42 protein-coding genes are annotated in these 41,169 nt (G+C 58.4%); 31 read left to right on the top strand and 11 right to left on the bottom strand.

What is annotated here, in order from left to right; genetic code table 11:
• Positions 1 to 602: 602 nt before the first annotated feature.
• The 8 genes from ACN1C3_RS32015 to ACN1C3_RS31980 all read left to right on the top strand — a co-directional run bounded on the left by ACN1C3_RS32015 (position 603) and on the right by ACN1C3_RS31980 (position 8,398).
• Positions 603 to 1,472 (top strand): AraC family transcriptional regulator, encoded by an 870-nt coding sequence (locus ACN1C3_RS32015; protein WP_419119729.1) that lies wholly within the window; start codon positions 603 to 605, stop codon positions 1,470 to 1,472.
• 637 nt (positions 1,473 to 2,109) lie between these two features.
• Complete coding sequence (locus tag ACN1C3_RS32010; RefSeq protein ID WP_419119728.1) at positions 2,110 to 2,439, top strand: hypothetical protein; 330 nt, start codon at positions 2,110 to 2,112, stop codon at positions 2,437 to 2,439.
• A gap of 217 nt (positions 2,440 to 2,656) precedes the next feature.
• On the top strand, positions 2,657 to 2,992 hold the full coding sequence (locus ACN1C3_RS32005; protein WP_419119727.1) for a hypothetical protein: 336 nt from the start codon (positions 2,657 to 2,659) through the stop codon (positions 2,990 to 2,992).
• Between the two features lie 338 nt (positions 2,993 to 3,330).
• Positions 3,331 to 4,785, top strand: a complete 1,455-nt coding sequence (locus ACN1C3_RS32000) for a c-type cytochrome (RefSeq protein ID WP_419119726.1) — start codon at positions 3,331 to 3,333, stop codon at positions 4,783 to 4,785.
• A gap of 49 nt (positions 4,786 to 4,834) precedes the next feature.
• Positions 4,835 to 6,610 carry a cytochrome c oxidase subunit I gene (gene ctaD / locus ACN1C3_RS31995; RefSeq protein ID WP_419119732.1) on the top strand — a complete coding sequence of 592 codons (1,776 nt, stop codon included), beginning with the start codon at positions 4,835 to 4,837 and terminating at the stop codon, positions 6,608 to 6,610.
• Positions 6,607 to 7,299 carry a cytochrome c oxidase subunit 3 gene (locus ACN1C3_RS31990; protein WP_419119725.1) on the top strand — a complete coding sequence of 231 codons (693 nt, stop codon included), beginning with the start codon at positions 6,607 to 6,609 and terminating at the stop codon, positions 7,297 to 7,299. The genes ctaD and ACN1C3_RS31990 overlap by 4 nt, the downstream gene beginning before the upstream one ends.
• 6 nt (positions 7,300 to 7,305) lie before the next feature.
• On the top strand, positions 7,306 to 8,019 hold the full coding sequence (locus tag ACN1C3_RS31985) for a heme-copper oxidase subunit III family protein (RefSeq protein ID WP_419119724.1): 714 nt from the start codon (positions 7,306 to 7,308) through the stop codon (positions 8,017 to 8,019).
• Between the two features lie 61 nt (positions 8,020 to 8,080).
• Entirely contained in the window at positions 8,081 to 8,398 is a 318-nt protein-coding gene (locus ACN1C3_RS31980) for a cytochrome C oxidase subunit IV family protein (RefSeq protein WP_419119731.1), read from the top strand.
• A 32-nt stretch (positions 8,399 to 8,430) separates the two neighbouring features.
• Here the strand turns inward: ACN1C3_RS31980 and ACN1C3_RS31975 are convergent, their stop codons facing one another.
• Both ACN1C3_RS31975 and ACN1C3_RS31970 read right to left on the bottom strand, forming a co-directional pair.
• A complete protein-coding gene (locus tag ACN1C3_RS31975) occupies positions 8,431 to 8,991 on the bottom strand; it encodes a magnesium transporter (protein ID WP_419119723.1) in 561 nt (186 codons plus the stop codon).
• Positions 8,992 to 9,262: 271 nt separating this feature from the next.
• On the bottom strand, positions 9,263 to 10,108 hold the full coding sequence (locus ACN1C3_RS31970; RefSeq protein ID WP_419119722.1) for an AraC family transcriptional regulator: 846 nt from the start codon (positions 10,106 to 10,108) through the stop codon (positions 9,263 to 9,265).
• Positions 10,109 to 10,191: 83 nt separating this feature from the next.
• Between ACN1C3_RS31970 and ACN1C3_RS31965 the strand changes: the two genes are divergently transcribed.
• From ACN1C3_RS31965 to ACN1C3_RS31940, 6 genes are all read left to right on the top strand, one after another.
• Positions 10,192 to 10,815, top strand: coding sequence for a glutathione S-transferase family protein (locus ACN1C3_RS31965; protein WP_419119721.1), 624 nt, complete (start codon positions 10,192 to 10,194; stop codon positions 10,813 to 10,815).
• Between the two features lie 65 nt (positions 10,816 to 10,880).
• Positions 10,881 to 11,780 (top strand): DMT family transporter, encoded by a 900-nt coding sequence (locus ACN1C3_RS31960; protein ID WP_419119720.1) that lies wholly within the window; start codon positions 10,881 to 10,883, stop codon positions 11,778 to 11,780.
• 99 nt (positions 11,781 to 11,879) lie between these two features.
• Positions 11,880 to 12,653, top strand: a complete 774-nt coding sequence (locus ACN1C3_RS31955) for an alpha/beta fold hydrolase (protein ID WP_419119719.1) — start codon at positions 11,880 to 11,882, stop codon at positions 12,651 to 12,653.
• Between the two features lie 450 nt (positions 12,654 to 13,103).
• On the top strand, positions 13,104 to 13,475 hold the full coding sequence (locus ACN1C3_RS31950) for a DUF6124 family protein (RefSeq protein ID WP_419119718.1): 372 nt from the start codon (positions 13,104 to 13,106) through the stop codon (positions 13,473 to 13,475).
• Between the two features lie 161 nt (positions 13,476 to 13,636).
• A complete protein-coding gene (locus tag ACN1C3_RS31945; RefSeq protein ID WP_419119717.1) occupies positions 13,637 to 13,816 on the top strand; it encodes a hypothetical protein in 180 nt (59 codons plus the stop codon).
• 62 nt (positions 13,817 to 13,878) lie between these two features.
• Complete coding sequence (locus tag ACN1C3_RS31940; protein WP_419119716.1) at positions 13,879 to 14,307, top strand: bleomycin resistance protein; 429 nt, start codon at positions 13,879 to 13,881, stop codon at positions 14,305 to 14,307.
• Positions 14,308 to 14,444: 137 nt separating this feature from the next.
• On the opposite strand, the gene ACN1C3_RS31935 is transcribed toward ACN1C3_RS31940, so the two are convergent.
• Positions 14,445 to 15,335: a DUF2950 domain-containing protein gene (locus tag ACN1C3_RS31935; protein WP_419119715.1), complete on the bottom strand. Its 891-nt coding sequence runs from the start codon at positions 15,333 to 15,335 to the stop codon at positions 14,445 to 14,447.
• Positions 15,336 to 15,348: 13 nt separating this feature from the next.
• Entirely contained in the window at positions 15,349 to 16,812 is a 1,464-nt protein-coding gene (locus ACN1C3_RS31930) for a DUF3300 domain-containing protein (RefSeq protein WP_419119714.1), read from the bottom strand.
• Positions 16,813 to 17,101: 289 nt separating this feature from the next.
• Between ACN1C3_RS31930 and ACN1C3_RS31925 the strand changes: the two genes are divergently transcribed.
• Positions 17,102 to 18,319 (top strand): patatin-like phospholipase family protein, encoded by a 1,218-nt coding sequence (locus ACN1C3_RS31925; RefSeq protein ID WP_419119713.1) that lies wholly within the window; start codon positions 17,102 to 17,104, stop codon positions 18,317 to 18,319.
• Between the two features lie 126 nt (positions 18,320 to 18,445).
• Positions 18,446 to 19,066, top strand: a complete 621-nt coding sequence (locus tag ACN1C3_RS31920; protein ID WP_419119712.1) for a LysE family translocator — start codon at positions 18,446 to 18,448, stop codon at positions 19,064 to 19,066.
• Between the two features lie 14 nt (positions 19,067 to 19,080).
• On the opposite strand, the gene ACN1C3_RS31915 is transcribed toward ACN1C3_RS31920, so the two are convergent.
• Complete coding sequence (locus ACN1C3_RS31915) at positions 19,081 to 19,962, bottom strand: LysR family transcriptional regulator (protein ID WP_419119711.1); 882 nt, start codon at positions 19,960 to 19,962, stop codon at positions 19,081 to 19,083.
• 79 nt (positions 19,963 to 20,041) lie between these two features.
• Positions 20,042 to 20,983 (bottom strand): LysR substrate-binding domain-containing protein, encoded by a 942-nt coding sequence (locus ACN1C3_RS31910; RefSeq protein ID WP_419119710.1) that lies wholly within the window; start codon positions 20,981 to 20,983, stop codon positions 20,042 to 20,044.
• Positions 20,984 to 21,181: 198 nt separating this feature from the next.
• Here ACN1C3_RS31910 and ACN1C3_RS31905 point away from each other — a divergent pair, with 198 nt between their 5' ends.
• Positions 21,182 to 22,207: an NAD-dependent epimerase/dehydratase family protein gene (locus ACN1C3_RS31905; protein WP_419119709.1), complete on the top strand. Its 1,026-nt coding sequence runs from the start codon at positions 21,182 to 21,184 to the stop codon at positions 22,205 to 22,207.
• Here the strand turns inward: ACN1C3_RS31905 and msrA are convergent.
• From msrA to msrB, 3 genes are all read right to left on the bottom strand, one after another.
• Positions 22,171 to 22,884 (bottom strand): peptide-methionine (S)-S-oxide reductase MsrA, encoded by a 714-nt coding sequence (msrA, locus tag ACN1C3_RS31900; protein ID WP_419119708.1) that lies wholly within the window; start codon positions 22,882 to 22,884, stop codon positions 22,171 to 22,173. The two genes, ACN1C3_RS31905 and msrA, sit on opposite strands and share 37 nt — an antisense overlap.
• A gap of 75 nt (positions 22,885 to 22,959) precedes the next feature.
• A complete protein-coding gene (locus ACN1C3_RS31895; RefSeq protein ID WP_419119707.1) occupies positions 22,960 to 24,777 on the bottom strand; it encodes a cytochrome c biogenesis protein DipZ in 1,818 nt (605 codons plus the stop codon).
• Positions 24,778 to 24,820: 43 nt separating this feature from the next.
• Complete coding sequence (gene msrB / locus ACN1C3_RS31890) at positions 24,821 to 25,339, bottom strand: peptide-methionine (R)-S-oxide reductase MsrB (RefSeq protein ID WP_419119706.1); 519 nt, start codon at positions 25,337 to 25,339, stop codon at positions 24,821 to 24,823.
• Between the two features lie 155 nt (positions 25,340 to 25,494).
• Here msrB and ACN1C3_RS31885 point away from each other — a divergent pair, with 155 nt between their 5' ends.
• A complete protein-coding gene (locus ACN1C3_RS31885) occupies positions 25,495 to 26,211 on the top strand; it encodes a response regulator transcription factor (protein ID WP_419119705.1) in 717 nt (238 codons plus the stop codon).
• Entirely contained in the window at positions 26,208 to 27,734 is a 1,527-nt protein-coding gene (locus tag ACN1C3_RS31880; RefSeq protein ID WP_419119703.1) for an ATP-binding protein, read from the top strand. The genes ACN1C3_RS31885 and ACN1C3_RS31880 overlap by 4 nt, the downstream gene beginning before the upstream one ends.
• A gap of 163 nt (positions 27,735 to 27,897) precedes the next feature.
• Here the strand turns inward: ACN1C3_RS31880 and ACN1C3_RS31875 are convergent, their stop codons facing one another.
• Positions 27,898 to 29,505 carry a 5-guanidino-2-oxopentanoate decarboxylase gene (locus ACN1C3_RS31875; RefSeq protein WP_419119702.1) on the bottom strand — a complete coding sequence of 536 codons (1,608 nt, stop codon included), beginning with the start codon at positions 29,503 to 29,505 and terminating at the stop codon, positions 27,898 to 27,900.
• Between the two features lie 129 nt (positions 29,506 to 29,634).
• Positions 29,635 to 30,555, bottom strand: a complete 921-nt coding sequence (locus ACN1C3_RS31870) for a LysR substrate-binding domain-containing protein (protein WP_419119701.1) — start codon at positions 30,553 to 30,555, stop codon at positions 29,635 to 29,637.
• 233 nt (positions 30,556 to 30,788) lie between these two features.
• Here ACN1C3_RS31870 and ACN1C3_RS31865 point away from each other — a divergent pair, with 233 nt between their 5' ends.
• The 12 genes from ACN1C3_RS31865 to ACN1C3_RS31810 all read left to right on the top strand — a co-directional run bounded on the left by ACN1C3_RS31865 (position 30,789) and on the right by ACN1C3_RS31810 (position 40,721).
• Positions 30,789 to 31,583, top strand: coding sequence for an ABC transporter ATP-binding protein (locus ACN1C3_RS31865; RefSeq protein ID WP_419119700.1), 795 nt, complete (start codon positions 30,789 to 30,791; stop codon positions 31,581 to 31,583).
• A 49-nt stretch (positions 31,584 to 31,632) separates the two neighbouring features.
• On the top strand, positions 31,633 to 32,406 hold the full coding sequence (locus ACN1C3_RS31860) for a transporter substrate-binding domain-containing protein (RefSeq protein ID WP_419119699.1): 774 nt from the start codon (positions 31,633 to 31,635) through the stop codon (positions 32,404 to 32,406).
• 34 nt (positions 32,407 to 32,440) lie between these two features.
• Positions 32,441 to 33,151, top strand: coding sequence for an ABC transporter permease (locus tag ACN1C3_RS31855; RefSeq protein ID WP_415765011.1), 711 nt, complete (start codon positions 32,441 to 32,443; stop codon positions 33,149 to 33,151).
• Positions 33,152 to 33,175: 24 nt separating this feature from the next.
• Positions 33,176 to 33,865, top strand: a complete 690-nt coding sequence (locus tag ACN1C3_RS31850; RefSeq protein ID WP_415765012.1) for an ABC transporter permease — start codon at positions 33,176 to 33,178, stop codon at positions 33,863 to 33,865.
• A 51-nt stretch (positions 33,866 to 33,916) separates the two neighbouring features.
• A complete protein-coding gene (locus ACN1C3_RS31845) occupies positions 33,917 to 35,107 on the top strand; it encodes a pyridoxal phosphate-dependent aminotransferase (RefSeq protein ID WP_419119698.1) in 1,191 nt (396 codons plus the stop codon).
• A 202-nt stretch (positions 35,108 to 35,309) separates the two neighbouring features.
• On the top strand, positions 35,310 to 37,055 hold the full coding sequence (locus ACN1C3_RS31840; RefSeq protein ID WP_419119697.1) for an amidohydrolase: 1,746 nt from the start codon (positions 35,310 to 35,312) through the stop codon (positions 37,053 to 37,055).
• Positions 37,055 to 37,978 (top strand): CobW family GTP-binding protein, encoded by a 924-nt coding sequence (locus ACN1C3_RS31835; RefSeq protein ID WP_419119695.1) that lies wholly within the window; start codon positions 37,055 to 37,057, stop codon positions 37,976 to 37,978. Before ACN1C3_RS31840 ends, ACN1C3_RS31835 begins: the two co-directional genes overlap by 1 nt.
• A 194-nt stretch (positions 37,979 to 38,172) precedes the next feature.
• Positions 38,173 to 38,394, top strand: a complete 222-nt coding sequence (locus ACN1C3_RS31830; protein ID WP_419119694.1) for a type II toxin-antitoxin system Phd/YefM family antitoxin — start codon at positions 38,173 to 38,175, stop codon at positions 38,392 to 38,394.
• A gap of 1 nt (position 38,395) precedes the next feature.
• Complete coding sequence (locus tag ACN1C3_RS31825) at positions 38,396 to 38,470, top strand: type II toxin-antitoxin system YoeB family toxin (RefSeq protein ID WP_419119730.1); 75 nt, start codon at positions 38,396 to 38,398, stop codon at positions 38,468 to 38,470.
• Between the two features lie 146 nt (positions 38,471 to 38,616).
• The gene (locus ACN1C3_RS31820; RefSeq protein ID WP_419119693.1) at positions 38,617 to 39,108 is read left to right on the top strand and encodes a hypothetical protein; all 492 of its coding nucleotides are present in this window, start codon (positions 38,617 to 38,619) and stop codon (positions 39,106 to 39,108) included.
• Positions 39,109 to 39,225: 117 nt separating this feature from the next.
• Positions 39,226 to 39,930: a hypothetical protein gene (locus ACN1C3_RS31815; protein WP_419119692.1), complete on the top strand. Its 705-nt coding sequence runs from the start codon at positions 39,226 to 39,228 to the stop codon at positions 39,928 to 39,930.
• A gap of 521 nt (positions 39,931 to 40,451) precedes the next feature.
• A complete protein-coding gene (locus tag ACN1C3_RS31810) occupies positions 40,452 to 40,721 on the top strand; it encodes a DUF3077 domain-containing protein (RefSeq protein WP_419119691.1) in 270 nt (89 codons plus the stop codon).
• Positions 40,722 to 41,169: the final 448 nt, after the last annotated feature.

Below are 41,169 nucleotides of genomic sequence, written 5' to 3'. Positions count from 1 at the left end.
AAACCCTAAACTTGGCTCAGCAATCGTTGGTTACATCTTTGATTTCTCGCGGAGTAACTTGTGATGCTGATAATCTTGTTGACTATCAGTCTGACTCCACAAGCACCCACACGAATTGCTTGATTCAATTGTTAAAGAGCGGTTGGTTAAGATCTTTCGTCTCAACCGAGGCGCGCATTCTACAGCACATCCCCTCAAATAGCACCCTTAAAAGCTTCTGATTTTATTAATAAAATCAATTACTTAAGCCAAAATCAGCATCAAGCTGCTCGTTAGCGGGAGGCGAATAGTACAGCATTAAAATTCGTGGTCAACCCCCACCTAGAAATTCTTTTTCCTTACCAAAGCGCCTGGGTTGCCACTATGAAAACTTCCAAGGTCTGTACAAGACATCAGGGCAGCAGTCGATCCAAAGCTGTCGGTCGCACAGGTTTTACAATCCGGGTCTCAGATGTAGTGCCCGATAGCCTTCAAGACGGCGTCTCTAAGTCGGCTCATGCCGAACAGGCAACCCAATCGCGACCTCAGCAAGCACGGCTAGGCGCGGGCACGCCGGTATAGTTGACTCTATTGCCTACCGTATTCCCCGGAGCCTCCATCCAGTGCCTGACTTGCCGAGCAACGCCGCCTACACAAAGCGCTTCAATGCAGTACTCGCCTACATCGACGCCAATCTCGAAGGTGACTTGTCCGTGAAGACGTTGAGCCAGGTGGCGAACTTTTCGGCGTTTCACTTCCATCGACAATTCACCGCCTTCGTGGGCGTGCCCGTTTCACGTTATGTACAGTTGATGCGGCTGCGACGCGCAGCGCATTGCCTGTCCTCCCTCGCGGATTACTCGGTGCTGGAAGCCGCGTTCGGTGCGGGTTTCGAAAGCCCCGAGGCATTTTCCAGGGCATTCAGGCGGGCGTTCGGTATGACGCCGAGTGCATTCAGGAAGCAACCGAATTGGCAGGTCTGGGGTTCGGTGTTCACCATCCCTCATTTTTCCAGGAGCATCATCATGCAGGTGCGAATCGTAGAGTTTCACGAAGTCAGAGTTGCAGCACTCGAGCATTGTGGCGCTCCCGGGCTCATTAATGAGAGTGTGCGCAAGTTTTCCGAATGGCGCATGCAGAGCGGACAGTCGCCAGTGAAATCAAGTCGCAGCTTTGGCATTCCTTTCGGCAACCCCGATACGACCCCACCCGAAGCGTTCCGGTTTGCAATCTGCGGCGAGATTCACGAGGCGGTAGCAGCGAATGAGTTCGGCGTAACCGAGCGCGTTATCCCTGGAGGGCGTTGCGTTGTAGTGCGTCACGTGGGCTCGACGGATCACATCGGCGAAACGATCTATCCGATCTATCGCGACTGGCTTCCCACCAGCGGCGAGGAACTTCGAGACCAGCCCCTGTTCTTCGATTATCTAAGCGTTTATCCCGAGACACCGCAGGATCAATGGCAGACCGATATTTATGTGCCGTTGCAATAGCGGAGCAGACATGTTGCTTCTGGTTTGGAACGATCGTCGTTGATTTCATCGTTGTAAGCTGCCTCTCGCCAAGGGGCAGCTATTGGCCCGGACTGTGTAAAAACACAGACACTGTTTTGAAGTCTGCGTCGCTACGTAAGATCTGCCAATGATTGGTGAATCAGCGGACCTGAAATTTGCGTAGGAACGCGATTTTCGTTCTGGTTCTGACTGTCAAACCTGCTCTAAACAGTTTTTACACAGCCTCGGTCGACAGTTGCCTATAGCGGCGGGCCAGACTCAGCCAACCTGATTGCTTTGTTAACAACAATGACTCACACAACATGCATCTCGTCGGAAACTCAAAAGGCGGAATCATAAATTTTCCCCACCCACTTGCTCGCATCAAAATACATGCCAAGTATAAATTCATGTACACAAAAAGATGTACATCCAATTTAATCTATACCAATCAAGTAATTAATGTTAGTTTCGAGTCCCCCTCGGGCACCAAAATTAAGAAAGGCCTTGCATTGCAAGGCCTTTTTTATGGGCGCAGGGAAGTGGTTATGGCACGCAACCTACTTCTGGCCCCTGACCGCAGGAGCTGACTTATCTGCGAAGACCAGGCCGGTAAGACATCACAAGGATTCACACTATGGAATTGCCGCTGGAAACAGTTGCCCTTTTCTGCCTCAAGCTGGCTTACGAGACGGAAGGTCAAAGTCCGATTTTGCGCGACGATCTGATAATGAGCGACTATCAGAAGGACGTATTTGGCTTGCTGGTGCGCAGAGGTGATGTCGAGGCTATCCATATCAAAGTGGATGAATGTCTGGGTCTGGCGCTGGAAGCTGTAGGCGGTGTTGATACAGCCTTGGGCCGCGAGTTGCATCGGTTGGCAGCAGATTTGGGCGCTGCGCAGACGATGGAGCAGCTTGATGCCCCGCTCATTGCGCTCAAGGGTTACTTGAAAGACATTCAGTGAATAATGGGGGGGGCCCGTACACGCACCGATTCTGGCCGCCAAGACTGGACGGAAAATAAATCTGCCCCCTTTTCTTGCCCCCTTTTCTCCCGCGCTTCCCTTTCCCCCACTATTCTGCAAAAGAAGAACCCTGCCCATGCGTAGTGGTCAGATCAGTGATGGCATTGAGTAGAGACAAGAGCTACAGAGTCCAGCGGTCCACAATGGAGGTTTCGTCATGAGCACCCTGACGATCGAAGGCTGGTGCAAAATCAGCGGCGACCAAAAGTCCACCCCGATGGGGGAGATCCATTTTTACGTCGATGGCCCCCTCCATCTGCGTCTAGAGGAAGCTGAAGAACGCCTACAGAAGACCCATGAGCGTGAAGCCATGGTCGATGTCGACATGAGCACACTGGAGTTGATCATGCCAGAGGGATACGCCCCCTTGTCCGACTGCCAAATGCGCGTCTATATACACAACGAGCGCGGTCAGTTCCATTTGGTCGGGCATCGAGCCAGCGATGGTAGCTTGATCTATTCCAACGCGGTTTTGATTGATCAGCTGCTTTAGAAGCTACAACGTGATTCCAGGCATCGGCTTTTCGCTGCGGGGGTAGTGCGGTCATTTTGACCGATCGGAAACAAGTCGCTACGCCCCACTTAGTCCCAGGAGACGTGATACTGAATATCTACAGCCATATGTAGCGAATAGATTTAAACGATTAACTTAATGTTGGATATTGGAATATCCGGGCATCAGATTTCTTTCAGAAAAAGCGCTTGCTCCGTCCATGCACTATACTTCTTGCTGACTTTGCCGCCAGGATGGCTGGTACTTGTCTACCCTGCTTGGGTGTCAGATTAATATTAATTTGAACCCATGAGCAACAGGAATAGGATGAAGAGAAAATGGCAATAGCAATTATCTTGATTCTAATCGTTGTTGCATCAGTGTTGTTCAACATACTAGCGCCCTGGCATGCGACACCGGCAGCTTCCAACTGGGGGTCAATAGACACCACCCTGTTCATCACCCTGATCATTAGCGGAATATTTTTCATCGCCATCACGGTATTTATGGCGGTAGCCGTGATGCGTTTTCGTCACAAGGAAGGTGCCAAGGCGGCCTACCAGCCAGAAAATAAAAAGTTGGAACTATGGTTAATTATTGTTACCTCGGTAGGTATTGCCGTGATGTTGGCGCCAGGCCTGGTTGTTTACAGTGATTTCGTCCGGGTGCCGAAAAATGCTTATGAACTTGAAGTGGTCGCCCAGCAGTGGCAGTGGGCCTTTCGTTTTCCCGGCCACGACGGGAAGCTGGGCAGATCGGATATTAAGTTTGTTGATTCCGCCAATCCCTTCGGCCTTGATCCCAAGGACCCTGCTGGGCAGGACGATGTACTTATAATAAACAATGAGGTTCGCCTTCCGCTCAATCAGCCGGTAAAAGTTTTACTGCGCTCTAAAGATGTACTGCACGATTTCTATGTACCGCAAATGCGCAGCAAGATGGATATGGTGCCAGGGATGGTGTCGTACTTTTGGTTTACGCCGACTAAAACCGGGAAATATGAAATCCTTTGCGCTGAATATTGTGGCGTAGGTCATTACAACATGCGCGGCCATATGATCGTGGAAGAACAGGGCGCCTTCGATCAATGGCTGAGCAGCCAACCGACCTTTGCGCAGACATTAAAGACAGCTGCCAAGCCCAGTCGGGACAGCGTGCTGGAAAAAGGCCGCCTGCTGGTCGAAAAACTCGGCTGCAGTGCCTGCCATAGCCAGGATGGCAGCGCCAGTCTCGGCCCGGGATGGAAGGGTCTGTACGGCCGCACTGAACAGCTTGCCGATGGCACCAGTGTGCTGGTCGATGAGGCCTACCTGAAAGAGTCGATCCTCGATCCGAAGGCCCGACTGGTACAGGGCTACCCGCCAGTCATGGTGACCTATACTCTCAATGAAGATGAACTGGGTGCTCTCGTCGCCCTGATTAAATCACTGGGTGCTGCGGGGCAAGACGAAGCGTCGGGCCCAGGTGACGACTTGGTGGCGCAGGGACAGCGGCTGGCCGAGTCGCTCGGCTGTCTGGCCTGCCACAGTGTCGATGGCAGTAAGGGCGTAGGCCCCAGCTGGCAGGGCCTGTATGGCAAGACAGAAACCCTTGCCGACGATACGAGGATAAAGGTCGATGAGGGCTATATAAAAGAGTCGGTTCTTAATCCCAGTGCCAAAATCGTCAAGGGCTATGCAGCCGTCATGCCGACCTTTGCTCCGAGCGATAAGGAGTTGAACGCACTGATCGCTTTTATCAAATCCAAAGCGAATGCCGACGCTGATGCGAGCAAGGTGGAGCCAGGAAAGTAGCCGTAAAGCAGCCAGAAATACACCGAAACTTCAGCTGGAGGATGACGTGATGGCCTATGCGGAGCAAGCCGAAACAGAAGCACTGCACGAACCCAAAAGCTTCCTGACCAAATATATCTGGAGTCAGGACCACAAGGTAATAGCCATTCAATATTCCTTGACGGCTTTATTCGTGGGTCTTATAGCCGTGGTGCTGTCCGACTTGATGCGCATCCAGATAGGCTTTCCCGGTAGTTTGGCGTTCATGGACGCCAGTACTTACTATCAGGCGATGACCATGCACGGCATGATCATGGTCGTTTATTTGCTGACGGCCTTGTTTCTGGGTGGCTTCGGCAACTATCTGATCCCATTGATGGTGGGCGCCCGCGACATGGTCTTCCCCTATGTCAACATGCTGAGTTACTGGACCTACCTGCTAGCGGTACTGGTGTTGCTCGCCAGCTTCTTTGTCCCTGGCGGCCCCACCGGTGCGGGCTGGACGCTCTATCCGCCACAGTCCATTACTAAGGGGACACCGGGGACCGAGTGGGGCATCGTACTGATGCTCGTCTCACTGGCGATTTTTATTGTCGCAACCACCATGGGCGGGTTGAACTACGTCACCACGGTGTTGCAGGCGCGCACGCACGGCATGACATTGTTTCGCATGCCGCTCTCCGTATGGGGAATCTTCATGGCCTCGATTATGGCCTTGCTGGCCTTCCCTGCGTTGCTTGTCAGTGCGGTCATGATGCTGTTTGACAAACTGTTGGGCACCAGCTTCTTTATGCCGGCGATCATCTCGCTGGGGCAGCAACTCGATCACCAAGGTGGCAGCCCAATATTATTCCAGCATCTGTTCTGGTTCTTCGGCCACCCGGAAGTCTACATCGTTGCTCTCCCCGCGTTTGGTCTGGTCTCCGACTTGATCAGCACGCATGCGCGTAAAAATATCTTCGGCTACCGAATGATGGTGTGGGCCATTATTGCGATTGGCGTACTCAGCTTTGTGGTCTGGGCGCACCATATGTATGTCAGCGGAATGAACCCCTCCTTTGGCTTTTTCTTCGCTGTCACCACCTTGATCATCGCGGTGCCGACCGCACTGAAAGTCTACAACTGGGTGCTGACCCTGTGGCAGGGCGACATCCATCTGACCGTGCCGATGCTGTTTGCCCTGGCCTTTATCGTCACCTTCCTGGTCGGCGGTCTGACCGGGTTGTTTCTCGGCAATGTGATCGTGGACATTCCGCTCTCGGACACCTATTTCGTCGTAGCCCATTTTCATATGGTCATGGGTGTCGCACCGGTACTGGTGGTGTTCGGCGGCATTTATCATTGGTTCCCGAAAGTCACCGGGCGCATGACGAACGACACCCTGGGCAAGCTGCATTTCTGGATTACCTTTCTGGGCACCTACGCCATCTTCTTTCCCATGCACTACCTGGGCTTCCAGGGCATGCCACGTCGCTACTACAACTATGAAAACTACGCGTTCATCCCGCAGTCGGCGCATGATTTGAATGCCTTCATTACGGTGGTCGCATTGATCGTCGGCGTTTCCCAACTGCTGTTCCTGTTCAACCTGGCCTGGAGCGTATTTAAAGGCAAGCCCGCAGGCAGTAATCCCTGGGGCGCGGCCAGCCTGGAATGGCAAACGCCGAACACCCCGCCGATACACGGTAACTGGGGAGCGAAGCTGCCGGTCGTACATCGCTGGGCCTACGACTACAGCGTGCCGGGGATAGAACAGGATTTCGTTCCGCAAACGGTCTCCGCCGAGGAGCTGGAGCAGATGCGGCAACTCAGTGCCGGAACCAAGATAGCGGACGTTAAAACATGAGCAGACTGCTATTGAGAAACGCCGACGGCGCTGACCCCGGCGGCAGTTGGAATCGCGACCCTGAGGGTATTCGGGCCGCCGAGGATGCCGATAGAAGCCAAACCGCAAGAATAGGCCTGCGCTTGTTTCTGGCCGTGGTGAGCTCGTTATTCTTTCTCTTCCTGATCGCCTTTATCGAGCGCTCACAAATGGCCGACTGGCGGCCCCTGACAGAGCCCTTGGCGCCGTTAGCCAGTCTACGGCAGCTATGGCTGAATTCGGCTTTTCTGGTATTCAGTTGCATCGCACTGCAGTGGTCGCGTATGGCCGCCCGACAGGCTCGACTGGGCGCAACTGTCATTGGCTTTGCATTGGGGGGCGTATTTGCAATTGCCTTTCTGATGGGACAACTCTTGGTCTGGCAGCAGTTTGTCGCCTGGGGCTACTTTGTCGCCAGCAATCCGGCCAACAGTTTCTTCTACCTGTTGACCGGCCTGCATGGGTTCCACCTGCTGGGCGGGCTGATAGCCTGGAGCAGAACCGTCGCTAAATTCCTGCATCACGTGCCGTTGCCGCAACTCAGCGCCAGCGTAGAGCTCTGTACCATCTATTGGCATTACTTATTGGGTCTTTGGTTCGTGCTATTCGCTCTGCTGACCAGCACGCCGGCAACCTATGAAGCCATCGCCAGATTCTGCGGCCTGAGGTGAAAAGCCATGGCATCGCACCCACCAGTCCCAGGCGACTCCAGTTCATCCAATCCACCAAGCTCGCCGCCTGCACTGGGATGGCAGGGCATCGCCAGCGACTGGTCCTCGGACAGAGAGGCTTTCAAGCAGGTGCCCTGGGGCAAGGCAATGATGTGGATATTCCTGCTCAGCGATACTTTTATATTCACCTGTTTTTTAATCGGCTACATGTCGGTACGCATGACCATCACCGCCCCTTGGCCGAACCCCAGTGAAGTGTTCGCATTGACGATTGGCGGTAGAGAAATCCCACTTATTCTGATCGCTATCATGACCTTTGTGCTGATCAGTAGCAGCGGCACCATGGCCATGGCAGTTAATTTCGCCTATCGCCGTGATCGCGCGAAAACCGCTGCCCTGATGCTGGCGACCGCAGCCTTAGGTGCGACCTTCGTCAGCATGCAGGCATTTGAATGGAGCAAGCTCATCGCAGAAGGGGTGCGTCCCTGGGGAAACCCCATGGGGGCTGCGCAATTTGGTGCCAGCTTTTTCATGATTACCGGTTTCCACGGACTGCATGTGTCAATCGGCGTCATCTACCTCAGCATTGTCGCGCTGAAAGTATTGCGGGGAGATTATGAGCGCTCCGGCAACTATCAGATCGTCGAGATAGCCGGGCTTTACTGGCACTTCGTGGACTTGGTGTGGGTGTTTATTTTTGCGTTCTTCTATTTATGGTAGGTCTAAGAGACTGTTCATGATCGTGACAATCATGAACAGGTTCTGAAGAGGAGCACTGATGATGGCGCATACTCAGGGTCAGCAACATCCAATTAGTTTGTACCTTAAAATTTGGGGGCTGTTATTCGTCCTCAGCACGCTGTCGTATCTTGTCGACTATTTTCACTTCCAGGGCTACCTTCGGTGGTCCCTGATTATCACGCTCATGTTGTTGAAGGCAGGTTTAATTGTCTCCGTCTTCATGCACATGGCCTGGGAACGGTTGGCCATGGTCTACGCCATATTGGTGCCACCTTTGTGTTTACTGGTGCTCGTCGGACTGATGGCCACCGAGGCGGACTATGTTTTCCTCAGCCGGGTAATTTTCTTCGGCCAATAAGCAACTTCCGGATGGCCTTAAGCCCCCAGGGGCTAACCCGATATCACTCGCTTGAACTGATGCCATCTGTGCAGCCAGGCTACTGTCCAGTGGGGGGCTGCCGTTCCCGTGCCGGCGATCTTCAGCTTCGGATGATGTTCGATTACCCGGTCCAATACCGATTCCTGATCCGGCTCAACATCCACGAAGAAGATATGTTTGCCCTCTTCTACCACCTGTTTAAAACTGCGGAAGTGAGTATTCGGCACCTGGATACCAAAAAAACCGCCTTCCCAGATGCAGAAGCCCACTATAACAATGGCAAGGAAGATAAAAGGCACCCAGCCTGCGGCGGATTCGGTCCAGCCCATCCAATAGGCGCCGCCAAGGACCAGCGCCGCGAGTGGCACACCGACCACCGCACCCATCTCGCCAGAGTGAACAGCATCTTGTTGCATTAACGAGTTAACCTCGTGGAGGTGATGTTGTTCAACATCAGCAACTTTTTCACTGAGCACATGAATTTGTTCGGTATTGATGCCGTTGGCTTCCAATTCATTTTCAACGGTTTCAAGATCGTCGAGATTGTCACTGATGTAATAGTGTCGATTCATGCTACACCTCCCATCTCGCGTTTGCTGTAGACCTCCTCTGTCCTGCAGCCGTAACCGAGATTTGCAGTCGGTATCTGTACCCGCGGGGAACGCTGCACAGTTCATGCATTCCTAAAGCAGTATAGCACTCGCTAGCATGAGTGACAGGCAGCGTCAAGATCTAAAAGCAGCATTAGGGCCTGACGGGTCCCGATGAGAGGATCAGCCTTTACCAATCATTTGACAAAGCCAAGGGCTGAGGGAGCCCCCCGCCTTTCTGCAAAATCCAATGCTAACGACTATTTCGGAAACTGCCAGGCGTCACCCCGACGACCTTCTTGAAGGCTCTTGCCATATGGCTCTGATCAAAAAATCCGCAGCAAAAGGAGGCTTCCGCAATACTCGCACCCTTGCGTAGAAGGTTTTGTACGTGGGCGATTCTTTTCTGGATTTGATAGCTGTGGGGAGAGATGCCGACGTTCTTTTTGAACACCCGGATCATGTACAGAGGATCGAGATCAACCAGCTTGGCGAGGTCTTCGAGCGGTATGTTTTTATCGAAATCATCCTCCAGCTTCTTCTTGATGCGTTTTACCGCATCACGCTCAGCGGCATCCGAAGACTTTATGCTCGCCCCATTCCTCTGAAAGAGCTGTGCGACCAGCTCCAGCAGGATGGTCTCGCGCTCAAGGCTTGGGTTGGACGTCTCAATGACCTGATGGTGATACAAGAACGATTGGGCAAAAACGTCGTCTTGAGTCAGCGCTTGTTGAAAAAGATGAATGTGCCCGGAAGAAACCCCGTCCTGAAAGACCACGTTATTAAGCCATGCCGGGTCAATGTAGAGCATCCGATACATCCAGCCTTCGTCGCTTCCGGGAAGCCCGTCATGTATCTCCCCAGGGCTGATAGTGACCACGCTCCCCGTAGCGCCCAAGTGATGGGCGCCACGATAGAAAAGCTTTTCAACGCCGCTGCTGATGACGCCGATCGCGTAGCGGTCATGCGAATGCCTGCCAAATGACTGGGTGCTGTAGCGAGCCGACAGCAGTTCGCAATCGCCCTCAGGTATCCGCCAGAACCGAGAGAAATCCTCATTGATTGTTGGGGCGCTTTTGCGGCGTCGGCGTTCTTCCATGACCTGTCCAGTTTTGTGCAATACGTTCGAAAAATGGCCAGATAAACTTAGCACCCATTCCATAATGCAAGCTAGGAAAAACAATGTCGACAACACTAGTTATCGGGGACTTCAGTAAGTCCTCTTGGTCATTTCGGGCGTGGCTGGTTCTTGTGACGGCTGATGTTTCGTTTGAAACCGTTCAAATAAAACTGGAAGAAAAAGATACTCGCGAACGCATTCTAAAGTACTCCCCTTCAGGAAAAGTACCCGCATTGCTTCAGGACGGTATTGTTATCAACGACAGCCTGGCCATCTCTGAATATATTGCCAGCCTCTACCCTGAAGCACACGTGTGGCCGCAAGAACAACGCATCAAAGCGTTGGCTCGGGCCGCGGCGGCGGAAATGCATTCTGGCTTTACTCATGTACGTACGCAGATGTCGTTTGGCTTGAACACCGGTGACACCCCAGAAGTGTTAACGACTGAAACGAAAGATGAAATTCAGCGCATCTTCGACATCTGGAGCGACTTAAGAAAGGTGAGCGGTTCCACACAGTTCCTCTGCGGTGATTTCGGGATTGTGGACGCCATGTTTGTCCCTGTCGTTTTCCGCTTTCGTCGCTACGGGATTGCCGTGCCAGCGCCACTGCAAGCCTACGTCGATGCGGTGCTGGCTTACGCGCCGGTGGAGCAATGGCTGCAGCTGGCCGCCGAAGAAATCTAGCGTGCCCGCAGCGTTACTGCTGTGCGGCTGAATCAGGGTGTTGCCTAACCATCAGTGGAGTCGCTATGTCGACCAACAGGGCTGTACTTGAGTTGACGGTGGGTGGCTTGATGCTCAGCCTTTCTGCATTGGCCGTGGCCTTCGCCCATATCGGAGCGGGAGGCGCCGGGTTTTACCGGATGCTGTTTGCCTCGGTATTGTTTTATCTGCTGTTGAAACTTCGCAAGACCCCGGCAACGTTAAAAAACAGCAAGGCCAGGTTATACACCGCACTGGCGGGCGTGTTTTTAGCGGTTGATTTGATTCTCTGGCACCAGAGTATTTACATCGTCGGCCCGGGCATCGGTTCGATTCTGACCAATTGCCAAGTCTTCTTCATGACCCTCTTGGGACTTTATCTACTGAAGGAAAAACCCTCCTTCTACTTTGTGATATCGATCACTTTGGCATTTGTCGGGCTGTATATGTTATTGCTACCTGAGATGACCACGACGGCAGGGATAAAGGGCGTTATATATGGAGTACTGTCGGGCTTGGCTTATGCCATTTGCGTGTACTTCCTGAAGATCAACACCCAATTGCCGGAGGGTGGTGGAGACAAGATCGCCCAAATGCTTAATCTGAGTATTTGGGCGGCACTGGTTTTGCTGGGCTATGGCGTCGCAAATGGAGAAAGCCTGGTGATTGCGGATCAACAGACGCTGTTCATGTTGATTATCTATGGCGTGCTCGTGCAGTTTGTTGGCTGGCTATTGGTCAACCGTTCAATTGGCTCCATTAGTTTGGGCCTGGCCGGTTTGATTCTGCTGCTGGAGCCCGTGATCACCTACTTCATCGATGTCGCCTTCTTGAATAAAGCCAGTTCTGCGCTGCAAATCAGCGGTGCACTGCTCACCCTCCTTGCGGTTTACATTGGCTCGATAAAACCACCGCAGAAGGCTGCGCCACTGACAGAGCTGGCCTGACTGGACGGCACTAAAACCAAGAACGGCCTTGCATTGCAGGGTCTTTTTCGGCTTATCTACTTTCTCCATGGAAGCTACGGACAACACAGGGAGAACACTATGAGGCAAACACTATTCGCTGGAACGCAGGGCAATCTTGCTGTGATTGAAGCAGGACACGGCGAAGGTGTGCCGGTGCTCTTCCTCCATGCGGACTCCGGTAGAGCAAACCAGTGGGCGGGAATGCTCGAACCTATCGGACGACACAGGAAAGTGTATGCCCTTGATTCTCGGGGCAGCGGAGACAGCTCCCCGGCTGCGAATGGAGACTATTCATATGCGGGGCGTGCACAGGACATCATTGATATAGCGGCAGCATTGAAGCTTGATCGCTTCATCATCGTGGCACATAGCGGAAGTGGTGCAGCAGCGCTGGACTATGCCGCAAAACACGTCGACCGGGTAGCAGGACTGTTCCTGCTTGATCCCCCGACAGATCCAAGGGCACTTCCTGATGACGTTCGCGCCGGAATGCTGGAGGCGCTTAACGGGCCGGCGAGCCTTGATGTGCAACAGGGGTTCTATGCCACGATCGCGGGTAATAACGTTCAGGTAAAGTCCAGAGTTCTGGAAGACTGTGCGGCGGTCGATGCGGCAGCACGGCTGGGGTTTGCGGTGGCGTTCGCAAACTGGAACCCCGAACCCGCGCTGGATGCATGGAAAGGTCCTATTTTTCTCCTGGTCAGTAGCGCGAACGACAATCCAAATGCGCTCTACGCGCTACGGCCGGAGTTACCCCATGCCGTGGTGGCTGATACGGGACACTGGATACAGCTCGACCAGCCCGATAAGGTCGAGCGCGAAATCCTGCGCTTCATAGCTAGCGTTCGATAGCAAGGTTGATCGTTCCCACGCGCAGCAAAGTAACGCATCCCGTGACGCTCCGCGTCACAAATAGCCGCCTCACCAAAACCGCCAAACCCTGCAACGCTCCAAGCGACTTGATCCAACGACTTTCCAGGCGCCCTCCACGGAACTACACCACCTTGCGCCATTGCCTACACATCCCCCAGAATCGCCCCGCTTGTGCACCTTGCCTCACGCCACTAAGGTTCTCCTGTCGCTGCCCATCAGCGATCGGGTTTAGTAGCCCGGGGTAATTGAAAGCACATAGCACTCCAATCAGTCAGGCGTCTCTATCGCCTGCACTTGATGGTGGCTGTGCGTAGGGCGCCCTCGGGCGCGCCGGCTTCTTCGATTCCCCGGTCTACTAACCTGCGTACAGCCGCCACCCCTTCGTTTAGTAGCGAGGCGGTGGCAGCTCCACTCAAGGAATTGAAAAAAATGTTCAAAGTCACCCCCAATCCCCCCGAAACCCCAAACGTTTCACCCCACGAAACCCTCGATCCGAAAAAGCTCCACGAGGCCGCACACCGGACCCTCGATCACTATCTACCCCCACCACCATCGGACAAGCCGCGCGCAGGCAACGACCGCCCGCCGCAGATCTTCACCGTAGCACCGGACATCAACCCCGAAGCCTTGCTGGCCCACACCTACGAAACCTTCTGCTCGGCCAGCATCCTGACTCTGGATTTATCCGATGATTTGGAAGGCAAACACCGCAACCTCGCCCTGGCGATTTATAGCCTCATGGAGCTGGGATTGTTGTTGGTCGAAAAAATGATGGATCGCGAGCATTCGGTGAAGGTGTAGGCAAGTAGAGCAAACGCGCCCGCGTCGATCGCGGGCGCGCCAAAGGTGAAGGGATCTGGTGCCAGTGGCGCCGAGCGTAGTACCTGTTCTGAGGGGCTTCGTCTAACATTCGCTACAGGATCATTCAGGAACGCCACGATAAGGGCGTTGCCCTGCCCTATGTGCCTGAGGCCGCCCGCATCCTGGTCGCCATGGCTCAGGCCTGCGGTGAGCTGATCGGCGCGCACGACGCCGCACCTGCGCAGCAGGCCATCCGCGGTATGAATCATTGGTACAGCAGCTACGCGGTGCCGAATATCAAGGCGGCGATTGAGAAAGCTAAAACCGGGTCGAGCGAATAGTTTCTCTGCTCTCGGGCTGACAGGAGGTTATTCAAACGGCTAACCACTCAATAAGGAAATGTATGTTTTCACGGAATAAGCTGGTCCCTGAGTTGATTGTCGCCGACATCAATAAGAGCCTTGATTTCTGGACCTCCTTGGTCGGATTTCGAGTGGTCTATGAACGCCCAGAGGTCGGGTTTGCCTATCTGGATCTGGACGGCGCGCAAATCATGCTGGAGCAGTACGACCCTCTCGAACTCCAGTGGGTGACCGGGGCGCTTGAAGCGCCCTTGGGCAGAGGCATCAACCTGCAGATTGCAGTCGATCTCGTCGAACCGGTTCTCCATCGGTTGGCTGCGGTGCAATGGCCGCTGTTCCGTACGTGTGAAGACGTCTGGTATCGAGCGGATACAGTAGAAGTCGGGCAGCGTGAGTTTCTAGTCCAGGATCCTGACGGGTATCTTGTTCGGTTGGCGGAAAGTCTGGGTGAACGCCCCTACTCGCTGTAAGAAAATCGGGGACAGACCACAACGATGAGGCGGGTTGATCATCATTAGTTCAAACCGTGGTCTGTCCCCGTTTTTTCGTGGCCTTAGAATCATCTAGCCGGCCTCCCCACCTCGGATATCGCGTCGAAACCCCGCGCTCACGGCGCCGGCTGCTCTTCGACATTGCTCCAACTGCTATCCGGATCGAAGCGGCGCATGGCCTTCGCCAGTTTCGCGCTGTCCGGGCCCAGGTCTTTCTCGAACACCTGGCCCTCGTGGCTGATCATGAAGCTCATCACGCCGCTGTCACCGTACTTCGCCGGCCAAGCGATCAGGGCAAAGCCGCGACTCATGTTGTCGCCGATCTTATAGTTGTAAGCGCCGCCCGGTGCCGATGGACCCTGTGCGTCGAGGATACGGTACTGGTAGCCATGCCAGTCGCTGCCGGGCTTGGCGTCGCCGAACAACGGGCCGAGCGGACTCTCCTCTATACCGGACTTCTTGGCCCAGTACAGACCATCGTACTTACCGTTGCTGCTGATGAACTTCTGCGCGTACTCAAGCACGCCGTCGCCATCGCGGTCGACCTCGGCGTAGTCCATCTGGGCATCGTAGTAGGCCAACGCCGACTGCACGGTGGCCAGTTCGTTGCGACCGATGCGGCGCTCACGGATCTCCTCGCCACCGGCCTTGGCGTTGAAGGCCCAACCGTTCTTGCCCTGCATGATTGGCAGCGGCAACGTCCAGGGGTCGGTGCCGACCACCAGATGCACTTGACCTTTCACGTCGGACTGGGTGCTGTGCTTTTCCCGGTAGCGGACGAGGAAGGCATCGACGTCATCACGATCGACGCCCTCGAGCGGGATATACGCGCGCCAGTCGGCGCCGAGCAAGGCCGCGAGGCGCGCGGGATCGGCCCGTTTGGTGCCGAGCGCGGCAACCAGAGCCTCGGCGGCGGCATCCGGACTGGGAAAGGCCTGCTGCGCGCGCACGTCCTGGGCCAGAACCGCCAGCAGCACAACTGAGAAAATTCGGAATGCAGCATTCATGGCAAGTCTCCTGTCAGCGCCGATTGCCGCCGCCCTGGGACGGTGCTCGGGCGGGGCGTTGCACAGCCTGTCCGCCGCCGCGCGCCGCGCTCGGCCGACTGGCAGCAACGTGACTGGCCTGGCCGCGGCTGGCTTGCGTTCGCGACTGCGAGGGGTTGCTGGCGCCGGAAAAGGCATTGTTGCGCGGCCCCTGTGTGCTGGCCTGCTGCTGACGCGCTTGCTGGCGGACCTTTGAATTGTCTGGCTCGCGCTGGGGCTTCTGCGCACCGGCCTGGGTATTCTGGCGCGTCTGTGCACTGGCTGGCGCGCGTTCTCGCTCGCGCACCTGCGGTTCTTTGCGCTGATCACGGCTCGCGGTCTGGGCCCGCTCGCGCGCCTGGCGGTTGCTTGTGGCTGGAGATTCGATGCCGCGCTGCGCCAGCGACTGGCTGGCGCGCTCGCGCTGGGAGGCCCGCACCGGATCGCGACCACGGAAAGCGTCGCGCTGTTCGCTGCCGGCCAAACGCCGGCCGCTCTGTTCACGGTGGGCGCGGTCGCGGTATGGCACGCCGTCGCGGTTGATCGGGTTGTGGCTCCAGGTGTTCTGGTTGGCGTTGATCTGGCGGTTGGTGTTGATGTTGTTGTAGCGGTTGACGTCGATGTCGATATCGCCGCGGCCCCAGTTGCAGTCGCCCCAGAGCGAATTGACGATTGCCACGCCCGCGCCGAAGGCCAGGCCGGTGGCGAGCGCGGTGCCGAGGTAGGAGCCTGGCGGCGGCGGGTAGTACGCCGGCGGGTAGGACGGGTAGGCCCAGGTGCCATAGACCACGCTCGGGTTGTAGCTCGGTACGTAAACGGTCTGCGGCTGGGCCGGCTCGATGATGATGGTCTGCGTGGCAGCAGGCTGCTGCACCACCACGGTCGAACTGGCCGGTGCCGGCGCGGCCGGCTGCACGATGATTTTCTGTTGCTCGTTGGATTCGAGGTGGCCAGCGGCTTGCGCCTGTCGGCGCAGGCGTTGTACCGAATCCATCACGGCGTTGGGCTGCGCGAGGAAGGCATCGCCCACGCGCTGCACCCAGGCCGGATCCTGGCCCAGAGTCGCCAGTACCGCCGGGAAGGCGACCAGCGATTGCACGCTCGGGTCCCAAGGCTCGTTCGCGACTTGACGCACGGCGGCGTCGCCGCTGCTGTCCGGATGCGCCTTGGACCAAGCCACGGCGTCGGCGACATTGCCCGGATAGGTCGCAGCCATCAGTACCTGGGCCAGCAACGAATCCGGATACAGGGCCAGCGGCGCCAGCATCTGGTCGAGTTCCTCCGGTGCAAAGACAGCCTCGACCGGTGCAGTCGGTTCGGGTGCGGGCGCAGCGCCCGCTACCCCCGCCTCGGGGGCGGCGGCGAACGCCTTCGTGATGAAGAACCCGTCCTCGTCCGAACAGCCGGACAGAGACAGCACGGCGAGCAGGATTGCGCTGAAGCAATAGCAAACACGCATAACGCTTCTCCCGGGGGGAAGAAAAAGCGGGACTGGACGCAGGGGCGTAGCGACTGCCGTCGGCGGGGCGGAATCTTGTAAATCATAGTTGGGGGATAAGGGGGGCGTAGCGATTTATTCGGATGGAAGGCCTCATGCACCAGCGTTCGCCCCCACATGACCTAAGCTCATGGCCGTAAGCCAGCCGGGACCCTTGGTGAGTCCAATAGCCAATCAGGACACCCAAGGGCGGTCTCTGTGGTAACAGGCGGCTGTGAACGATCGTTGAATCGAACAGCGGGATATATAGATGATTATGAAAATCACCAGCCTGATTGTGGCGCTGTTTGTACTGATGCAAGGCTGCACCATGACGCCGCCTCGCCTACCCGCGGTGCCGTCCGAGTTGACGGCGAGAGCGCAGATCCCGGGAATGACCGGGGTGCGTTATGTCGCTGGCGGAGACATGACAGAGCTGACCCGAGTCGGGCTTGAAGCGCTGCGGCGGGAACAGGCTTACCTCGCGAAGCAGGGGCACAAGGGGCCCCTGCCGCCAGCGACATATCTGGCAATTTCGGGTGGTGGTGACAATGGCGCGTTCACCGCGGGATTGTTGAATGGATGGACGGCTACAGGAAAGCGCCCTGAATTCAAACTCGTTACCGGCATCAGCACGGGCGCGCTGATTGCGCCTTTCGCCTTTCTTGGGCCGAAGTACGACGCGACGCTGAAGAAGGTCTATACCACCTTGTCGCCCAAAGACGTCATTGCTCCGCGCAGCTTTATCTCAGGCGTTTTGAGCGATGCAATGTCGGACAACGCACCGCTGTTGAAGCTGACGCGTCAATCGGTGACCGAGGACATGCTCAAGGAGATCGCCGCCGAGTACGCGAAGGGTCGCTTTCTGTTGGTCGCCACTGCAGACCTCGATGCACGACGCCCGATTATCTGGGACATGGGAAAAATCGCGACCTATGGTGGCCCTGAGGCATTGGACCTTTTCGTGAGAATCATGATCGCATCCGCCTCGATTCCGGGAGCATTTCCGCCAATGATGATCGATGTGGAAGTCGACGGTAAAACCTATCAGGAAATGCACGTGGACGGCGGCATCATGGCGCAGGTATTCGCTTATCCGGCCGGGATCCGCATCAATGAGGAGGCGGCAAAAGCAGGAGTCACCCGCGAGCGTAAACTCTACGTGATACGCAACGCGCGACTCGATCCGGACTGGGCGCAGGTCGAGCGCAGCACCATGAGTATCGCCGGGCGCGCGGTCTCCTCGTTGATCCACAGCCAGGGCATCGGCGACCTCTACCGGATCTATGCCACCACCCAGCGCGACGGTGTGGACTTCAACCTCGGATTCATACCCTCGAGCTTCAACTTCCCCCACAAGGAAGAGTTCGACAACGAGTACATGCGTAAGCTCTACGACACCGGTTATGACATGGCGCTGCATGGCTTCCCGTGGCTCAAAGTGCCGCCCGGATTCGCTCCTCCAGTTGCAACAGCAACGGGAAAATAGTGAGCGTGTGTTGCGCTTCTTCCAGCAATTCTGGAAAACCGCTTTCCACTCTTCGCGATAACCTTGGCCGCGGCTGCGAATTAGACTGGACCCAGTGCAGTCCGCGCCGCGATATAGGAAGAGAACGTGCAAGAGATAGTCAACATCAACTGGCCGCTTTGGCTGTCCACCATGGTTCCTCTGACCCTGAGCGCAGGCCCCGGCAACCTGATGGTAGCGACCTCTGGCGCGCAGAGCGGCGTTCGCCGGTCGGTGCGGTTCATCGTCGGGCTCGATATCACTTACTTCTTACTCGCAGTGCTGGTCGGGCTGGGGCTCTATCACACGTTGATGAGCAGTCCGACCCTGGTGTGGGTGCTGCAAGTGGCGGGAAGCTTCTACATCCTGTGGTTGGGGGTGAAACTGCTGCGTCGCCCCTTGAAAGCGCCCGGCGACAAGGTCATGGGTCTGCAATTCCGTGACGGCATTGTCGTGCAACTGGGCAATGTGCAAGGGATCGTGATGCTACTGGTGATGTTCTCCACCTTCATTCCGTCCGGAGACACCAGCAGCGGCATCGTTCTTATTCTTAGCGCGGCGCTGATTGCGCTTAACTTTTTCTCGCATGTCCTCTGGGTATCGATGGGGTCGACCGTTCAGACGCTGATCCGCTCCCGGCCGAAACTGCTGATGTTCCAGAATGCGCTGTTTGGGCTGATGCTGATGGCGGTAGCGGTCTGGATATTCCTGCGGACCGGTTCGCTGTAGGGAGCGTCGCGCCGTCACTGCATCTCGGCAATGCTGCGGTGGAACAGGTCGGTGAGATGCTCCATCACCCGATCGACACGGCCAAGGCCCTGGGTCGCCTGATTGCGCAGAAGCCAGATATCGGAGCTAGGTGAAGGCCTATCGGCAAGCACCTGGCGTAGCCCTAGCCGGTGCCCCACATAGGCAGGCAGAGCGGCGATGCCAAGGTTCGCCTCCACCGCTTTAAGCTGGGCATTGAGGTTGGACACTCTCATCCAGGGCTTCTGTTCGCCACTGACTTCGCCCAACCATTGAGCAAGCGGCATGTGGGACATCTCCTCTGTCCAGCCGATCAGGTTGTGCTGTTTCAACTCGGCCGGTGCAGTTGGCACGCCGTAGGCGGCGGCATAACCTTCGGAACAGAAAAGCGCCTGGATGAACGTCCCAACCCGGCGCATCGTGAAGTTGCCGTTGTCTGGCCTGCGCAACCGAACAATGATGTCGCTGTGACTTTGCGTGAGCTTTGAGGATACCGCCGAGTTGATGAAGTCAAAGCTGATCTCAGGGTACTGATCGCGAAATTCCGCCAGTCCGGGAATGATCAGGTGCGTTCCCATCAGTTCCGGGCAATCAATGCGAACTTGCCCCGCCATACGATCGCTTGGCTGCGACATCTGCCGCTCGATGAGTTTGAAGCGTTCCTCGGTCTCCAGCGCCAGCGGCAAAAGCGCCTTCCCGGCTTCGGTCAGGAAGTAGCCGTTGGTCTTCTTTAAGAACAACACGGTGCCTAGGGCGTCCTCAAGCGCGGCGATTTTGCGCGAAACAGTTGATGCAGAGACTTTCAGCGACTGTCCCGCCTCGGTGACGTTGTTCGATTTCGCGACGAAAATAAAAACCTTCAGATCATCCCAGTTCACTTTTCTACATACCCAAAAATGAAAAATCGATAGTGCCAGTCAGTTAACGTAAATCTGTAGTCTGGCATTTGGGTTGTTGTCAGGTCCGCGGATCGCCTTCGGCTACGTTCCATTGCGCCCGATACCCCATCAGGAAGTCGACAAAGGCTCTGAGCCGCAAAGGCGTATGGCGTCCACCCGGGTAGAGCAGCGTAAAGGGCCGGGATCGTCCGTTGAACGCTTCAAGGACTTCCACCAACGAACCTTCTGCCAACTCTTTTTCAACGATGAACTTATAGGTCTGAAAGAGGCCGGCACCATGTTTGGCCAGCGTTACACCGCCCAGCACATCGTCTGAACAGCTATAGCCGCCTTCAGTCAGGATCTCTTTGTCCTTGGCGTTTTCCTTGAACAACCAGGCGATGTGTCTACCGCTGCTGGGCAGTTCGAATTGAATGCACTCATGGTTGTGCAAGTCATCCAGGGTTTGCGGTCGTCCCGCGCGCTGCAAGTAGTCGGGAGTCGCCACGGTGACCAGTTGCGCGTCTTCCAGGTGCCGGGCGATCAGCCCTGAGTCGGGCAGGACCCGAACCCTGATTGCCATGTCGTAGCCTTCATCAATGAAGTCGACGTTACGATTGCTGATGTGTACGTCGACCTTTACCGCCGGAAAACGCGCTCGAAAGGCGGGCAACAACGGCAAGATGCGGTGATGGCCGTAGGTGGTGGGTACGCTGATACGCAAGGTCCCGGAGGGTGTTTGCTGCTTGCCCATCACTTCACGCTGGGCTTCGACCAACTGCGCCAACGCCGGGCGGCACTGCTCGAAATACGCTCGACCACTGTCCGTCAGTTTTACGCTGCGGGTGGTTCGGGTGAAAAGGCGCACGCCCATGCGCTCCTCCATGCGCGACACGGAGCGGCTGACCGCCGCTGGCGTTACGCCGGCTACCGCTGCCGCGGTGGTGAAGCTTCCTGATTCAGCCGCCAGGCAAAACAACTCGATGCTGCCCAGCAGAATATCGTCGAACTGTCGCTTCATGATTGATTACACCGTGGATCAAATGAAGTGCATTAACTGATATTTATCAAACAAAGGTGAATAAATACAATTGAATCGCGAAATTACCGATGCTGTGCTTTACCTGACAAACCTGACCAACCAACGCCTTGACTCTGTCCCTAGGGGCACACCCTATGCTTCTCGTCACCTTCATGGCTAACCGACGAGGAAATACCGATGGGCAATCTGTGTCTGGTGACCGGCGCCAATGGGCATTTGGGTAATACGCTGGTCAGGGCGCTGATCGCCCGTGGTGACAGGGTCCGGGCTGGCGTGCGGGATATCGGCAACACCGCGCCTTTCGAGGGGCTTGACTGCGAGCTGGTCTATACCGAACTCCAGGACAAGGCCGCGATGCTCAAAGCTCTGGAAGGGGTCGATGTCCTTTACCAGGTGGCGGCGGTGTTCAAGCACTGGGCTAAAGATCCCCAGGCTGAAATAGTCGACGTGAATGTTCAGGGCACCCGCACGGTGCTGGAAGCGGCTGCGCAAGCTGGGGTCAAACGGGTGGTGTATGTCAGTTCCATCGCGGCTGTCGGTCATGACGGCCAGCCGCTGTCTGAAGAGCGCTGGAATGCCGACGTTCAAAACCCTTACTACCAATCGAAGATTCTTTCCGAGCGTGCAGCCTGGCAGACGGCCCAAGCCCACGGTTTGTCGATGGTTTCGGTGCTGCCCTCGGCCATGATTGGTCCGCACGCCTTTCGCTTGACTGACACCATGGGATTTTTGGCCTCGATCGAGCAGCGCAAAATCCCGCTCGACCCCCACTTTCATTTCAACTTCGTGGATGTGCGCGACGTGGCGCAAGGTCTGATACTGGCTGCCGAAAAAGGCTGGCCGGGCAATCGCTATATCCTGGCCAACACGCACTCATCCTCGCTCGCCGAGATCATCAGAGTGGTCAATCGGATCACTCCGGGCTATCGCATGCCGCCGTCCGCGCCTAAAGGGTTACTGCTCGGCGTGGCGTGGTTGAAAGAACGTCTGGCCGCAATCACCGCAAAGCCCGCCGACCTGTTGGTGAGCCAAGTCCGCATGTTCTACGGCATCAAGCAGGAATACGACATCAGCAAAGCCGAATCGGAACTGGGCTATCGACCACGATCGCCAGAAGAAGCCCTCAGCTCGGCATTTGAATACCTGAAGGCGCGCCCTTCTCCCCCCTACATCCCCGCCTTCACCAACACCGGTTTTTCCTGATAGCGCTCTGGATACAGCTGTTTCAGCTGCGCGACCTTCGGTAAATCATTGATCACGATGTAGGGATAGGTCGGGTGCTCCGTCAGGAAGTCCTGATGGTAGTCCTCGGCCGGGTAGAAGCCGTTGTAGGTTTCGAGCTTGGTGACGATTGGTTTGTTGAACGAATGCGCGGCATCGAGTTGGGTGATATAGGCCTGGGCAACTCGTTGCTGTTCAGCGTTTTCCGGGAAGATCGCCGAGCGGTATTGAGTACCACTGTCGGGGCCTTGGCGGTTGAGTTCGGTGGGGTTGTGGGCGACCGAAAAGTAGATCTGCAGCAAGCTGCCGTAGGTGACCTTGGTGGGGTCGTAGGTGACCTCGACGGACTCTGCGTGGCCGGTGTTGCCGTCGCTGACCTGTTCGTATTGCGCCGTGTTGGCCGCACCGCCGGCATAACCGGAGACGGCTCGTTTGACGCCTTTTACGTGTTGGAACACGCCTTGTACGCCCCAGAAGCAACCACCGGCAAAGACGGCGGTTTCGGTGCTTCCCTTGGCCGTTTCGTCGAGGGTCGGCGGGGGAATGAGGACAGCGTCTTCCGTGGAGCCCAGGGAAAAGGCCGAGCATTGGCCGATGACGGCGGCGGTGGCCAGGCCAAGCACGGTGCGGCGCCAGGTTGAGGGGGATGGTTTTTTCATCACAGTGACTCCTGGATAAATGGGTCTGGCGAGAATTTTTCGGTACATGTCAGGGCGCCTCGCGGGTCTCGCCGCTCAACCAAACGTAAACGCATACGCCGACACATCCGGATCGAGAAATTCAATGCTGAAGGTGCGATCCGCAACATCACCCGGTTGGCGTACCAACTGATAAAGCCGTTGCTCGGTCACCACACCAGTGCCGTCGGGGGCGACGTCGGTGCCGTGGGCATCGCCGGGCATCTGGCCGTCGAGGGTGACTTTGAAGCGCACCGGTTTGCCGTCGGCGCCGGGGCCCAATACCAGGTGCAAATCCCGGGCATGAAAGCGGTAGACGATTCGACCGGCCGGGGCTGCCAGCGTGGCTTGCTCAGAGCCGACATTCCATTTGCCCTCCAGCCCCCAATCGTTGAGGGACGGTTTGGACGGTGGGCTGTAGGCGGCGACCTTGTCCGGCGCCAGGCTGTCGGCCGGGACGAAATGTTCGGCGCGCTGGTAGCCGAGGTAGGTCTCCGGCGATTGCACGGCTTTCATGTCCGGGGCCAGCTGCACGCCTTGGGCGCTGGCATTTATCAGGCCATCGGCAACTTTCGCGGCACCGGCCTCTCGCAGCAATTGCTGAATCACCCGCTCCGACTCGGCGTAATCGCCCTCACCAAAATGGTGATAACGAATGCGCCCCTGAGCATCGGCAAAGTAATGCGCCGGCCAGTATTCATTGTTGAAGGCGCGCCAGATCTTGAAGTCGTTGTCGATAGCTACCGGGTAGTTAATACCCAGATCCTTCATGGCTTTGGTCACGTTGCCCACGTCACGTTCGAAGGCAAATTCCGGGGCGTGCACGCCAATCACCACCAGGCCCTGATCTCGATACTTGTCAGCCCAGGCTTTGACGTACGGCAAGGTGCGCAAGCAGTTGATGCAGGAGTAGGTCCAGAAATCCACCAGCACCACCTTGCCCTTCAAGGCCTGGGCGGTGAGTGGCGGCGAGTTGAGCCATTGCACGGCACCGTCCAGCGACGGCAGATTGCCTTCGACAGGTAATGCCGCAGCCTCTTTCGCGGCCATCTTCATCGCGCCGCCTGCGGCCATCATGCTTGAGCCAGGCTGATCCTCGGACTGAGGGATTTGCGCCATCATCGCCCCGCTAGCCCCGCTATTGTCCGGAGATTTCCCGGCCAACCGACCCACCAGCGCCTGTTCGATACCGCCCGTGGACGCCGTCGAAACCCGCGCCAGAAGGCCGGTGTCCAGGCCCAAGGCGATGGCCGCAACACCCGCCAGCATCGCCGCCCCCAAACCACGGCGCACCCATTCACCCGCACCAATCGAGCGCTTCATCGCGGCAAAGACTTTACCGCCCAGCAGCAATGCACCGGCGAGCGAGGTCGCGGCACCTGCGGCGTAAGCTAGCAACAGCAAGGTAGTGCCGATGCTGGCCCCTTGCAGCGCCGCGCCGGTCAGCACCAGACCGAGGATCGGCCCCGCGCACGGTGCCCAGAGCAGCCCGGTGGCGACACCGATCAAAAACGAAGCGCCCGGGCGTGGCCGGGAGTCGGCGCCCGCAGCTTCCGACAGACGACCGCCGGCCGCCACCAGTGGCCGGGTCAGGCGTTCGGCCAGACGCGGCAGCAACAGCGTCAGCCCGAATAGCGCAACGAACAGCAACGCGAGCCAGCGACCGTACTGATTGACTTGCACCACCCAACCGCCGCCCACCGCCGCCAGTGAGGCGACCAGCGCGAAGGTCAGGGCCATCCCCGCCAGCAGCGGCAAGCCACTGCGCAAAAACGGCTGCCCGGTGCGAGCGAAGACAAAGGGCAATACCGGCAGAATGCACGGGCTGACAATCGTCAGCACGCCACCGAGATAGGAGAGAACGAGGAGCCACATAGCGTCGACCTGTATGAAGTGAAAGAAAGGGCATTGCCATGGTTTATGCCGACAATGGTTTGAAGGTCATCGCCAGACCGTTCATGCAGTAGCGCAGACCGGTCGGCTTTGGCCCATCGTCGAAGACATGCCCCAGATGGCCGCCGCAGCGCCGACAGTGGACTTCTTCGCGCACGACACCGAACGAGCGGTCTTCGCGGGTCGCCACCGCGTTATTCAACGGTGCCCAGAAGCTCGGCCAACCGGTGCGGCTGTCGAACTTGGTGCTCGATGAAAACAGCGGCAATTCGCACCCGGCGCAGGCGAAGGTGCCTTCGCGGTGTTCATCGTTCAGCTTGCTGGTGTAGGCGCGCTCGGTGCCTTCCTTGCGCAAAATGTCGTACTGCTCAGCGCTCAGCATCGCCCGCCACTCGGCATCGGTGTGGGTAACCTCAAAGGTTTCGTCAGCGCGGGCAGAGCTGACCAACGCCGAGCTTGCCGTGAACTTAGGCAATATGCCGATGGCCAGCGCCGCAACACCCAGGCCGCCACCCGCTATCAAGAACTGTCGCCGAGAAAACATGGCTCTCTCCAAAAGTTAGCAGTGCTTTACATTGGAGACAGCCTAGGCTTGAGGTGGTCGCTAAATCCTCACGCAGAGTTAAACAATTCGTGATAACTCGGCCCAGGGAAAAGCCGCACAATGCCAATCATTGCCTGGCGCAGGATTAAGTTTCGATGGATCAACCCAAACGTGTCCTGGTGGTCGAGGACGATATGCACATCGCCGACCTGATCTCGCTGCATCTACGCGATGAGCAGTTCGAGGTCGTGCACAGCGCCGACGGCAATGAAGGCTTGCGCCTGCTGGAGCAAGGTGGCTGGGACGCGCTGATCCTCGACTTGATGCTGCCCGGCGTCGATGGGCTGGAAATCTGCCGCCGCGCCCGCGCCATGGCTCGCTACACGCCGATCATCATCACCAGTGCGCGCTCGAGCGAACTGCACCGCATTCTCGGTCTCGAACTGGGTGCCGACGACTATCTGGCCAAACCCTTTTCGATGCTGGAGCTGGTGGCGCGGGTCAAGGCGCTGCTGCGACGGGTCGATGCGATGGCGCGCAACCTGAAAATGGACGCCGGCAGCCTGACCTCCGGCGGGTTGTTTATCGACCCGTTGACCCGCGATGTCTCGCTCGACGGCCGACGTCTGGACCTTACGCCGCGCGAGTTCGACCTGCTGTATTTCTTCGCCCGCCAGCCCGGCAAAGTGTTTTCGCGCATGGACCTGCTCAACGCCGTGTGGGGTTACAGCCACGAAGGCTACGAGCACACGGTCAACACCCACATCAATCGCCTGCGGGCCAAGATCGAGGCCGATCCGGCGCAACCGGTACGAATCCTGACGGTGTGGGGCCGTGGCTATAAATTCGCGGAAGCGGAGGATCAGCCATGAGACTGACCCTCACGCAGCGCCTGTCAGCGGTGTTCGCCCTGCTGTTGCTGGTGTGCTCCGGGACCTCGGTCTGGATGCAGGTGCGCTCCAACCAAATGCACGAACTTGAGGTGGTGCAAGGGCTGTCCCGCGATCTGGCCCAACACATCGCCCACGACACCCAACTGATGGACGCCAACGGCTTGATGCCAAACGCCGTGCGCCAGTTGTTCAGCCAGTTGATGCTGGTTAATCCCAGCGTCGAGGTGTATCTGCTCGACGCCAATGGGCGCATTGTCGGCAACGCTGCGCCCGAGGGACGCTTGCGCCGCGAGCAGGTCGATCTGGCGCCAGTGCAGCGTTTGCTCAAGGGTGATCCGTTGCCGATTCTGGGCGACGACCCGCGCAGTGTCGAAGGACGCAAGGTGTTCAGCGCCGCGCCATTACGGGTCAACGGTCAGCAGGCGGGCTACCTTTATGTGGTGCTGTTAAGTGAGGAACACGACCGCTTTGCCGAGCGCGGCGCCACCAGCGTGGCCCTCAATACTGCGCTCTGGTCGATTGGCCTGGTGGCGCTGTTGTGCCTGATCGCCGGTCTCACGGCGTTTGCCCTGATCACCCGGCCCTTGCGCCGGTTGACCGAGACTGTCGCGCATTTCGACATCGACGGTGCGCCCGCCGTCCCACCTTCACCGCCCACCTCAGACACCTCGGAAAAAGCCACCAGCCATGACGAAATTGCCGTACTCGATGCGGCGTTCCGGCAAATGCAAACCCGCCTCGGTGAACAATGGCGCTCGCTGACGCGTCAGGATCAGGAACGTCGGGAGCTGGTGGCGAATATCTCCCACGACCTGCGCACGCCGCTGGCGTCGTTGCACGGCTATCTCGAAACCCTGTCGCTCAAGGACGCCTCGCTGACCCCGGAGGAGCGTCGCCGCTACTTGGGCATCGCGCTCGATCAGAGCCGCAAGGTCGGCGGTCTGGCGCAATCGCTGCTGGACCTGGTGCGCCTGGAACATGGTTTCGTGCAGCCGGTGCTGGAGCGGTTTTCGCTGACGGATCTGGTGCAGGACGTCTTCCAGAAATTCGAACTCACCGCCGAGGCGCGGCAGATAGCGCTGAAAGCCAACTTCGCCCCCAGCGGCTTAGCGGTGTGCGCCGACCTCGGTCTGATCGAACGGGTGCTGACCAACCTGCTGGACAACGCGCTGCGACATACGCCGATCGATGGAGAAGTCGAAGTCAGCCTGGTGCCCCAAGGGCCATTCGTCGACGTGACGATCAGCGACAGCGGCCCCGGCATCGCCGCGGAACTGCGCGAAGGGCTGTTCCTGCGCCCGTTCAACATCGGCGGCGCCCGGCGCGATGGCGGCCTGGGCTTGCGCATCGTGCACCGGATCCTGCAGCTGCATGGTCGCGAGATCCGCTTGATCGATATTCCCGGGCAGGGAGCGACCTTTCGCTTCTCGCTGCCGGTGGATGAGGAGACAGCGGGACAGTTGGCGATTCGGTCGATGAATTTGAATTCGCCGGGGAAATAGTGCGATCAAGTGTCAGACGAAGATCCTGTGGGAGCGGGCTTGCTCGCGATAGCAGCGACGCGGTACATCTGAAAAAGCAGCGTCGCCTGCATCGCGAGCAATCGAGCGTCGACCGGCTGCTCCCACATTAGATTTTCTTTGCATCAAGCGCCCTCACCACAATTCAAGCGTTTGCCAGATACATCGCAGCATCCAGCTCAATCATCACCGGCATTGTCGTAGTCGCCAACTCCAGCAACAACGCACGCAACGCCTCTGGACTTTGCGGCGCATGGTGGTCGATGTGGAAGCTGCTGGCCATGGCCGCGAAGTCCGGGGTCATGATGTCTACGCCCAGTGGCGGGATCTCGCGGGCCTGCATGTAATCGCGGATTTCGGCGTAGCACTGGTTGTTCCACAGCACCATGATCACGCCCACACCGGCCTCACGAGCTGCGATCAATTCAGCGCAGGAAAACTGCAGGCCACCATCCCCCACCAAGGCGACCACCGCGCGTTCAGGCTTGGCCAGTTTGGCGCCGATCGCCGCGGGCAAGCCGTAGCCGAGGGTGCCGTAACCGCTTCCGGCGTTGAACCAGCTGTTGGGTTTCGGCGACTGATAGCCCACCGCCCCCTGATACACCGGTTGCGTGGAATCGCCGACGATAAGCGGATCGACCAGGCTGTCGCGCAGCAAATCGAGCAACCCTTGCAGCCCCTGTTGCTTGGCCGTCCAGCTGTCGCGCTCGAACTGGTTGACCCGCTGCACGCTGTCCAGCGCCCAACGACCACTCTGAACCGGTGCCGCAACATTGGCCAAGAGTGCCTGCAAGCCTTCGCGGGCATCGCCGAGCAATCCGACATGCGCCCGCTGCACGCCCATGACTTGCATCGGGTCGATGTCTAGACGAATCAACGGCGCCTTGAATTTCAGTGGCCCAAGGCCAAAAAAGTCGTAGTCCGTCTCACCCAGTTCGGTACCCACAGCAAGGATCACGTCGGCTTCATCGAACAACGACCGGCCATGGGCCGACGACTGCACACCGTCGAGCAGCAACGGGTGGCCGACCGGCAACAAGCCTCGGGCATTGGTGGTCAACGCCACCGGCGCTTGCAGGCGTTCGGCCAATTGCTGCAGGACTTCGGCGCAGTCACGCGCCCCGCCACCGGCCAGAATCAACGGGCGTCGCGCTTCATTCAGCAGGTTCAACGCCGCCTGCAACGAGGCTGGCGCCGGGGCCGGAGCGCCGGGCAGGCTGCGGGGCATCAAGTTGAGGTCATCGGCGGACATGTCCAGCACGTCCAGCGGAATTTCGATGTGCACCGGCCGTGGTCGGGCGCATTTGAAAATAGCGAAGGCGCGGGCCAGCAATTCAGGCAACTCCGCCGGCGATTGCAGGGTGTGGCTGAAGGCACAGACGCCAGCGACCATCGCCCGTTGGTCCGGCAGTTCATGCAAATGGCCGTGCCCGAGACGCAGGTGCTCACGACGGTTGGTGGTGGAAATCACCAGCATCGGCACCGAGTCCGCATACGCCTGGCCCATGGCGGTGAGGATGTTGGTCATGCCGGGGCCGGTGATGATGAAACACACCCCCGGTTTGCCGCTGGCGCGGGCGTAACCGTCGGCCATGAAACCGGCGCCCTGCTCGTGGCGCGGGCTGATGTGCCGCAGACGGCTGCCATGCAAGCCCCGATAGAGTTCGACGGTGTGCACACCGGGAATCCCGAACACGGTGTCTACGCCGTAACCTTCAAGCAAGCGAACCAGCGACTGGGCACAGGTGGTCATCTATCACTCCTCTTATTGTTCTGCGCCGACAGTCATCGAGCGAATCGGCAGGTCTTCATTCGCAGGACAGTAGTGCCGGGCAGCGCCTTGCAACAATCAAAAAATTTCGAGGCGATTGAACAATAAAATTCACGCTTTCAATGGGCGACGGGTTTCCGAGCGCAGCCCGACGAGGCCACCCAGCTGCGACTTGACCCAGTCACTGAAGGCCTGCACCACCGGGCGCTCGACTTTCTGCTGATCGGCGACCAGGTAGTAACCCCGGTTGGATTCGATTTCGGTGTCGAACGGACGCACCAACAGCCCCTTGGCCAGCGCCTCGCCACTGATCAGGTTGTCGCCCATGGCAATGCCTTGCCCGGCGATGCAGGCCGACTGCACGAAGTGCGCGTCGGCAAACACGATCCCCCGTTGCACATCCACATTCGGCGCGCTGGCGGCGGCCAGCCAGACGCGCCAGTCGGAGTAATCGAGCATGTGCAGCAGTGGCGCACCGACCAGGTTTTCCGGGGTTTTCAAACCGCCCATGGTGTTGACCAGACGCGGGCTGCACACCGGGAAAAACCGCAGCGAGACGATCTTCTGCACATGCTGGTTCGGCCAGTCACCCATGCCGTAGGCAATGAACAGATCCGCCATGTTGTCGCTGGTGTCATCCGGGGTGCGCGGTGAAATGAGGTGCAGCTCGACCTGCGGATAGAGCTCCTGGAACTCTGCGATATGGGTGCATAGCCAATACGTCGCAAACCCTGCCGGGCTGCTGATACACAGCCGCCCGCTGACTTGTTGACCATCAAAGCGCTGGCCTGCTTCAAGGATATTGGCCAGCAGCACATGGATGTCCCGCGCGTAGCGCTCGCCCTGCCAGGTAATGCGGATATTGCGCCCGGTGCGCTCGGTCAAGGCGAAGCCAAGCGTCTGCTCCAGGCTCTTGATCTGGTGGCTGATGGCGCTGGGCGTGAGGTTCAGCTCGCTGGCAGCGTCGGACACGCTGCCCAGTCGGGCCACCGCATCCAGCGCCCGCAAAGCGGTCATGGAAGGGAAACGCATAGGTCGGGATCACACAAGTAGAGATGCCTTTCACGATAACGGGAATTGTCCGACAGACATAGCCAACAAACATAGTCAGCAAAACTGCCGGCTCGTCGGGCAACTGTTGAATTTAATTTCACGGTTGCACAAAAAATGCTCGATTGACCCCCATGGGCCAGTGGCTATTCTCGGCAGCCAACACGGCCCGTTTGTGATGCCCGGCACCCCTACAAAAACAAGAGGGACGACCCTTGCACTTGCAGTCCAACTCCGTAAATCCGGTGGTAGCGATTGACGCTCTGCACAAGAGCTATGCCGCTCACCATGTCCTCAAAGGCATTTCCCTGCGTGCCAACGAAGGTGAAGTGGTTTCCCTGATCGGCTCCAGTGGCTCCGGTAAAAGCACCTTGCTGCGCTGCATCAATCTGCTGGAAATCCCGTGCAGCGGCAGCCTGCGCATCAACGGCGAAGAAGTGCGCCTGAAGAAGGACCGCGCCGGTAATCCGTTGATTGCCGACCCCGAGCAAGTGGCGCGTCTGCGTACCCGACTGAGCATGGTCTTTCAGAGCTTCAACCTGTGGCCGCACCGCACGGTGCTGGAGAACGTCATCGAGGCGCCGGTCTACGTGCTGGGTGAGGACCGCAAGGACGCCATCGCCCACGCCGAGCACCTGCTGGAGAAAGTCGGTCTGGCGGACAAACGCAACGTCTTCCCTTCATTCCTGTCCGGCGGTCAGCAACAGCGCGTGGCAATTGCCCGTGCCCTGGCGATGCGCCCGCAAGTGCTGTTGATGGACGAACCAACCTCGGCGCTGGACCCGGAGCTGGTGGGTGAAGTGTTGAAGGTGATTCAGGGCATCGCCGAAGAAGGTCGCACGATGATTCTGGTCACCCACGAAATGGCCTTCGCCAAAGACGTGTCGAGCAAGGTGATGTTTCTCCATCAAGGCCTGGTGGAAGAAGAAGGCACACCACAACAGGTCTTCCAGAACCCGAACAGTGAACGCTGTCGCCAGTTCGTCATGGCGCAGGAAAACCGCAGCTGATTGACCGCTTCAATCCTTGAAAACAATAACTTCGATAAAGGGTAAAGCCATGAAAAAAATCCTCAAGACCCTCGCCGGTGGCTGCTTGTTCGCGGTGCTGGCCCAGCACGCCGTCGCGGCCGAAAAAATCGTTTTCGGTATCGCCCAGGAACCCTACCCGCCGTTCTCCATGAAAAGCGGCAACGGTGACTGGAACGGCTTCGAGCCGGAACTGATCAAGGCGCTGTGCGAGCGCATGCAGGCCGAGTGCCCGCTCAAGGAAGTGTCCTGGGACGGACTGATCCCAGCCCTGCAATCGAGCCAGATCGACGTGATCCTCAACTCCATGAGCATCACCGCCGAGCGCGAGAAAGTCATCGACTTCTCCCAGCCGTACTACCAGACCCCGGCCATGTGGGTGGCTGACCAGAGCCTGGAACTGGTCACCACGCCTGAAGGCCTCAAAGGCAAAGTGATTGGCGTACAGGGCTCGACCTCCAACGCGACCTTCGTCAAGGAGTACTACGCCAAGGATTCGACCCTGCGCTACTACAACACCCAGGACGACATGACCTCCGACCTGCAAAGCGGCCGGATCGACGTGATGCTGGCCGACGCGCTGACCATCGAACCCTTTATCAAAACTCCGGCAGGCAAAGGTCTGGCCGACAAAGGCCTGGCCCCCAAGGATCCGCTGTTCGGCTCGGGTATCGGTGCAGGCATCCGCAAGGGTGATACGGCCCTCAAAAACAAGATCAACACCGCGCTGACCTCCCTGAAAGCCGACGGCAGCTACGACAAGATCCGCAGCCGCTTCTTCAGCGTCGACATCTCGGCACAGTAAGCCGCTCTAGCGCTCCTTTTCGACTGGATACGCCATGATTTCTTTGTCCGAGATAACCCAGCTGTTCGTCGCCGACGGCTGGCTCAACGCCCTGATGCATGGGGCCGTGGTGACCCTGCAAATTTCCGCGGGGGCCTTTGTACTGGGTTTGAGCATTGGCCTGCTGGTGGCAATGATCAAACTCAAAGGCCCGCGCTGGCTGGTTCGCCTGGCCAACGCCTACACCACGCTGTACCGCGCGGTGCCGGAATTGCTGTTGATTCTGTTGCTGTACTACGCCGGCACCGACCTGTTGAACATGGCGATGGCGGCGATGGGCAGACCCGTTGTCACGGTCAACGGTTTCGTGGCGGCGGTGTTGGTGCTGGGGATCGTTCAGGGCGCCTATTCGGCAGAGATTATTCGTGGTGCCATCCTGGCCATCCCCTTTGGCCAGATCGAAGCGGCGCGTTCATTCGGCATCGAGCGCTGGTTGCTGATGCGCCGGGTCTTGCTGCCGAGCATGTTGCCGTACGCCATGGCCGGTTTGTCCAACCTCTGGCTGGTGCTGGTCAAGGACAGCGCGTTGATCAGCATCGTCGGCTACAGCGAATTGCTCTCGGTGGGCAAGCAAGCGGCCGGCTCGACCAAGCACTACCTGGTGTTTTACCTCGCAGTGGCGGCGGTTTATTTCATCATCACCCTGGTGTCCAACGGGGCCTTCCGGCTGTTCGAGCGGCGTATCAATCGCTGGATGCCGCAGTAGTCGCAGTAGTAAGGAGCGCACGTCATGGATTTTTCCTGGATCAACAGTTTTGCCGGCGAGCTGCTGCACGGCCTCGGCATCACCCTGAAGCTGCTCGGACTTTCCGGTTTCTTCGGTTTTATTCTCGCGGTGCTGGTGGCCCTCGGGCGGCTGTCGCCCAACCCGCTGATCAGCGGCAGCATGCGCGCCTACACCAGCGTATTTCGCGGTACACCGCTGCTGGTGCAGATCTACATCCTGTATTACGGCGTCGGCAGCCTGTTCGCCGCGTACCCGCCGATTCGCGGCAGTTTTCTCTGGCCGTACCTGCGTGAAGGTTTCTGGTACGTGGCGCTGGCGTTGATCCTGTGTGTCGGCGCCTATGTCGGCGAGGTGTTGCGCGGTGCTCTGCGTGCCGTGCCTCGCGGTGAACTGGAAGCGGCCCGTGCCTATGGCATGAAGCGTTTTCTGGTCTTGCGCCGCGTGTGGTTGCCCCGCGCCTTGCAGATGGTTCGTCCGACCCTGGTCGGTGAATCGGTGCTGCTACTCAAGGCCACCGCCCTGGCCTCGACCGTGGCCGTCACCGACCTGCTGGGCGCCGCCAACCTGGTGCGCGCCCAGACCCTGCGGGTTTACGAACCGTTGCTGGCGGTCGCAGTGGTCTACATCGTCCTGGCGTTTGTGATCGAACACGGCTTCTCGCGCCTGGGCAAAGTCCCTCAGCGCCAGGCCTGAACACCCCCCTTTTAATTGACGCTGGCAGTCATCACCAGCGAGGAGAACACCATGCGTTATTCACCTTTTGTCGAGCGCATTAGCGGCGAGTCGGTCAGCGCCTGGGACATTCATTACGCCGCCATCGAAGCTCGCGGTCGCGGCGAGGATGTGATTGTCCTCAGCATCGGTGACCCGGACTTTGCCACCAACAGCGCTATTTGTGAGACCGCAGTCCAGGCCTTGCGCCAGGGCGACACCCACTACACCCACGTCCTCGGCCGACCGCTGTTGCGTGAAGCGATTGCCGCCAAGCAAAGCGAGCTGCAAGGCATCCCGGTAAAAGCCGAAAACGTCGCGCTGGTGGCCGGCGCGCAGAACGGATTGTTCGCCACCGCGTTGTGCCTGTTCAGCCAGGGCGACGAAGTGCTGGTGCCAGAGCCGATGTACCTGACGTACGAAGCCTGCATGCACGCTTCCGGCGCGCGCATCGCGACCATCGAGCAACCGGCGGCCAATGGTTTTCGCTTGACCAAGGCTGCACTGGAAGCGGCGATCACCAACAAGACTCGCGGCATTGCCCTGGCGACGCCGTGCAATCCCACCGGCAACGTTTATAGCCGCGAGGAGCTGGAAGCCGTGGCCGACGTCGCCCGGCGTCATGACTTGTGGGTGATTTCCGATGAGGTCTACGGCCAGATCACTTATGACCGTCCGCACCTGAGCATCGCTTCGCTGCCGGGTATGGCCGAACGCACCGTGGTGCTTAACAGCCTGTCGAAAAGCCATGCCATGACCGGCTGGCGCGTCGGCTGGGTGGTCGCCCCGCCGACCTTGATCGGTCACCTGGATAACCTGCTGCTGTGCATGCTCTACGGTTTGCCCGGGTTCATTCAGGAAGCCGCACTCAAGGCACTGGAACTGGATGAGCCGGTGGTCAGCCACGCGCTTGAAGTCTACCGGCGCCGGCGCGATCTGGTGGTCGCGGGCTTGCGCGGAGTCGCCGAGCTGGATTGCCGCGTGCCGCAAGCCGGCATGTTCATGCTGGTGGACGTGCGGCGTACCGGGCTCTCGAGCATGGACTTCGCCTGGCAGCTGTTCCGCCAGACCGGCGTGTCGGTGCTTGACGCCGAGGCCTTCGGTGCCAGCGCCAAAGGGTTTGTGCGGATCTCGTTCACCGTGGCCGATGACACGCTCAAAGACGCCTGCCAACGCATCGCCGGCTTTGTCGAGTCGCTACGTGCCTGTGGCGAGGGGGCTTGAGCGATGAAGTCCCTGTGGGAGCGGGCTTGCCCGCGAAGAACGAAGACGCGTACTGCCTGAAGAACCGCGGTGTTCGCTTCGCGGGCAAGCCCGCTCCCACAGGTTCTGCTTCTGCGCCTTAATTTACCGGCCTTGGGGCAAGCCCCCTCGCCACAAGTGCCCGCCATTCACCAGCCGGCAATGATCAAGAGGTTTTACACCCGTGACCACGTCAGACCAATTCAATTCGACCCACTCCGTTGTCGACCCATACGCCGAACTGGTGCTGCACAACGGCCGTTTTTATACCCTCGACCCGGCACAACCCTGGGCCGAGGCGGTGGCCATTCGTGATGGCCGCTTCATCGCGGTGGGCAATCTCTCGTCGCTGCAGTCGCTGATCGGCCCGCACACCCGCCAGCACGACCTGGACGGCGCCTTCTGCATGCCCGGCCTGCACGACATGCACACTCACCCGGATCTGGCGCTGACACCGCGTTACAGCGACGACCTGGATGTCGGCATCGAAGACCCGACGCCCGAGCAACTGGCCGCGGCGATCCACGCCTACGCCGATACCCATCCCGGTGACGGCTGGATCTACGGTCAATACTGGGTGCGTTACACCTTCCGCGAAGCCGGCCTGACACCGGGCCGCGAGTGGCTCGACAGCGTGATGCCGGATCGTCCGGTAGCGCTGCTCGACCGCATGTGGGGCACCATGATGGTCAACTCCAAGGCCCTCGAACTGGCCGGCATCGACCGCCACACCGCCGACCCGCGCAACGGGTATATGGAGCGTGACGAGCTGAGCGGCGAGCCCAACGGCCTGTTGATCGATGGCGCATACGCCTTGATCCACGCCGCGATGCCACCGACGCCGGTGGACGTGCTGCGCCGTGCCTATCGCGATGGCGTGCATTTCCAGACCTCCCGTGGCGTCACCGCGACCAAGTACGTGCATGTTTGCGAACGGCGTCTGGAAGCCCTCAAGGAGCTGGATGACGCCGGGGAACTGACCCTGCGCGTAGAAGCGGCAATCAGTTGGCAGGACGACATCTTCCCGGTCCGCCGTCGATGGGAATTGCTCAGCGGTGAACGGCATTACTATCGCAGCGCACGGCTGAACGCCAACGCCGTGAAGTTCCACTTCGATGGCACCGTGGAGCCCAAGTCTTCGTACCTGATGACCCCGTGGTCGCAAGAGTCGAGCTGGCGCGGCAAGCTCAACCTGACCCCGGAACACATCACCGACATGGTGGTGGACATGGACCGTCGAGGCCTGCGCGTGATTGCCCATTGCACCGGCGACGGCGCTTCCGATGTGTTCCTCGATGCGGTCGCTGAAGCCCGGCGCCGCAACGGTTACAGCGGCATTCGCCATCAGTGCGCCCACAGCACCCTGTTGCATCCGGGCAACCTCAAGCGCTTCAAGGAACTGAACGTGATTGCCGAGTTTTCTCCGGCGGCCTGGTACCCGACGCCCTTCGCCAGCGGCGCACGCTCCGGTTACGGCCAGGAACGCCTCAAGCGTATCTATGACTTCAAGGGCGTGCTGGCCGCTGGCGGCATCGCGGTGATGGGCACCGACTGGCCGGTGGCCTCGATCGACCCGTGGCTGGCGCTGGAAACCATGGTCACCCGGCAGAACCCGTGGAACCAGGAGCCCGACTGCTTCGGCGAACCGATCACCCTGGAGCAGGCGCTGCAAGTCGCGACCCTCAACGGTGCTCACGCCATGGGCCTGGAGCATCTGACCGGCAGCCTGGAAGTCGGCAAGTCCGCCGACCTGATCGTGCTCGACCGCGACCTGTTCGCCCAAGCGCCGCGCAACTACATCCATCGCACTCAAGTGCAGCTGACCTTTGTCGAAGGCCGGCCGGTGTACGACCGCGAATCAACGTTCAACGACACTCCGTTGAAAGCGGTCTGGCAAGGTCAGCCACCGGTGATCGAGGGACAAGCCTGATGAACCTTCCAAGCATTCCGGTGACGGTGGTTGCCGGGTTCCTCGGTGCCGGCAAAACCACCCTGCTCAATCGCATGGTCCAACGCGCGGACAATGGGCGCCTGGCGGTGATCGTCAATGATTTCGGCGAGCTGAACATCGATGCCGCGATCATTGCCGAGGTCACCGACGCGGTGTACAGCCTGCAAAACGGCTGCATCTGCTGCACCGTGCAGGAAGACCTGCTGGCACAGCTGGTCAGCCTCTCGCAGCTGCAGCCGCGACTGGAACGGATCGTTATCGAATGCAGCGGCGTGTCCGACCCGCAACGCATTGTGCAGACCCTGGGCTATCCGCAACTGCGTGCGAACTTGCATCTGGATGCCGTCATTACCTTGGTCGATGCAACAAGCTATAGCGCGCTGGAAGGTGAATTCGCCCGACTGTCCCGAGCCCAAGTGGCCTGTGCCGACCTGGTGTTGCTGAACAAATCCGACCTCGTCGATTCGGCCGAATTGGAAAGTATCCGTACGTCCCTCGGCAGCCGTGCGCCGGTGTTCGACACCGTACAAGCGGAACTGCCCGATGTATTGCTGCTGTCAGACCGCAGCAACCGTGTCGGCCTGAAAATCACACCGTTGCCGGAGCGCCACGACCAGCTGTTCGAAAGCTGGGTCTGGAACAGCCCACACCCGCTGCCACCCAAAGCCTTGCGCGAATGGCTGGCCAGGCTTCCCAAAGACATCTTCCGCCTCAAGGGGCTGGTGCAGCTGCAAGGCAACGAACAGCCCTACTGGCTGCAACACGTCGGAGCCCGCAGCCAATTCAGCCTGGCCACCGGACAAACCCCGGAACACGCCGTACAACTGGTGTTCATCGCCCGACGCGGCTGTGGGCTTCGTGAAATGCTGGAGATGGGGTTGGCGGATATTCAGGCAAAGTGAACGACACAGGAACCTCGTGGCGTCTGTGGCTGACGGCATATCCTGCAACGATTTAATCCTCGTGTAGCCCTAGCCAGTCAGTAAAGGAAATACATAGATTCCTTTGGGCTGCCGAAGTCCCTGTAGCCGACATTAGCGCTTTGCCAATACGCATGCATTTCTGTACGTTTCAGCCACCGAGCGAGGACTCCACCATGCAAACCATCGACTACACCAATGCCCGTGCGCACCTGTCTGAAACCATGGATCGGGTGAACCAAGATCGTGTACCGCTGCTGGTGACACGAAAAAAAGGCAAACCGGTCGTTATGATTTCTCTGGCCGAATACAACGCCCTCGAAGAAACCGCCTACCTGCTCCGCTCCCCCGCCAACGCCGAGCGGTTGATCAAATCGATCAACCGCCTTCGCACCTGATCTGAGCGAACACCGCTTGGTCTATGGGGTAGAAAACGATGAGGTGCAGATTCTGATGTGCCGATATCACTACTGAACCAACGCATCAGATTTCAGGCATTCTCTACCCCTCGGCAACGCTAACAGTCGCCATCCCACTAAACGTCCAGGCAAGGAAAGCTGACGATGAAAACCTGTAACGCCTTCTCGATCGCCCCTCGCTCAGCGCCCTGGGGATAGCTCATGCTCGATATCCTGCAAGGCACGCCGCTGTGGGTTTTCGCGGTTTATCTGTTGCTCTGTTATTACGGGATCAAAGCCTGTTCGAGCAGCAGGGAAAGCAGAAAATCGTTGCTGATGACCCCGTTGATTCTGATCGTCTGGTCGTTGTTTTCATTGAATCACACCGCGCTCTCGGCGATTTATTGGATGGGCGGCGTGGCCTTGGGCAGTCTGGTGGCGATGGGCATGTTTTCTCGCAAGGGCGTGTCGCTGGAGGCCGATGGCAACGGGCTGATCATCCCCGGCACCCTGAAGATCCTTTTCATTTCCCAACTGTTCTTCGCCGTGAAGTACTACATCGGCTATCAGGATGCCGTTCACCCAGAGCTGGCGGCGACTACGCAAATGCTGGCGCTGACCGGAGTGGCTTCGGGGTTTACCGTCGGTCTGTTTTGCGGGCGGGCGATCACCTTGTATCGAGCGCTGTTAACACTGCAAGCGCGAGCCTGGTAGCACAGCTGATAAAAATCGTCACTGCGCATGCTTCCTTGACGCCGCTGTGCAGGCGCCCTGAAAATGCCCGGCGCTGTTCCCGTCTCAAACCCTGTTAAACGAAGTAGTGAAATTTCAATGCCTGATTCCAACACCGATGAATCCGTAATCACCTTGTCGTCCAAAGTGGAATACGAAAACGCCATCAATCTTTCGCAGCATGTGCCGCAGGCCAAGACCATCAGTGAAATGGTGCTCGATGCTTTTCACACCTCGAAGGAAAGCGACCAGATTCGTGACTTACGCATTGCGATTCGCCAGGCACATGACCAGTTTGACGACGACAAAGCCTACGAACTGATGGGTGAGCTGAAAAATCTTAAAGACGCAGAGGCCGCCGACATCGCCGCTCTGGAAGACTTGAGCAGCAAATTCTCCATCAGCCGGATTCTGTCCAGCTTCAAAGACGATCCTGAGTTCCAGGAGCTGGTGTATGGCCTGGCACTGAAAGTGTTGAACCAGACCCATCAAGCGGTCAGCAACCCGAGCGGCGGCAAAACCAAAACGGCTCGCGCCAAGAAAGAAATCGAAGTGTTCTCCATCAGCAAGGACGGCGTGAGCGTCACCCTGCCCCTGCGCACGCCTCGCTCCAAGCCGAACGTGGACCGTGAAGCCTTCGAATTCCTCGGTTTTGTGTTTGTCGGTGAAGGCGATGAAGCGGAACTGGAAACCGAGACCTTCATCGACAACACTGGCGCCGAGCAGCCCGCTACCCGCAAAAGCATCGTCACTGCCCTGCAGCAGCAGACCGCGTTCGACGGTTACAGCATCGCTGTGCAGTAACCGCTGACGCTGATCATTCCCGCGCTCTGCGTGGGAATGCCGCCAGGGACGCTCCGCGTTCCGCTTCGACAGCTGACGCAGAGCGTCAGAGGATGCATTCCCACGCGGGAGCGTGGGAACGATCATCAAATCACACACAAAATCTTACATAAGCCAGCACATGGCTACGATTGCGCGACCTCACCGTGCCCGCTAGCCTGAAACCGTCGCTGCCAATTCAGCGACCGGGCCTGATAACCCGGGTAATATGCGCGCGCACCAGCGCCAAAAATCACGATTGCCGGCGTTTTTTTATGCCCGCATTTCCGTGCAATGGCGGCTGTGCGTGGGAGACCCTCGGGTCTGCCGGGGTCCTACATATCCGGTTTATCAGCCCGCGCACAGCTGCCACCCATTCGCCTGATAACGAACGTGGCAGCTCTCACTCTATGTAGGAGTTTTGCTAATGCCCGCCATCAATCCGTCCAACGTTTGCGCTTCTGCTCCGCCAGTCATCACCTCCCACCCCTCGGAGGTGCGCAATGACTAATCCCCAAGACCTTAAAACCGTCGGCCTCACGCCCTTCTCCATCCACTCCGACCAACCCCTGTTCCGCGTCAACAGCGGCGTCCCGATCCGCGAAGCCTTGTCCCACGTTTCCGACTTGCTCCACCTCTCCAAACTGCTGGCCGAAGATGCGGCGATGGAGCGCAATACGGACCGCTATGCCTGGGCGTCGCACTATTTGCAGGAAATGAGCAAGGCGGTGATCGATGACGTGGTGAAGGTGCTCGGCGCGTCGGGCAACTAGCGCAATTGAACGAAAACGCCCCGATCTTCCTTCACCACTCAACAGGCCGAGCGTTAGCTCGCCTGCAGCTTTTGATCTTGATCTACCTGCCCCTTCGGGAGGCCGAGTGGAGGTGTTCATCTGGGGGTGGGCGCGCAGCGTCGTTCGGCGAAGCCGAACACATCGAGAGGAGGTCGAAGCGAAGCCGACCGGAGGCGATGCCCCCTGATGAATGCCAGAGCGAGGGAACGCCGAGCCTTAGCGAGGGGCCGGACGCTTGGGGCGAGCGTTTTTTTGCTTACTTTTTTTAGGCGCTTGTAAAAAAAGTGAGTTGCCGTAAGGGCCAGCCCTTTCAAGGTGTTTTCCCTTTATGGGCCTTCAGCACCCGATCGGTCGACACATGAGCATTCGCAGCCTTTCCCTCCAACCATTCCTTGGGCTTGGCGATTTTGGGACCGCGTATGCTTTT

It is taken from the genome of Pseudomonas sp. H11T01 (assembly GCF_048515765.1).
GTDB lineage: Bacteria > Pseudomonadota > Gammaproteobacteria > Pseudomonadales > Pseudomonadaceae > Aquipseudomonas.
The sequence above is the reverse complement of the archived record's forward strand: the minus strand, read 5'-3'. Positions and strand labels throughout refer to the sequence as shown.

What these genes read in the sequence shown, in the direction of transcription:
- ACN1C3_RS31990 (WP_419119725.1), top strand. Translation starts at nt 6,607, where the DNA reads ATGAGCAGACTGCTATTGAGAAACGCCGACGGCGCTGACCCCGGCGGC.
- ACN1C3_RS31830 (WP_419119694.1), top strand. Translation starts at nt 38,173, where the DNA reads ATGCAAACCATCGACTACACCAATGCCCGTGCGCACCTGTCTGAAACC.
- ACN1C3_RS31975 (WP_419119723.1), bottom strand. Translation starts at nt 8,991, where the DNA reads ATGAATCGACACTATTACATCAGTGACAATCTCGACGATCTTGAAACC.
- ACN1C3_RS31905 (WP_419119709.1), top strand. Translation starts at nt 21,182, where the DNA reads ATGGGCAATCTGTGTCTGGTGACCGGCGCCAATGGGCATTTGGGTAAT.
- ACN1C3_RS31870 (WP_419119701.1), bottom strand. Translation starts at nt 30,555, where the DNA reads ATGCGTTTCCCTTCCATGACCGCTTTGCGGGCGCTGGATGCGGTGGCC.
- ACN1C3_RS31875 (WP_419119702.1), bottom strand. Translation starts at nt 29,505, where the DNA reads ATGACCACCTGTGCCCAGTCGCTGGTTCGCTTGCTTGAAGGTTACGGC.
- ACN1C3_RS31950 (WP_419119718.1), top strand. Translation starts at nt 13,104, where the DNA reads ATGTTCAAAGTCACCCCCAATCCCCCCGAAACCCCAAACGTTTCACCC.
- ACN1C3_RS31965 (WP_419119721.1), top strand. Translation starts at nt 10,192, where the DNA reads ATGTCGACAACACTAGTTATCGGGGACTTCAGTAAGTCCTCTTGGTCA.
- ACN1C3_RS31955 (WP_419119719.1), top strand. Translation starts at nt 11,880, where the DNA reads ATGAGGCAAACACTATTCGCTGGAACGCAGGGCAATCTTGCTGTGATT.
- ACN1C3_RS31835 (WP_419119695.1), top strand. Translation starts at nt 37,055, where the DNA reads ATGAACCTTCCAAGCATTCCGGTGACGGTGGTTGCCGGGTTCCTCGGT.
- ACN1C3_RS31940 (WP_419119716.1), top strand. Translation starts at nt 13,879, where the DNA reads ATGTTTTCACGGAATAAGCTGGTCCCTGAGTTGATTGTCGCCGACATC.
- ACN1C3_RS31980 (WP_419119731.1), top strand. Translation starts at nt 8,081, where the DNA reads ATGGCGCATACTCAGGGTCAGCAACATCCAATTAGTTTGTACCTTAAA.
- ACN1C3_RS32000 (WP_419119726.1), top strand. Translation starts at nt 3,331, where the DNA reads ATGGCAATAGCAATTATCTTGATTCTAATCGTTGTTGCATCAGTGTTG.
- ACN1C3_RS31885 (WP_419119705.1), top strand. Translation starts at nt 25,495, where the DNA reads ATGGATCAACCCAAACGTGTCCTGGTGGTCGAGGACGATATGCACATC.
- ACN1C3_RS31815 (WP_419119692.1), top strand. Translation starts at nt 39,226, where the DNA reads ATGCCTGATTCCAACACCGATGAATCCGTAATCACCTTGTCGTCCAAA.
- ACN1C3_RS31855 (WP_415765011.1), top strand. Translation starts at nt 32,441, where the DNA reads ATGATTTCTTTGTCCGAGATAACCCAGCTGTTCGTCGCCGACGGCTGG.
- msrA (WP_419119708.1), bottom strand. Translation starts at nt 22,884, where the DNA reads ATGAAAAAACCATCCCCCTCAACCTGGCGCCGCACCGTGCTTGGCCTG.
- ACN1C3_RS31970 (WP_419119722.1), bottom strand. Translation starts at nt 10,108, where the DNA reads ATGGAAGAACGCCGACGCCGCAAAAGCGCCCCAACAATCAATGAGGAT.
- ACN1C3_RS32010 (WP_419119728.1), top strand. Translation starts at nt 2,110, where the DNA reads ATGGAATTGCCGCTGGAAACAGTTGCCCTTTTCTGCCTCAAGCTGGCT.
- ACN1C3_RS31860 (WP_419119699.1), top strand. Translation starts at nt 31,633, where the DNA reads ATGAAAAAAATCCTCAAGACCCTCGCCGGTGGCTGCTTGTTCGCGGTG.
- ACN1C3_RS31845 (WP_419119698.1), top strand. Translation starts at nt 33,917, where the DNA reads ATGCGTTATTCACCTTTTGTCGAGCGCATTAGCGGCGAGTCGGTCAGC.
- ACN1C3_RS31880 (WP_419119703.1), top strand. Translation starts at nt 26,208, where the DNA reads ATGAGACTGACCCTCACGCAGCGCCTGTCAGCGGTGTTCGCCCTGCTG.
- ACN1C3_RS31895 (WP_419119707.1), bottom strand. Translation starts at nt 24,777, where the DNA reads ATGTGGCTCCTCGTTCTCTCCTATCTCGGTGGCGTGCTGACGATTGTC.
- ctaD (WP_419119732.1), top strand. Translation starts at nt 4,835, where the DNA reads ATGGCCTATGCGGAGCAAGCCGAAACAGAAGCACTGCACGAACCCAAA.
- ACN1C3_RS31930 (WP_419119714.1), bottom strand. Translation starts at nt 16,812, where the DNA reads ATGCGTGTTTGCTATTGCTTCAGCGCAATCCTGCTCGCCGTGCTGTCT.
- ACN1C3_RS31850 (WP_415765012.1), top strand. Translation starts at nt 33,176, where the DNA reads ATGGATTTTTCCTGGATCAACAGTTTTGCCGGCGAGCTGCTGCACGGC.
- ACN1C3_RS31910 (WP_419119710.1), bottom strand. Translation starts at nt 20,983, where the DNA reads ATGAAGCGACAGTTCGACGATATTCTGCTGGGCAGCATCGAGTTGTTT.
- msrB (WP_419119706.1), bottom strand. Translation starts at nt 25,339, where the DNA reads ATGTTTTCTCGGCGACAGTTCTTGATAGCGGGTGGCGGCCTGGGTGTT.
- ACN1C3_RS32005 (WP_419119727.1), top strand. Translation starts at nt 2,657, where the DNA reads ATGAGCACCCTGACGATCGAAGGCTGGTGCAAAATCAGCGGCGACCAA.
- ACN1C3_RS31810 (WP_419119691.1), top strand. Translation starts at nt 40,452, where the DNA reads ATGACTAATCCCCAAGACCTTAAAACCGTCGGCCTCACGCCCTTCTCC.
- ACN1C3_RS31960 (WP_419119720.1), top strand. Translation starts at nt 10,881, where the DNA reads ATGTCGACCAACAGGGCTGTACTTGAGTTGACGGTGGGTGGCTTGATG.
- ACN1C3_RS31985 (WP_419119724.1), top strand. Translation starts at nt 7,306, where the DNA reads ATGGCATCGCACCCACCAGTCCCAGGCGACTCCAGTTCATCCAATCCA.
- ACN1C3_RS31925 (WP_419119713.1), top strand. Translation starts at nt 17,102, where the DNA reads ATGATTATGAAAATCACCAGCCTGATTGTGGCGCTGTTTGTACTGATG.
- ACN1C3_RS31820 (WP_419119693.1), top strand. Translation starts at nt 38,617, where the DNA reads ATGCTCGATATCCTGCAAGGCACGCCGCTGTGGGTTTTCGCGGTTTAT.
- ACN1C3_RS31935 (WP_419119715.1), bottom strand. Translation starts at nt 15,335, where the DNA reads ATGAATGCTGCATTCCGAATTTTCTCAGTTGTGCTGCTGGCGGTTCTG.